Source organism: Frankia sp. ACN1ag, from assembly GCF_001414035.1.
Taxonomy (GTDB): domain Bacteria; phylum Actinomycetota; class Actinomycetes; order Frankiales; family Frankiaceae; genus Frankia; species Frankia torreyi.
This window is the reverse complement of the sequence record NZ_LJPA01000016.1, coordinates 57,672-115,342: the sequence shown is the minus strand read 5'-3', so window position 1 is coordinate 115,342 and position 57,671 is coordinate 57,672. Positions and strand designations below refer to the sequence as shown.

Genomic DNA, 57,671 nt, shown 5'->3' with positions numbered 1-57,671 from the left:
CGAAGCGCCGGTCGAGGAGGCGCTCGCCGCGATCGCGTTGTCCGGCGGAAGGGGCAAGCCGCCGGCGACGGAGGCGCGGGCGCCGGCGGGCGAGGCAGGATGAGCGGCTGGTCCGGAGACGGCTCGGCCCGCGGGCGCGGCACGTGGCGGGGTACGGGAAGCCGGGGAAGCCGGGACGCCGGCGCCCGGGTGGTCGGCGGCCGCGGCGGGCCGCGACTGGCCGGCGGACGAAGACTGGCCGGCGGGGCGGGACTGCGGCCCGTGGCCGGGCGGGCCGGGGTCGGCCGTCGGCGTGCCCGCTGGTGCCTGATCGTCCGGCCCGCTCCCCTGCTCGACCATGCAACCACTCCCTGACCATGCGCCCTTGCCCGACAGGCTGCCGCCCGATCCGATCCGGACCCGCGTCGCGGGATCCGCCGCGATCCCGGTCGGCGGGTTGGGACGCGGCCGGCATCATCATGACAGCCGCCAGGCGTCCGTCGGACGGGCACGGCGAATCGCTGCACGGCGGGGTCGTCGCCCGCAACCGAGGCGACAGGTGCCCGCGCGGGACTCCATCCCATTACGCGTGGGAGGTCCAAGGATCGCGAACGCGTCCCCGACTCCGTCGCCGTGGCGGCGGGGCGACGGGGCGGGCGCGGACGCCGGGCCCGCCATCGCATCCGAGCGAGGGAGGTGCGGTGGTCCGGGGGTCGGCGTCCGCTCGAGGTGGCGGGGCGCCCGACCGTCGGTCGGCGCGGGTGGGGCCCCGCGGCAACCGCCCGCCGGTCAGGCGTCAGGTCAGGTCAGGGAAGACACGTGAAGTCGGGTGGAGAACGACGACGCGACGACGCGACGTCGCATCGTCACGACTGCACGGTGCGGCCGTCAGACCGCCTCGCCGATGCGGTGGACCCGCATCATGTTGGTCATGCCGGCCACGCCGGGTGGGGTTCCGGCGACGACGACCACGAGCTCACCGGGCCGGCAGCGGCCGATCTGGAGCAGGGCGGAGTCGACCTGGCGGACCATCTCGTCGGTGCTCTCCGCGAACGGCACGAGGAAGGTTTCCACGCCCCAGAACAGTGCCATCTGGTTGCGCACGGCGGGGATCGGGGTGAAGGCCAGCACCGGGACCTCGCTGCGGTACCGGGCCAGGCGCCGGGCCGTGTCGCCGCTGAGGGTGTGGGCGACCAGGTAGCGGGCGCCGACGGCGTGCCCGACGGAGGCGGCCGCCTGGGCGATCGCCCCACCGAGGGTCCGTGGCTCGGTGCGCAGCGGCGGGATCCGTCCGAGGTCGGCCTCGGCGGTCTCGATGATCCGCGCCATGGTGGACACCGACTCGATCGGGTAGGCCCCGACGCTCGTCTCCGCGGAGAGCATGATCGCGTCGGCCCCGTCGAGGACCGCGTTCGCGCAGTCGCTGGCCTCGGCGCGGGTCGGCCGCGGCGCGCTGACCATGGACTCGAGTACCTGGGTGGCGACGATCACGGGCTTCGCCCGCTCCCGGGCCTGGCTGACGGCCCGCTTCTGCACCAGCGGCACGTCCTCGAGGGGCAGCTCGACGCCGAGGTCGCCACGGGCGATCATCAGACCGTCGAACGCCTCGATGATGCCGTCGAGGGCGGCGACCGCCTGCGGCTTCTCGATCTTGGCGTGGACCGGGACCCGGGTGCCGACCTCGTCCATGATCGTGTGCACGGCCTTGGCGTCGGCGGCGCTGCGCACGAAGGACAGCGCGATCATGTCGACCCCGAGTTCGAGGGCGTAGCGCAGGTCGTCGGCGTCCTTCTCGCTCAGCGCCGGCACGGTGAGCGCGGCCCCGGGGATGTTCATCCCCTTGTGGTCGCTGACCGGGCCACCGATGACGACTGTGGTGTGGACGTCGGTGTCGGTGACGCCGTCGATCTGCAGGACGAGGCGGCCGTCGTCGACCAGGATGCGGTCGCCGGCCGAGACGTCGGCGGGCAGACCGGAGTACGTGGTGCCGACCTGGTGCTGGTCTCCGGGCACGTCCCGGATGGTGACGGTGAAGCGCTGGCCCGGCAGCAGGGTGACGCCGCCGTCGGCGAAGGTGCCGAGGCGGATCTTCGGGCCCTGCAGGTCGGCGAGGATGCCGACGCTGCGCTCGGCGGCCTCGGCCGCCTCCCGCACCCGGGCGTAGGTGACGGCGTGCTGTTCGTGTGTTCCGTGGGAGAAGTTTAGGCGGGCAATGTCCATTCCGGCGTCGACGAGGGCCCGGACCTTCTCTGGCGAGCTGGTGGCCGGGCCGAGGGTACAAACAATCTTGGCTCTACGTGGCACAGACAAAGCCTAAGTACTGATCGTCGGTCATTGCACACGGGGGCCGCCGAGAGACGCGCGTCGCGCTCCCGGCAGTAGTCAGATCAGGTCGATCAGGTACATGCTGCGCGTGGTCGCCCGGCGGCGTACCGTCCGTCTCGTCCCCCGCGCCACCCCCGTCCGTCGGCGCGCGTGATACGGGAAAGACGGCAAGGGTGCCGACGTTCCTGGGAGCCGCTCCACCCGGACGCGGAAGTCGGTATGACACGGTCGAGCACCCCCGGAGTCGGACATGAATCGAAATCCCGCTATTCACCGTCAGCCGTCCGGTGACATCGACATCGCCGTGGTCGAGATCACCACCGCACCCGAACCCGGCCCCGCCGCCGCGGATCCGCGTCCCGGGCCGGCGCCCGCGCAGTCCGCCGCGCTCGCCGCAGCACCGCCACGTTCGGTGGAACCCGGTACCTGACCGAACGGGTTACCCCGGCGCCTCCCCCGAACGGCGGTGCCCGCGTCTGCGGCGCGGCCGGGTCCCGGGTCGGCTCAGGCGGGGACCGCGGCCGCGGGGTCGACGGTGGGCTCCGTGGACCCCGCGGGCTCTGTGGACTCCGTGGCGGGGCGGAACTGGGTCCGGTACAGCTCGGCGTACAGGCCGCCACGCGCCAGCAACTCGTCGTGGGTGCCGCTCTGCACGATGCGGCCGCCGTCGACGACGAGGATGCGGTCGGCCTCCCGCACGGTGGACAGCCGGTGCGCGATCACCAGCGAGGTACGGCCGGCCAGCGCCGCGCTCAGCGCCTGTTGCACCGCGGCCTCGGACTCGCTGTCGAGATGCGCGGTCGCCTCGTCCAGTACGACGATGCCCGGCGCGCGCAGCAGCAGCCGGGCGATCGCCAGCCGCTGCTTCTCCCCGCCGGACAGCCGGTGCCCGCGGTCGCCGACGACGGTGTCCAGCCCGTCCGGCAGCGTGCGCACCAGCTCCCCGATCCGGGCGGCGTCCAGCGCGGACCACATCTGCTCGTCGGTGGCGTCCGGCCGAGCGAAGGTCAGGTTGGCCCGCACCGTGTCGTGAAACAGGTGGGCGTCCTGAGTGACCACACCGACCGCGGAGCGCAGCGACTGCAGGCTCAGGTCGCGCACGTCGTGCCCACCGACCCGGACCACGCCGGACCGGGCGTCGTACATCCGTGGGATCAGTTGGCTGATCGTCGTCTTCCCGGCACCGGACGGTCCGACCAGTGCGATCATCTGACCGGGATCCGCCCGGAACGTGATGTCGTGCAGCACCGGCGCGGGGATCCTGGTGTCGAGGACCGCGACGGACTCCAGTGAGGCCAGGGAAACCTCGTCCGCGGCGGGGTATCGGAATCCGACGTGATCGAACTCGACGGCCGCCGCGCCCGCCGGCAGATCGACGGCATCAGGCCGGTCGACGATCGCCGGTTCGAGGTCGAGAACCTCGAAGACGCGCTCGAACGACACGAGTGCGGTCATGACGTCGACGTGCACGTTCGACAACTGGGTGAGCGGCCCGTAGAGCCGGCCGAGATACGCGGTGAGCGCAACCAGAGTGCCGACCTCGAGATCTCCCCGGGCCGCGAGACGGCCGCCGACGCCGTAGACGATCGCGGTCGCCAGCGATGCGACGAGGCTGAGCGAGACGAAGAATATTCGGCCGTACATGGCCTGGGTGACCCCGATGTCTCGTACCCGCCGGGCCCGGCCGCGGAAGTTGACCTCCTCACGTTCCGGGGACCCGTAGAGCTGGGCCAGCATCGCGCCCGACACGTTAAATCGCTCGGTCATGGTGTTGTTCATGTCCGCGTTCAGCCCGTACCGTTCCCGGGTCAGCCGGGCGAGCCGGGGCGCGAACGCGCGAGCGGGAAAGATGAAAACCGGAAGTAACACCAGTGACACAACAGTGATCTGCCAGGACAGTACGAGCATCGCGGCAAGCACGAACCCGGCCGAGAGCACATTCGACAGCACTGAGGACAACGTGTTGGTGAACGCCGACTGCGCGCCGAGCACGTCGTTGTTCAACCGACTGATGAGCGCCCCGGTCTGGGTGCGGGTGAAGAACGCCAGCGGTTGGCGTTGCACGTGCCGGAAGATCTGGCTGCGCATCTCGTAGATCAGGCCTTCGCCGATACGGGCTGAGAACCAGCGCTGGGCGAGGGACAGGCCGGCGTCGAGGAGGGCCAGCGCGGCGACGACCGCCGCCAGTACCTCGACGTAGCCCACCCGGTGACGCCCGATCCCGCCGTCAATGATCTCCTTGAGGATCAGCGGGACGACCGCGCCGAGCGCGGCGCTCACCACGATGAGGAGGAGAAACCAGACCAGATGGCCACGCCAGGGCCGCGCGAAGGCCGCGATGCGGCGCAGCGTCCCCGGCCGCAGCGAGGTCCTCGCCGCCGTGCGGTCGCGGGTGACGGATCGCATGAAAGCCCCACTGTCCGAACCCGGTCTCATCACGCCTCCTACTTCCACTGCTTGCACTGTAAGCAAGTAAGCACACGTGGTTCGCGGTAATTCCCGCCGACCGGTGGCGGGCTCGGACGGTGGCGGGCTCGGACGGTGGTGATCGCGTGGCGGGCCCGCGACCAGGGCGGCCTCGGTCGAATCGGTCGCGGTCAGGGCGGCCTCGGACCGCGCCAGTCGGGGCGCGGGCCGCGATCGGGCGCCGTCCCCGGGCGGATCAGCCCGCGGCGATGCCCCGCGAGGCGTCCAGCAGGTCGAAAAGCGTACGCGCCCACGCCTCACCCTCGGCGTCGGGAAGATCGCGATGGTCGGCAGCGGCCCCGGCCCGCGTCGGGACCACGGATCGGCCGACCGGTCGGGCGCCGCGCAGAAGCGCCTTGACCTCGACGGTGACGGCACGGGATGCGGCGAGCAGGCCCGCGACCACCGTGTCGACCTCGTCGTCCAGGCGCGGGCGGGGTACCAGCCGCTGGGCCAGCCCGAGACGGGCCGCCTCCGCCGCACCAAGCGGCTGCCCCCCGGCCAGGCACAGGTCGAGGGCACGAGACCAGCCGATGAGGTCGGCCAGCCGGGTCAGCGCACCCGCCGCGGGCAGCAGGCCGCCGCGCGCCCAGACGGGGCGCAGCCCCGCGTCGACGGCGAAGATCCGTAGGTCGCAGGCGACCACGAGGGCGGTGCCCACGTCCTCGGTGACCTCCGCCACCNCGGCGATGCTGATGAGGTCGGCTCGCATGGTCAGCCGGTCGAGTGCCTCCCGCCAGACCCGGTACCCCTCGATCAGAGAGGCCGGATCCACTCGCGCGGGCGACGAGGGGAATGGTGCGTTCCTGGCGCCGCCCGGCGGACACGCCGCGGTGTCCGCGGCCGGCGGAACCTGATCGCCCACGCGGAGGACGGCGACCCGGACGTCGCCGCCCATGCGCCGCTGGGCGTCATCAAGGGCGGAGCCGAGACCCTCCAGGGATCCGGGATCACCGGATCCGGACAGCCGGATGGTCGCGACAGGTCCGACGACCTCCACCCGCAGTCCGGCCGCCGCCGATTCGGCGGCGGCCGGCACCGCCATGATCAGGCGCTCTTCTTCTTGGTGCCCCGGGTCGCACCGCCACGGCCGCGCAGGGTCGTGCCGGACTCCGACAGGATCCGGTGGACGAAACCGTACGAACGGCCAGAGGACTCGGCGAGCAGACGGATGCTCTGCCCACCTTCGTACTTCTTCCGAAGTTCGGCAGCGAGCTTGTCCCGCTCGGCGCCGGTGATCCGGGTTCCTTTCCTAAGCTCGGCCAACGTGGCCCCCTCCGTGTTCGATGATCTGCGAACCGATCTTCACTCAGCTCGAGTGAACGCGCCACTCGAAGCAGATGTGATCCATCACACGCGGCGCGCCGGTGCGTGACCGTGCCCTCGCGCTTCCATCTCCACGCCGACGCCAGCGCCGACATGGCCCGGGTCGCACCCGCCCGCACGCACGCCGGGCGTCCACGGCCGACCATGCACGGTGACCAGTGTCCCCAATCCCCTACGCACGGCCTAACAACGGCAACGGCGCGTCGCCGCGAACATCGTCACCAGCATGATCGGCGATCTTCCCTCAACGCAATACCGCAGGTACAACCAACAGTCGATCACTGTACAGAGCCCGCCGACGGACCGCGAACGCCGCAGATCAAACCGACTGATTACTCACACCCGGCACCGGCCCGTGCAGGGCCGTGGCCGGCGGGAAGACCACCGCCGCACGGTGCGTGCCCGCCCCCCGTGGCGCCGGTCCGGCCTGGGCTCGCGCACCCGGAACCCGCGCGCCGATCGGCCCTGGACCTCAGCCGGCAGGAGACTCGTTACCGTGCAGGGGTGGCCCGTGAAGTGATGATCGCCGGTTCGGCGCCGGGTACGTCCCGGGACGCGACGGCCGGCGGGGCGAGGCCGTGAGCGTCACCGGCAGCGCGTCGGAGCGGGCGGGCGTCCCGACGGCCGCGCGGGGATCGGCGGATCGGCGGGCCGGCGCGCCCACGGCGGCGCTCGGGCCGGCGGTGCGCGCGGAGCTCGCCGAGGCCGGGATCTGGCTGGCCCTGGTCGCCTTTGGGCTCGCCGGCACCGCCCTGCTGGCAAGCACCGACGTCGATCTCGGCCTGACGCGCCCCCCGTGGCACGACGGCTGGGAGCCGCGGCTGGACCCGCTCGTCGTGGTCCCGCTCGCGGTCGCCGCGGTCGTGATCGCGCTCACGGCCTGGTGGGCCTCGACGATCCGGCCGCCGGCCCAGCCCGGCGACACAACCCCGACCGCCGACGTCGTTCCGGGGGCCGCCACCGCCCCGGACACAGCGCCATCGGCCGCCTCGACCGCGCCGACCGACAGCTCCACCACCACCACCACCCACACAGCGCCACCGACCACCCCGGCCGCGCGGTCGGTGGTGTTCCGGTTGCCCTGGAGCGTTCTGCTGCTGCTGGGCTATCTCGGTTCGTTGGCATGGAGCCTCGCACTCGCCCTGGTCGCCCCCGGGGATCTCACCGCCGGCCTGCGGGCACCGGCGGACCTGCTCGCGGCGGCCGGCGCGGTCGGCGACGACCCGCTCGGCCTGCTCGCCGCCTACACGACGACGACGCCACACGCGGCCGCCGGCGCAGTCGCCGTGCTGCCGGCGCACCCGCCGGGTCCGGTGCTCGCCACCTGGCTGCTCACCCGGGCGGGGCTGCACGGCGCCGTGGCGATCGGCGTCCTGTTCACCGCGCTCGGCGCGCTGACCGTTCCGGTGGTGTGCGTCGCCATGCGCTCGCTGTGCCACGAGACCGCGGCCCGCCGGCTGGTTCCCGTCCTCGTCCTGGCGCCGTGGAGCGGCTGGCTGGCAGCCTCTCCGGACGCCGTCACCGCCACGCTTGCCGCGCTGGCGGTCGCCGTCGGCGTGGTCGGCTGCGAACCAGAGCGCCGGTCGGTCTGGTGGGCGCTGGCGAGCGGGCTGCTGCTGGGCCTGGCGGCGCTGTTCGGCTATGCCCCGGTGTGGTTGGGGGTGGCGGTCGCGGCCGCCTACTTCGTGCGGCGCCGGCCGCTGCTCAACGTCATCACCGGGCTCGGCGCGCTGCTGCCGCTGTGGCTGTTCTACGCCTGGGGCTTCTCCTGGCCGGACGGGCTGGCCCTGGCCAGCGCGCCGCGACCGTCGGCGGGAGCCGCGCTGGCCTGGATCTTCCTGGACCTGACCGTCCTGGTTCTCGCCACCGGTCCCGTCGCCGTCCGGGCCGCGCGCCGGCTGCGGCTGACGCCGGGCTGGCCGTTCCTGGTCGGTGCCACCGCCACCGTGCTGTTCGCGGTGGCCCTGGGCCTCGCCGAGGGCGGGGTGGAACGGAGCTGGCTGCCGGTGTTCCCCTGGCTGCTGGTCGCGGCGGTGGCACCCCGGCCCCGACCAGCCCGGCCGGGCGACCGGTTGCAGGCCGGTAGCCTGCCCGTCATCCTCGTGTCACTGAATGCGATCGGAGCCCTCGCCCTGCGGCTCTGCCTCGGCGGCCCCCCGGCCTGACCCGCCCCGGAGAAGGCCCGGAACCGCTCCGAACGAGGCGCGTCGGCGGCCGCGCGTCAGACGGCGGGCGCGGAGGTCGCCTCGGTGCCGCCCGCGGACGGTCGGGGCAGCGAGTCGCGGGGGATGTCCGGCTCCAGGAAGATTCGCATCGGGACCGTCAGGGACGCCCGCAGCGCCTCCTCGGCGCCGTCGATGGTCGCGGCGACCTCCCGCATCGTCGCCGTCGGCGCAATCCCGATCTTGGCGGCGACGAGCAGCTCGTCCGGGCCCAGGTGCAGGGTCCGCAGGTGGATGACCTTCGTCACCCCGGGCGCGGCGGCGAGCGTGCCGCGGATCGTCGCGACGGCCTGCGGGGTCGCCGCCTCCCCGACAAGCATGCCGTACGCCTCGGTCGCGACGAGCACGGCGACGACAAGCAGCAGGATGCCGATGGCCAGAGTGCCGGCCCCGTCCCAGATCGGATCGTCGAGCAGCAGGGTCAGCCCGACGCCAAGCAGGGCGAAGATCAGCCCCAGCTCGGCGGCCAGGTCCTCGAGCAGCACGATCGGCAGCTCCGGTGCGCGCGCCTCCCGGATGAACTGCCACCAGGAGCGGTCCCCCCGGGTCTTGCTCGACTCGCGGACCGCGGTGGACAGCGAGTACGACTCCAGCCCGACGGCGATCACCAGGATGACGATCGCGATGAGGCCGCTGTCCAGCTCATGCGGGTGGCGGAGTTTCTCGACGCCCTCGTAGACGGAGAACAGCCCGCCGACACTGAACAGCACGATGGCGACGAGGAAGGCGGCGATGTACCGCGCGCGGCCGTACCCGAAGGGATGCTCCTCGTCGGGCGGGCTGGCCGACTTGCGCTGGCCGAGCAGCAGCAGACCCTGGTTGCCGGAGTCGGCGACCGAGTGAATGGATTCGGCGAGCATCGACGACGACTGCGTGAGCAGGAACGCCACGAACTTCGTCACCGCGATGCCCAGGTTGGCGGCCAGCGCCGCCAGAACCGCCTTGGTGCCGCCCTGCGTACTCACAAAGACTCTCCACTTCGGGTCAGGCCGGTGTCCCCTCCGACCTGACGCCCCAGTCTGGCAAGTCCGCCCCGCCGGTCCTGCGGCGGGTACGGGCGCGCCCGGTGGCGCGAGCGTCTCGGTGTCGCGAGCGTCCCGGGGCGCGGGCGTCCCGACGGGGCGACGGACCGCCCCCGGCGGGCGTCACGCCAGGGTGATCAGCTCCATGAGATCGGGTGACCAGTTGTCCTCGACGCCGTCGGGCAGCATCAGCACCTTCTGCGGGTCGAGCGCCTCGACCGCACCCGGGTCGTGCGTGACGAGCACCACCGACCCCTTGTAGGTGCTCAGCGCGGCGAGCACCTCGTCCCGGGAGGCGGGGTCGAGGTTGTTCGTCGGCTCGTCGAGCAGCAGCACGTTCGCCGAGCTGCACACCAGTCCGGCCAACGCCAGGCGGGTCTTCTCGCCACCGGAGAGGGTCTGCGCGCGCTGCTCCACGGTGTCACCGCTGAACAGGAACGCGCCGAGGATGCGCCGCAGCTCCACGTCGGAGGTGCCCGGCGCGGCGGCCCGCATGTTGTCGAGCACGGAGCGGTCGGTGTCCAGCGTCTCGTGTTCCTGCGCGTAGTAGCCCAGCCGCAGGCCGTGCCCCGGATGCACCTCGCCGGTGTCCGGCCGCTCCTGCCCGGCGAGAATGCGCAGCAGCGTCGTCTTGCCGGCGCCGTTGAGCCCGAGGACGACCACCCGGGACCCGCGGTCGATCGCCAGGTCGACGTCGGTGAACACCTCCAGCGAACCGTAGGACTTCGACAGGCCGGTGGCGGTCAGCGGGGTGCGCCCGCAGGGTGCCGGGTCCGGGAAGCGCAGCTTCGCCACCCGGTCGGCGACGCGGACCTCGGCGAGGCCGGCGGCCAGCCGCTCGGCACGGCGGTCCATCTGGTGGGCGGCGCGGGCCTTGGTCGCCTTCGCCCGCATCTTGTCGGCCTGCGCCTTCAGTGAGTCGATCTTCTTCTCGGCGTTGGCGCGCTCCCGCTTGCGGCGCCGCTCGTCGAGCTCCCGCTGGCTGAGGTACGTCTTCCAGTTGACGTTGTAGACGTCGAGGGCGGCGCGGTTGGCGTCGAGGTGGAAGACCTTGTTGACGCACCGGTCNAGCAGGTCGACGTCGTGGCTGACGACGACGAGGCCGCCGTTGTGCGCGCGCAGGAAGTCGCGCAGCCAGACGATGGAGTCGGCGTCGAGGTGGTTCGTCGGCTCGTCGAGCAGCAGCGTCGCATCCGAGCTGCCGGACCCGGCGAACAGGATCCGGGCCAGCTCCACCCGGCGGCGCTGTCCGCCGGACAGCGTGCCGATGGGCTGGGCGAGCACCCGGTCGGCCAGGCCCAGCGACGAGCAGATCCGGGCCGCCTCCGCCTCGGCGGCGTACCCGCCGAGCGTGCCGAAGCGCTCCTCCAGACTGCCGTAGCGGCGGATCGCCGCGTCCCGGGCCTTCGCGTCGACCAGCTCGGCCATCTCGAGCTGCAGCTTCTCCATCTCGCGCAGCAGGACGTCGAGGCCGCGGGCCGACAGCACCCGGTCGCGGGCGGTGTCGGTCGGGTCGCCGGCGCGCGGATCCTGCGGCAGGTAGCCCAGCTCGCCGCGGACATCGACGCCACCGGCGAACGGAAGGCCCTCGCGCGCCAGCACCTTCAGCAGCGTCGTCTTACCCGCGCCGTTGCGCCCGACCAGACCGATCCGGTCGCCCTGCTGCACCCGGAAGGAGACGGGCTCGATCAGGGTGCGGGCTCCGGCGCGCAGTTCGAGCTCGGACACGATGATCATTGAGGTTGGGCCTCTTTCGGGCTTCCTGGCGACGCCGTGGTGACGTCAGACGGCTACGGACGACGGTGGAAACGCCACCGGGGCGGGACATCATCCGATCACGACACGGCGATGCTCATGCCGTCCAGACTACGGTGCCGTCTTCGGGTGGCGACGCCCTCCGGTCGCGACGTCGCCGCCCGCGAGGTCAGGCCAGGCGCGTCACGGCGACGGTGACGCCGAGGGAGGTGGAGGTGCCGCCGGAGAAGACGCCGCGCACGGGCGGGACGTCGTTGTAGTCACGGCCGCGGGCGACGACCACGTGCTGCTCGCCGGCGGGGACCGCGTTGGTCGGGTCGAAGCCCCACCACTGGCCGAGCCAGCCCTCCACCCAGGCGTGCGACTGCCCCTCGACGGTCTCACCGACCTCCGCGGCGGCGGAGGGGTGCTGGTAGCCGGAGACGTAGCGCGCCGGCATGCCCGCCGCCCGCATCAGGACCAGCGCGAGGTGGGCGAAGTCCTGGCAGACGCCCTCCCGGCGCCGCCACGCCTCCACCGCGGAGGTGTGCACGCCGGTGGTGCCGCGGCGGTAGGCGAGGCGTTCGCGCACCCAGTCGCCGACGGCGGGGATGAACTCCCGCGGCCCGTGGCGGGCGGCGAGGTCGCGGGCGGCGGCGGAGAGCTCGGGGTGCTCCGGGGTGGACGCCGACGGGCGCAGGTACTCGACGAACTCGTCCGCGACCGGGTCGGCGCCCAGCCGCTCCCAGGTGGGGACGTCGGTTGGGGGCTGCGGCGCCGCGGCGGTCTGCACGATCGACCGGCCCGTGACGACGAGCTCGGTGTGCGGGGTGTGCAGGTCGAACGCGGTGACCTGGGTGCCCCAGTAGTCCCAGTAGCGGTAGGTGGTCGCCGCCGGCTCGGTGCGGACCGTGGCCTCCAGCGTGAGCTGGGACGCGGCGGTCTGCGGGATGATCCTGACCTCGTTGTAGGAGGACAGCACGGGGCTGGCGTAGCGGTAGCCCGTCGAGTGCTCGATGCGGATCTGCCAGCTCACCAGGAGTCCCCTCGGATGGGTCGGGTGGGCCGGGTCGGGCCCACCGAGCGGGTCGGGCTCGCCGGCCGCCCCCGGCGCAGCGCCGGGGCCCGCCGCGTCCACCGGACCGCGGCGTCGCCCCGAGCCGGGTGGACCACCCGGGTGGGGCTGGCCGGGCGAGTCAGCCGCGACGGCCGGCTCATGCCGGCACCTCCATCGCCCAGGACCGCGGCGCCTCCCGGGCGAAGTAGCGAGCCGTCACCTCGCCGCTGACCGACGAGCAGGTGCTCTGCAGGGAGGCGAGCAGGTCCGGCATGTTCTCGACGAGTTCGGCGACGCTGTGGAACTCCAGCTCCGTGCGGGTCCGCCCGACCGTCCGCCGGGCGGCGTCNTCGACGGTGGACCGAGGCCGGCCGCGGCCGCCGTCGAGTTCGGCGAGGATGTCCTCGGCCAGCGCCAGCGACCAGTACACCGAGCGCGGGAACAGCCGGTCGAGCAGCAGGAACTCGGCGACCCGGGCGGCGTCGACGGCGCGCCGGTAGGTCCGCAGGTACGCCTCGTGCGCGCCGCAGGAGCGCAGCAGACTGATCCAGCTCTGCGAGTGCGGGTCGTCGCTGATGCTCGACGACAGCAGCCGGGAGGTCATGTCGACGCGTTCCAGGCTGCGGCCGAGCACCAGGAAGCGCCAGCCGTCGTCACGGGCGAGGGTGGCGTCGACCAGCCCGGCGAGCATCGCGGTGCGCTCGCGGACGTAGCGGAAGAACACGTGCGGGCCGAGGCGGCGGGCCAGCTCCTCGGTGTGCGGCAGGTCGTTCCAGGTGGCGTTGAGGCATTCCCAGACGTCGCTGGAGACGACCACGCGCGCGCTGCGGGCGTTCTCCCGGGCCGCCGAGAGCGCCCCGGTGATGCTGAACGGCCGCGCCGGGTCGTAGGCGAGGGTCTCGGTCACCGTGCGGGAGTCGACCTGCTGGTCGAACGTGGCGGGCTGGCCCATGACGGCGAGCAGCTCGCGGCCGGCGGAGCTCGCGTCGAGCCACGGGTCCTCCAGCACCCGGTGGACGTGGACGTCGAGGATGCGGGCGGTGGACTCGGCCCGCTCCACGTAGCGGCCGATCCAGAACAGCGACTCGGCGATCCGGCTCAGCATCCCCGGCTCCCCGCGGCGATCCCGGCCTGGTTCTGCTGCTGTTGTTGCTGCTGGTCGGAGGAGACCGGGCCGTGGTCCGGGCCGCTGGCGGGGCGGACGGCGGCACCGGGCGGGCGGGCCATCGGCAGCGCCGGTTCGCGCGGGTTGCGCTCGGCGGCGAGCACCCAGGTGTCCTTGGAGCCGCCGCCCTGACTGGAGTTGACGACCAGGCTGCCCCGCGGCAGCGCGACCCGGGTGAGCCCCCCGGGCAGCACCCACACCTTGTTGCCGTCGTTGACGGCGAACGGGCGCAGGTCCACGTGCCGGGGGCCGAGGCGGTCATCGGTCAGCGTCGGCGACGTCGAGAGCTTCACGACCCGCTGGGCGATCCAGCCGCGGGGGTCCTCGCTGACCCGCACCCGCAGCTCGGCGAGTTCGGCGTCGCTGGCCTGGGGCCCGATGACGATGCCCTTGCCGCCGGAGCCGTCGACCGGCTTGACGACGAGGGAGTCCAGGTGGTCAAGGACGTAGGCCCGCTGGTCGGGATCCTCCAGCCGGTAGGTGTCGACGTTCGGCAGGATCGGCTCCTCGCCGAGGTAGTACCGGATGAGCTCGGGGACGTAGGTGTACATCAGCTTGTCGTCGGCGACCCCGTTGCCGACCGCGTTGGCGATCGTCACGTGCCCGCCGCGGGCGGCGTTGACCAGGCCGGCGCAGCCGACCATCGACTCCGGCCGGAAGTGCAGCGGGTCGAGCCAGTCGTCGTCCACCCGGCGGTAGACGACGTGCACCGGCTGCTCGCCCTCGGTGGTCCGCATGGTGACCTTGTTGTCGCGCACCGACAGGTCGCGGCCCTCGACCAGCTCCACGCCCATCTGCCGGGCCAGCAGCGCGTGCTCGAAGTAGGCGGAGTTGTACACGCCCGGGGTGAGCACGACCACCGTCGGGTCGGCGACCTCCGGCGGCGCGGCGGCGCGCAGCGCGTGCAGCAGGTGGGTGGCGTAGTCGGCGACCGGCCGCACCCGGTGGGTGGCGAAGAGCTCCGGGAACACCCGGGTCATCGCCCGGCGGTTCTCGATCACGTAGCTGACCCCGGACGGCACNCGGACGTTGTCCTCCAGGACGCGGAAGCCGCCCTGCTCGTCGCGGATGAGGTCGATGCCGGACACGTGCGCCCGCACCCCGTTCGGCGGGTCGATGCCGTGCGCCGCGCGGTGGAAGTGGGCACTGGTCAGCACGAGCCGGCGTGGCACGATGCCGTCGGCGAGCACCTCGGCCGGCCCGTAGACGTCCGCCAGGAACGCCTCCAGCGCCTGGACACGCTGGGTGACGCCGCGTTCGATGACGTCCCACTCGTCGCCGGCGAGCAGCCGCGGCACGAGGTCCAGGGGAAACGGCCGCTCCTCACCGAAGAGGTTGAAGGTGATGCCCGCGTCCCGAAACGCCCGGTCCAGGGCGACCTTGCGGGCCGCGAGATCTGCGCTGCTGAGGGGTTGCAACGCGTCGTAGAGGGCGGCGTACACGTCCCGGGGGGTGTTCGACGCCTCGAACACCTCGTCCCAGGCCGCCGTGGCCGCCGCCTCTGCCGGATAACCCTCGAACAGGTCCGCCACAGCCCGGAGCGTAATTTGCGCGTGTTACCTCCGCGTGACGTCGCCGACCTGGACCGGGCTGGTCACCCTCACCGGATGGTGGGGTGGGGGCCCCGGCCCTCCCTGCCAACCCGGCGCGGACCGCCGCGACGCGCACCAGGCAGACTTGAACCCGCTTGGCCCGGGCCGCGAGACCATGGCCGCCGACCGCCCATCCCACCGCGTGCGCCGAAGCATGCGGGCCGACCGAAAGGCCGAACGATGTCGACGCTGCTGGTGACCGGAGCCGCCGGGTTCATCGGATCGAACTTCGTCCGCTACTGGCGCGAGCGGCACCCCGCGGACGCCGTCGTGGCGTTCGACGCCCTGACCTACGCGGGCTGCCGGGAGAACCTGGCCGACCTCGCCGAGCGCATCACCTTCGTCCACGGCGACATCCGCAACCGCGAGCTCGTCGAGTCCACGCTGCGCGAGCACTCGGTCGACGTGATCGTGAACTTCGCCGCGGAGTCGCACAACAGCCTGGCGATCATCCGGCCGGGAGACTTCTTCTCGACGAACGTGATGGGCACCCAGGCGCTGCTGGAGGCGGCCCGCACGGTCGGGATCGCCCGCTTCCACCAGATCTCCACCTGCGAGGTCTACGGCGACATGGACCTCAACGACCCGGGCGCCTTCACCGAGGACGCCCCCTACCTGCCGCGCACCCCGTACAACGCGGCGAAGGCCGGCAGCGACCACGCCGTGCGCGCCTACGGCTACACCTACGACCTGCCGGTCACGATCACCAACTGCTCGAACAACTACGGGCCGTACCAGTTCCCGGAGAAGGTCATCCCGCTGTTCGTGACCCGGGCGCTGCAGGGCGAGCAGCTCCCGCTNTACGCGTCGACGACGAACCGGCGCGAGTGGCTGCACGTGATGGACCACTGCCGGGCGATCGACGCCGTACTCGACCGCGGCCGCGTCGGCGAGACCTACCACGTGGGCTCCGGGGTCGAGGCCGACATCTCCACGATCGCCGACACCGTCCTCGCCGAGCTCGGCCTGCCCGCGTCACTGAAGACGATCGTGCCGGACCGGCCCTCCCACGACCGCCGCTACCTGCTGGACTCCACCAAGCTGCGCACGGAGCTCGGCTGGTCGCCACTGATCGACTTCAGCGAGGGGATGCGCTCCACCATCGCCTGGTACAAGGAGAACGAGTCCTGGTGGCGCCCGCTGCTGGGCCGCTCCCCGGTCACCGAGACCGCCTGGAAGAACTGACCACCCGCCACGAGTCGGCAGCGTTACTGCCAGCACACATACTGGCAGCGCACCTTGCGGCGATGTGGTCGACAGTGACGCGACGCGCCAGATCTGTCACACCTTCCTGGCATGGTGGCGGCATGCCCACTTCCGCCCACGAGATACCGCTTGAGCTCCTCCGGCTCGACCCCGCCCTGCCCGACTGGGTCCAGACGGAGCTGCTCGGCGGTGAGGACGCGCCGGCGTTCGATCACGCCCGGTTGCATGACCCCCATGTGCGTCCGCAGACCTTTCTCGCCGACGCGATGGTGCTGTACTGCGACTCGGAGGACACCCCGGTACGGGGCACCGTCTACGAGGTTCAGCGCGGCCGTGACCCGCGCAAGCTGGGGTCGTGGAAGCTGTATGTCGGACATCTGGAGACCGAGTTCCGGGTGACGGCTTCGCTGGTGGTGTTCGTGCCGGATCCGGCGGTCGCCCGCTGGTACCGCGACCAGATCGCCGCGGACACCCACAGCGGGGCGCGGTTGTCTCCGCGGATGTTCACCGCCGACGATGTTCCGCTGCTCCCGGACGTCGAGCAGGCGACGGCGCGGCCGGCGTCCGCGCTGTTCGCGGCGACGTGCCATCTCGACGACGCCGACATCGACGTGATGTTCCCGGCACTGCTCGCGGCGCTGGACGCACTGGAACCCGAGAAGAAGATCTTTTACGATGATGTGACCGTGGGTCGGCTGCCCCAGGCGGCCCGCGACCGATGGGAGGCTTTCCTCATGACGACTGCCGTCGGACGGCGTTACCACTACGAACGCTACAACGAGATCGACGCACGCGGAGAGGCTCGCGGAGAAGCCCGTGGCGAGGCTCGCGGCGAGGCTCGCGGCGAGGCGAAGGCGGTACTGCTCGTGCTGGACAGCCGCGGGGTCCCCGTGCCCGAGGCGATTCGCCAGCGGATCCTGGAGTGCGTCGACATCGACCTGCTGGATCTGTGGCTACGGCGCGCAGCCACGGCGGACACCGTCGACGACGTCATCCGCGGCCACACCGGCCAGGCCTGAGGGATCCCGCCGGGCGGGCCGGTGCCCCGTGGCGTCGTTCGGCCAGCTAGCGGCTGGCCACGGAGTCGTACAGGGCCGCGGTGCGCTCGGCGACGGCCGCCCAGCCGAACTCGCCGACCGCCCGCTCCCGCCCAGCGCGGCCCATCGCCGCGGCCCGCGCCGGGTCGGCGAGCACGGTGTTGACGGCGTCGGCGAGCGCCTTCGGCTCGTCGGGCGGCACGAGCAGCCCGGTGACGCCGTCGTCGACGACCTCCGGGATGCCGCCGACGCGGGAGGCGACGACGGCGGTGCCGCAGGCCATCGCCTCCAGGTTGACGATGCCCAGCGGCTCGTACACCGACGGGCAGACGAACACGGTGGCGTGGCTGAGGAGCTGGATGACCTCGGGCTTGGTCAGCATCCCGTTCAGCCAGACGACGCCGCCGCGCTCGACGCGCAGCCCGTCGACCAGGGCGGTGGTCTCCGCGAGCAGCTCCGGGGTGTCCGGGGCGCCGGCACAGAGCACGAGCTGCGCCCGCGGGTCGATCGCCGACGCGGCGCGCAGCAGCACCGGCAGCCCCTTCTGCCGGGCGATCCGCCCCACGAAGATCACCGTGGGCCGCTCCGGGTCGACCCCGTGCCGTTCCAGCACGTCGGTTGCCGGGTCGGGCCGGTACTCGTCGGTGTCGATGCCGTTGCGGATCACGTGCACCCGCGCCGGGTCGACCGCCGGGTAGGCGTCGAGGATGTCGGCACGCATCCCGGCGCTCACCGCGACCACCGCCGCCGCGGACTCGATGGCGATCCGCTCGGACCACGACGACAGCCGGTAGCCGCCGCCGAGCTGCTCGGCCTTCCACGGCCGGCGCGGCTCCAGCGAGTGCGACGTCATCACGTGCGGGACGCCGCCGAGCAGGGCGGCGAGGTGGCCGCCGAGGTTGGTGTACCAGGTGTGGGAGTGGATCACGTCCGCGCCGACGGCCGCCGCGGCCATCGACAGGTCCATCGACAGGGTGCGCAGCACGTCGTCGGTGCCGGCGAGCGCCGCCCAGCTCGGGTGGGCGCGCACCGCGGCGACGCCCGGCCCGCCGGACGCCTCCACCACGGCCCGGTCGCCGCCGGCGGCCGCCTCCCGATGCCCGCCGGCCTCCCGGTGCACGGTGAGGTCGACCAGCCGGGCGAGCTCGCGGGCCAGGTACTCGACGTGCACACCCGCCCCGCCATAGACGTCCGGGGGAAACTCGCGGGTGAGCAGCGCGACGCGCATGGACTGTCTCTCCATCGACGGGTTGGTGGTGTTGCAGGGGCCGGTGGTGCTGGTGCGGTGGTGCTGGTGCGGTGGTGCGGGGGCGCGCCGGAGCGGGCGGCGGGGAGTCAGTCGGTGACGGTGACGCCCTTGCCGACCACGGTGATGCCGCGTTCGCTGACGGTGTAGCCGCGGGCGCGGTCGCGGTCCTTGTCGACGCCGACCTGAGCGCCCGGCGGGACGTGGACGTTCTTGTCGAGGATCGCGTCGCGGACGACGGCGCCGCGCCCGACGACGGCGTTGTCGAGGACGACCGCGCGGTCGACCTCGGCCCAGGAGTTGACCCGCACGCCTGGCGAGAGCACAGAGGAACGCACGGTGCCCCCGGAGACGATCACGCCGTTGCTGACGATGCTGTTGATCGCCATGCCGGTACGCCGCGGATCGTCGTGGACGAACTTGGCCGGCGGCAGCGACGGCACGCTGGTCAGGATCGGCCACTCGCGGTTGTACAGGTTGAACACCGGGTCGAGCGCGCACAGGTCCATCTGCGCGTCGAAGTAGGAGTCGAGCGTGCCGACGTCACGCCAGTAGCCGCGGTCCCGGTCGGTCGTGCCGGGCACGACGTTGTCGCTGAAGTCGTAGACGGCCGCGGCCCGCTGCGAGACGAGCATCGGGATGATGTCGCCGCCCATGTCGTGCGGGCTGTCCTCGTCGGCGGCGTCCTTCCGCAGCGCCTCGATGAGCACGTCGGTGGAGAAGACGTAGTTGCCCATGGACGCGAACGTCTCCTCGGGGCTGTCCGGCAGGCCGGGCGGGTCGGCGGGCTTCTCCAGGAACGCCTCGATGGTCCGACCGTCCCGGCCGGTCTGGATCACCCCGAACGACCGGCCGTCCGCGCGCGGCACCCGCAGCCCGGCGACGGTCACCCCGGCACCGGACTCGAGATGCTGGGCGACCATCTGCCGGGGATCCATCCGGTAGACGTGATCGGCGCCGAAGACGACGACGATGTCCGGATTGTCGTCGTGGACGAGGTTCAGCGACTGGTGGATCGCGTCGGCGCTGCCGGCGAACCACCGCGGGCCGAGGCGCTGCTGCGCCGGCACCGGGGTGACGTAGTTCCCCACCAGGTTGCTCATCCGCCACGTCGTGGTGATGTGCCGGTCGAGGCTGTGGCTCTTGTACTGAGTAAGCACGGCGATCCGCAGATAGCCGGCGTTCACGAGGTTGGACAACACGAAGTCGATCAGCCGGTACAACCCACCGAAGGGAACGGCGGGCTTGGCCCGGTCAGCCGTCAGCGGCGCCAGCCGCCGTCCGGCCCCCCCGGCCAGCACCAGGCCGAGGACCCGCGGGCTCGGCACAGACTTGCTCCCGTCTCATGGCGTGGTCTGCGGGGCGATCCGCGGGCCGATACGCCCTGTCCCCCAGCGGGTTTCCCACCAGACCCGAGGTCCCGACCGACACGCCGAGCCGCACCGAGCACGAAGGGAGATTCCGCTGAATGAGAGCCACTGCCGGGAAGGACCGATGACGCCGCCGATCGCCTGTTGCGACCCTACAAGCTGGGCCTGGAAGGCTCGGAACCGCCGCCGGACGACTGCCCCGAACGGGGTCGTCCCCGGCCTCGAACCGGCCCGGTCGGGCCACGCCGATCGACCGAGCCACGCGACCGCCCACGTCTCCTAAGCCGCGGGGCGAGGGATGACGCGGACGTCGAGGTCGGCATCGAGAGCCTCGGCGAGCCGTTCCAGCACCGGCAGTGTCGGTACGGTGCCACCGGCCTCGAACCGTGCCACCGCCGACTGCGTCATGCCCGCCGCAGCGGCCAGCTCGGCCTGGCTCCAGGCGCGCCGCTGGCGCAGCTCCCGCACCGACCGGCCCAGCTCGAACGCCAGCCTGGCCGACTGGTAAGCATCCCGCGCACCCAGCTCGCCCATCCGCCGTTCCCGCAGCTGCGCCCAGTCCGACCGTTCAGCCATCGCCGCCATCCCTCGCATCCTCGTCTGCCGTGTGCTCGGCGGCCAGGCACCGCGCCAGCGCACGCCTCGCTCGGGACACCCCGGCGGCCTCTCGCATCCGCGTCTTGGCGAACACCGTCAGCAGCACCATCCGCCTGCCCGACGCTATCCAGTAGGTCACCCGGACAGCCCGACCTTCCAGATGGAACCGCAGCTCCCGCAGCTTGNCGTCGAGCTGCCGTGTGTACGGCTCACCCAGCAACGGCCCCTGCGCAGCGAGCAGGTCCACCTAGAAGGCGGCCGTCGCAAACTGCGCGGTCGGCAACCGCTCCAGCCAGTCCCGGACCTCCGGTTCCAGCTCGACGGTACCCCAGTTCATAGCGTTGACGCTATATTCGATCGACGGCGATCCAGGCGGCAGGACCGAGGCAGGCACCACCCGGACCACGCACGCCATAGTCCGCCAGCGGGAAAGGTGGGATGCCCGCCCGGTTAAAAGCGGCCGGGGCGTCGGCCGCCCGGCCGTCAGCTCAGGACGACCCGGCGATCACCGAAGTCGGCGATGATCTCGACTTTCCCGCCGAGGGCTTCCACGTAGGCCCGGATGGTCGACAGCCCAGCACGATCGAGAGCTCCCCGCTCAAGATCGGACACAGGGGGCTGCCTGACGTGCATCCGCTCCGCGAGCTCGACCTGCGTGAGTCCCTGCTCCTCGCGGATCTCCCGCAGCCGGTAGGCACGCACCTCGGCATCGATCCGGGCCCGGTGCTCGGCAACCCTGTCCTCGCGAGGCGGTCGCCTGGACCGCGTCTCGTTCCAGGTGGACGCCACGGCCCCGCCTCCTGTCGATTCAGTCGCCATGATCATCATGTAGCCAGTCGTCGTACCGGTCGTCGGCAACTTTGATGTTGCGGAACACCTTGATCGCCACGCGGTTCCGCGGAACACCTGGCCGGGGCCAGGGGCCCCGGCCGGGGCCGAGGGGCTGGCTTGGCGAGGTGGGCCAGGTTCACGACCCTCGCCTCGCTCGGCGGCCGCGGAGACGGCATGAGTCGGCTCTTGAGATGGACCCAAGGCTGCGAAGTCGCGTGGCCACGCAGGCGGCGACCGACGTGCGTAATGAAGACGCGTGCGGGCCTACCCGCAGAAACAGCAATTTCCGTCAGGCGTTGACCGACATGTCGTCGGCGCGGCCCGCGGTGTGTACGGCACTGCTAGTGTCGGCCAGAGAGGACTCAACTTCGCTGTTGAGGCGACTTCGCTGTTGAGACGAGACGCCGTGAGCTGTTTAAACCCCGGCGACGCGGAACACCGTTTCTACGTCGTCGACGACCGAGCTGTCGACGACCATCTGGGCGAAGCGATCCGGCCGTTGTAGCGCCATATACTCATTCTCGGCCGGCATCCATTCGTTGACCCATTGATCACGCGACTCCTCCCCGTCGCGTTGTAGACCGCGAGCGAGGCGTAGTGCTGGTTCTGCCTGACAGAACACGGTGAAAGTGTAACAAGCGCGTAGCTTCCGCTCGAGACAGTAGACGCCCTCGACAATGAGGGATGCACCGGCGGGGACCTGAATCCATTCGGCAAGATCGTCCTTGATCCAGTCATAGCGCTGATAGCGCAGTGCGGCGCCGGCCGCACCTGGAATGGCGACCTGGTCGGCGAGCCGAGGCAGATCGAACAGTGGGCCAACGGCGCCCCGCCGTTCAGTCCGCCGACTGGAGGGCAGGTAGAAGTCGTCGACATGCACGACGTGCGCGGAAGGGATGGCAGCCGCCAGCTGACCGGCCAGCGTGCTCTTGCCGGCGGCGCCTGGGCCGTCGATCCCGACGAGGACCCTCGGACGAGCCGCAGCGGCACATATGATGCGCTCGGCCAGAACAGCGATATCCACGGTGTCGGCTGCGGTCATGGTGATTCCAGCCCAGGCTCACATCGAGATGGCGATATTCAGCGAAGCCGGGGGCTGAACGTCAATCCGTTCACCGGCATTTATTCGGCCGCCCAGGGCCGTGCAGGCGCTGCGGCGAAACCCGGATGATCGGGGCGGCGGCCCGGTCTGGCCGGAGGACGATCCCGGCCAGACCGGCGGCGGCTCGCTGGGCGGGTCAGACGTTGAAGCCGAGGGCGCGCAGCTGCTCGCGGCCGTCGTCGGTGATCTTGTCAGGGCCCCACGGGGGCATCCAGACCCAGTTGATCGTCACGCCGGCGACGAGGCCGTCCGGGCCGTCGACGAGCGCGGAGCGGGTCTGGTCCTCGATGACGTCGGTCAGCGGGCAGGCCGCCGAGGTCAGCGTCATGTCGAGGGTGACGGTGTTGTCGTCGGCGACGTGGATGCCGTAGACGAGCCCGAGGTCGACGACGTTGATGCCGAGCTCGGGGTCGACGACGTCGCGCATCGCCTCCTCGATGTCGGCGAACTCGGCGAGTTCCAGGCCCGCGGCCCGCTCCGCGACGGTGGCTGGCGCGGGCGTCTCGGTGCCGCCGGTCGGCTGCGCCGGGGCGTCGCTCGCCGCCGTCTCGTCACGGGTGTCGGTTACCACTTCGCTCATGGCTTCTCCTGCTCGGGTACGTCCAGGGCGGGGCCGGCGCCGGCACCGGCGGCGGGCGTCAGCGACGGGGCCGCGAGGCCGGGGGTGGGCGCGGCGGCGGCGGCCGGGTCGACGGCCTTGGCGGTCGCGTCCTTCCAGGCCATCCAGGACAGCAGGGCGCACTTGACCCGCGCCGGGTACTTGGAGACGCCGGCGAACGCGACGGCGTCCTCCAGCACGTCCTCGTTGCCCTCCGCGGTGCCCCGCGACTGCATCAGCGCGAGGAACTCGCGTTCGAGCTCCAGCGCCTCGTCGACCTTCTTGCCGATGACCAGGTCGCTCATGACGCTCGCCGAGGCCTGGCTGATCGAGCAGCCCTCGCTCTCGTAGGAGACGTCCTCGACGACCCCGTCGGAGACCTTCACCCGCAGGGTGACCTCGTCGCCGCAGGTCGGGTTGACGTGGTGCACCTCGGCGTCGAACGGGTCGCGCAGGCCGCGGTGCAGCGGATTGCGGTAGTGGTCCAGGATGATCTCCTGGTACATGGAATCGAGCTTCACCTCGAGAAGAACCTCCGAACCCCGTGCAGACCTTCCACCAGCGCGTCGACCTCGCCGGTCGTCGTGTACAGGTGGAACGACGCCCGGGTCGTGGCCGGCACGCCGAAACGCAGGCAGACCGGCCGGGCGCAGTGGTGGCCGACGCGCACGGCGATGCCGCGCTCGTCGAGGAGCTGGCCGACGTCGTGCGGGTGAATCGCCCGGCCGGCGTCGTCGTGCAGGACGAAGGAGATCGCCCCGCCGCGGTCGGTGCCGGTCGGCGGGCCGATGATCCGGGTGCCGGGCACGGTGGCGAGCGCGTCGAGGGCGTACGCGGTGACGGCGTGCTCGTGCGCGGCGATCGCCGGCATGCCCAGCGCCGTCAGATAGTCGACGGCGGCGCCGAGCCCGACGACCTGGCTGATCATCGGGGTGCCGGCCTCGAAGCGGTGCGGCGGGGCCGCGTAGGTCGACCCCTCCATCGTGACGATCTCGATCATCTCGCCGCCGCCGAGGAAGGGCGGCATGACCTCCAGGAGCTCGTAGCGCCCCCAGAGCACCCCGACGCCGGTCGGCGCGCACATCTTGTGGCCGGTGAAGGCCAGGAAGTCCACGCCGAGCTCGGCGACGTCGATCGGCATGTGCGGCACCGACTGGGAGCCGTCGAGGACGGTGAGCGCGCCGACCTCGCGGGCCCGGGCGACGATCCGCGCCACCGGGTTGACCGTGCCGAGGATGTTCGACTGGTGGACCATCGAGACGACCTTCGCCCGGTCGGTGATGACCGCGTCGAGGTTGTCGAGGTTCAGCCGGCCGTCGTCGGTCAGGCCGATCCAGCGCAGGGTGGCGCCGGTGCGCCGGGCGAGCATCTGCCAGGGCACCAGGTTGGAGTGGTGCTCCATCTCGGTCACGACGATCTCGTCGCCGGGGCCGAGCCGGAACCGCTCCGCCTCCCCGCCGGTGGTCTCCGCGTTGCTCATCGCGTAGGCGACGAGGTTGAGCGCCTCGGTGGAGTTCTTCGTGAAGACGACCTCGCGCCGGTCGGTCGCGCCGATGAAGGCGGCGACCTTGTCCCGCGTCGCCTCGTACAGGCCGGTGGCCTCCTCGGCGAGCACGTGGATGCCACGGTGCACGTTGGCGTTGTGCAGCTCGTAGTAGGCGCGCTCGGCGTCCAGGACGGCCAGCGGCTTCTGCGAGGTGGCGGCGCTGTCGAGGTAGACCAGCGGCAGGTCGTCGTGCACCGTGCGGGCCAGGATCGGGAAGTCCTTGCGGACCTGCTCGACGTCGAAGCCTGTGGCGCCCGGTGTGCCGCCGGCGATCAGCGACTCGGTGAGCGTCATGACACCGCCCCCGCTCCCGCCGGCGCCGCGGCCCCGCCGCCCTTGACGTAACGGTCGTAGCCGGAGTCCTCCAGCACGGCGGCGAGCTCCGGGCCGCCCTCGTCGACGATCCGCCCGGCCGCCATCACGTGCACGAACTCGGGCTTGATGTAGCGCAGGATGCGGGTGTAGTGGGTGATGAGCAGGATGCCCGTCTCCCCCTTGGCCCGCACGGCCTCGATGCCGCCGGAGACGATGCGCAGCGCGTCGACGTCGAGGCCGGAGTCGGTCTCGTCGAGCACGGCGATCTTCGGCTTGAGCAGCGCCATCTGGAGGATCTCGTGGCGCTTCTTCTCACCACCGGAGAAGCCCTCGTTGACGCCGCGCTCGGCGAACGACGGGTCCATCTCCAGGGCCTCCATGGAGGCCTTGACCTCCTTGACCCAGGTCCGCAGCTTCGGCGCCTCGCCGCGCACGGCCGTGGCCGAGGAGCGCAGGAAGTTCGACACCGACACCCCGGGGATCTCCACCGGGTACTGCATCGCCAGGAAGATCCCGGCGCGGGCGCGGGCGTCGACGCCCAGCGCGAGGACGTCCTCACCGTCGAGCGTGATGCTGCCGTCGGTCACGGTGTACTTGGGGTGGCCCGCGATCGAGTACGACAGCGTCGACTTGCCCGAGCCGTTCGGACCCATGATCGCGTGCGTCTCGCCCGTGCGGACGGTCAGGTCGACGCCGCGCAGGATCTCGCGCGGGCCCTCCTCCGTCTCGACCGAGACGTGCAGGTTACGAATCTCCAAGGTCGACACCGCTGCCGTCACCCTCGTTCCAGGTTCGAATGTGCGACGTCGACGAGCACGTCGTCGCCGTCGATGGTCACTGCGTAGGTGGGCACCGGGTCGATCGCCGGCAGGGTCAGCGCCTTGCCGCTGGCCAGGTCGAACTGGGACCCGTGCAGCCAGCACTCGATCTTGCCGTCCTCGACCTCGCCCTGCGAGAGCTGTACGTCGGCGTGCGAGCACTCGTCGCGCACCGCGTAGACGCGCTCCCCGGCGCGCACGACGCACACCGGCACGCCCTCGATCTCGGTGCCGAGCGCCGTGTCGTCCTTCAGGTCGGCCAGCGCGCAGACCCGGTGCCAGCGAGGCACGGCCGCGGAGTCGGCGGCGGAGTCTGCGGCGGCGCTCATGCGCCCACCGTCTCGGCCCCGGCCGGCGTCGCGGGCTCGTCCTCGGCCGGCGTCTCGCCCAGCCGGGCCGCGACCGACGCCATGATCCGGTCACGCAGGTCGGCGACCTCGATGCGGTCGATGACCTCGGCGAAGAAGCCGTGCACGACGAGCCGGCGGGCCTCGGCCGGCGGGATGCCGCGGGACTGCAGGTAGAACAGGGCCTCGTCGTCGAAGCGGCCGGTGGCGCTGGCGTGGCCGGCCCCGACGACCTCCCCGGTGAGGATCTCCAGGTTGGGCACCGAGTCGGCGCGGGCGCCGTCGGTGAGCACCAGGTTGCGGTTGAGCTCGTAGGTGTCGGTGTCGACCGCGTCGGCGTTGATGACGACGTCGCCGATCCACACCGAGTGCGCCCCGTCGCCGCGCAGAGCGCCCTTGTAGGTCACCCGGCTGCGGCACGACCGCGGGGTGTGCGTGACGAGCAACCGGTGCTCCTGGTGCTGGCCGGCGTCGGTGAAGAACACGCCGTTGAGCTCGGCGTCGCCACCCGGGCCGCGGTAGTCGACGGTCGGGCTGAGCCGGACCAGGTCGCCGCCGAGGGTGACGGTGAACGAGCGCAGCTTCGCGTCGCGGCCGATCGAGTAGGCGTGCGCACCGACGTGCACCGCGCCCGCGTCCCAGTCCTGCAGGGACACGAAGGTCAGCGAGGCGCCGTGGCCGACGTGGACCTCGACGTTGCCGGCGTAGGTGGCGCTGCCGGTGTGGTCGAGCACGACGGTGGCCGACGCGAACGGGCCGATCTCGACGAGCAGGTGACCGTAGGCGACCCCGGCGGCGGTGCCGGCCGCAGCCCGGGGGCTCTCGCCGTGCAGGTGCACGACCACGGGCTCGGCCGGGGCGGCCTCGGCCGGGATGGTGATGGCCGTGGCACCGCCCGCCCGGGCCAGCGCGAACGCGGCGACCCGGTCGGCGGGCGTGTACGACCGGCCGATCCGCGGGTCGGCGGCGTCGAGCTGCTCCACGGCGATCCCGGCCGGCGCGGAGACGGTCACGGAGACCTTCCCGTCGGCGTCCGGGCCGGTGAGCAGGCCACGCAGCCGGCGCAGCGGAGTGAACCGCCACGCCTCCTCGCGGCCGGTGGGCACGTCGTGGTCGAGCGGGTTGCGCGATCGCACCGGGCGGGGCACGGCTCCGGAGGCCATCGGGGGGCGCCCGGTGGCATCGATGACGACCATCAGCCGACCGCACCTTCCATCTGCAGCTCGATGAGCCGGTTCAGTTCGAGGGCGTACTCCATCGGCAGTTCGCGGGCGATGGGCTCGACGAAGCCGCGCACGATCATCGCCATCGCCTCCTCCTCCGACAGGCCGCGGCTCATCAGGTAGAAGAGCTGGTCCGCGCCGACCTTGGAGACGCTGGCCTCGTGGCCGATGGAGGCGTCGTCCTCGCGCACGTCGACGTAGGGGTAGGTGTCCGAGCGGCTGACGGTGTCGACGAGCAGCGCGTCGCACTTGACCGTCGACCTCGACGCCGCGGAGCCCTCGTTGATCTGCACGAGGCCGCGGTAGGAGGTGCGGCCGCCGCCGCGGGCCACCGACTTCGAGATGATCGTCGACGACGTGCGGGGCGCGGCGTGCACCATCTTGGCGCCGGCGTCCTGGTGCTGGCCGGCACCGGCGAAGGCGATCGAGAGGACCTCGCCCTTGGCGTGCTCGCCGAGCAGCCACACGGCCGGGTACTTCATCGTCACCTTGGAGCCGATGTTGCCGTCGACCCACTCCATGGTGGCGCCCTCGTGGCAGGCGGCCCGCTTGGTGACCAGGTTGTAGACGTTGTTCGACCAGTTCTGGATGGTCGTGTACCGGCAGCGCGCGTTCTTCTTCACGATGATCTCGACGACCGCCGAGTGCAGCGAGTCCGAGGAGTAGACCGGCGCGGTGCAGCCCTCGACGTAGTGCACGTAGGCACCCTCGTCGACGATGATCAAGGTCCGCTCGAACTGGCCCATGTTCTCGGTGTTGATCCGGAAGTAGGCCTGCAGCGGGATCTCCACCTGCACGCCCGGCNGCACGTAGATGAACGACCCACCCGACCACACGGACGTGTTCAGCGCGGCGAACTTGTTGTCGCCGACCGGGATCACCGAGCCGAAGTACTCCTGGAACAGCTCCGGGTGCTCACGCAGGCCGGAGTCGGTGTCCAGGAAGATGACGCCCTGCTCCTCGAGGTCCTCACGGATCTTGTGGTAGACGACCTCGGACTCGTACTGCGCGGCGACACCCGAGACGAGGCGCTGCTTCTCCGCCTCCGGGATACCGAGCTTGTCGTAGGTCGCCTTGATGTCCTCGGGCAGGTCCTCCCACTCGGCGGCCTGCTTCTCCGTCGAGCGGACAAAGTACTTGATGTTGTCGAAGTCGATGCCGGAGAGGTCTGCGCCCCAGGTCGGCATCGGCTTGCGCTCGAACAGCCGCAGCCCCTTCAGGCGTAGGTCGGTCATCCACGACGGCTCGGACTTCTTCGCCGAGATGCCGCGGACGACCGCCTCGGAAAGGCCGCGCTGGACGTCGTCGGCGTAGNCGTCGGTGTCAGCCCAGCCGAACTTGTAGGAACCAAGGCCTTCGAGGGCGGTCTCGGCAGAGGTTGTCATAGGGCGGAACCCTCCGAAGACGGGGACGGTGGACAGGTCGGGGGCGCGGGTGCGGGGTCCCGGTCGGACGCGGGCGGCTGCGACCCGCCTACGCGGAACCCGCCTTCGCGGGACCCGCCAGCACGGAACCCGCCAGCACGGGACACGTCCTGGTCGGACGGACCATGCGGATCGGGTCCCGGCGCCGCGCCCACGGGAATGTGCGTCGTGCAGACGCCGTCGCCGTGGGCGATCGTCGCCAGGCGCTGCACGTGGGTGTCGAGGACCCGGGCGAGCGCCGCGGTCTCGGCGTCGCACAGCGCGGGGAAGCGCTCCGCGACGAACTGGACCGGGCAGTGGTGCTGGCAGATCTGCAGGCCGGTCGGCAGCTCCGAGACGCTGGCCGTGTAGCCGGCGGCCGTCATCGCCTCGGCCAGCGCCGCCGGCCGATCGGCCGGCTCCGCCGCGACGACCGCGGAGCGCACCCGACGCTCCAGGTCGGAGGCCCGGCCCTCGGCGAACTGGCTCACGGCCGAGGGCCCGACGACCTCCGCGAGGAACCTCAGCGCGCCGGCCGCGAGATCGGAGTACGCCGTCGGGCCGGCGCGGTGGCCGGCCTCGGTGAGGGCGTAGCGCTTGGCCGGACGGCCGCGGCCCCGCGGCTCGCGGGACCGGCTCTCGGTCGGGGTGATGATGCCGTCCCCGACCATGGCGTCCAGGTGCCGGCGGATGCCCGCCGGGGACACGCCGAGCTGCCGGGACAGCTCGGCCGCGGTGGCCGACCCGCCCTCCAGCAGCAGACGCACGACCCGGTCGCGGGTGCGGCCGTCGGCCGTCCCGCCCGAGGCATCGTGGTCGTTTTTCACAACGCTAGTGTGCCCTATTTACGGGACGAGGTCGAACCGAGGGCCCCCGATCAGGTCCACCCCGAGGCGATCTCCGTCACAGGACCTTCCGTCGCAGGGCCTTCCGTCACGAGCTGTGCCGTCCCGAGCCGTGCCGGTGCCGGTCGCACTCCGGCTCCGCACAACATCTACCCACGGCTGATAGGCGGTCGGCCACCGCTGGCGGCGTGATGCCAGACTTGCGGCACCACCGGGCGGGTCGTCCCTGCGGACGCCCATCCCCCGGCGGACCTCGGACGGGGAGGCGGCGGACGGATGCGGGCTCGACCACGGTGCGGCGCGATCGGGCGGACCCTGCTCGGGCTCGGCCTGCTGCTCGCGCTCGGCGCGGCCGCGGCCTGCGGCGGCGGGGGCGAGAAGACCAACGGCCTGGAGAAGCTGCCGGCCGCCGAGGTCGGCTCCCGCGCGCTCACGGCGCTGCGCTCCGCCCCCGGAGTGCACGTGGTGGGCAGCGAGGAGGATCCCAGCTCCGACTCCCCCGGCCGCTACGACCTGGTGATGTCCGCCACGACGACCCGGGGCACCATCGAGGAGTACGGCCAGCGGACCCAGCTCGTCAAAATCAACAACGACACCTACGTCCGCCGCGGCCGCTCCTTCTACACGGCGACGGGCGACGGCGACGCCGCGGACCTGCTCGCCGACCGGTGGGTCCGGCTCGCGCCCGCCGACGCCGCCAAGTACAGCTACTTCACCCTCGGCAAGCTCAGCGACTCCCTGGGCAGCTACCTCGTCGGGCTCACCGGCGACGTGCGGCGGGAGAAGGTCGGCGACGCCCGGACGGTGCGGGCCGCGGCCCCCGACGGCACGGCCTTCGTCGTCGCGAACACCGGCCCCACCTACCCCCTGCGGATCACCGTCGCGGGCAGCTCCACCAACCAGATGACCTTCGACGACTTCGGGCCGACCGCCGCCGTCACCCCGCCCGGCTCCGCCGTCGACCTGTCCAGCCTCGGCTGACCGCCGCCCCGGCAGACCACCCGCCTGCACTGACCGCCGTCTGCGCTGACCACCCGCCTCGGCTGACCACCCGCCTCGGCTGACCGTCGTCCGCGCCGCCCGGCGTCCGGGCATGGCGCCATGCCCGATCCCGCGGATTGCGGCAAGATCGGCGGGACGGCGCACACAGGGCGGGAGGCGACGATGGGCACACCGGCGCGGGGCAGCGTGGTCGCCGCGGTCGACCAGGGCACCACCGGGACCACCGTCTGCCTGCTCGACCGGGACGGGACGGTCGTCGGGCGCGGCTACACCGAGATCCACCCCCGGTTCCCCCGGCCCGGCTGGGTCGAGCAGGACCCCGACGAGCTGTGGCGCAGCGTCGTCGACACCGTCGCCGCGGCGCTGGTCGACGCCGGTCGCCGCCCCGCGGACCTGGCCGCGCTGGGCATCACCAACCAGCGGGAGACCACCGTGCTGTGGGAGCGGTCCTCCTCCGCCCCGGTCGGTCCGGCGATCGTCTGGCAGGACCGGCGCACGGCCGCGCGCTGCGAGCGCCTGGCCGCCGACGGGCACGCGGGCGTGGTCGGCGCCCGCACCGGCCTGGTCCTCGACCCGTACTTCTCCGCCACGAAGATCGGCTGGATCCTGGACCGGGACCCGGTGCTGCGCCGGCGGGCCGGCCGCGGCGAGATCGCCTTCGGCACCGTCGACTCCTGGCTGGTGTGGAAGCTGACCGCCGGCGCCGTCCACGTCACCGACGTCACCAACGCGTCCCGGACGCTGCTGCTCGACCTCGCCGCCGCGGCCTGGGCTCCCGACATGCTGGACCTGTTCGGCGTGCCCGCCGAGGTGCTGCCCGAGGTGGTGCCGAGCTCCCGGGTCTACGCCGAGACCGACCCGGACGCCTTCCTCGGCGTGCGGATCCCGGTCGCCGCCGCCGTCGGCGACCAGCAGGCCGCCCTGTTCGCCCAGGGCTGCGTCGAGGCGGGGCAGGCCAAGAACACCTACGGCACCGGCTCGTTCGTCCTGGTCAACACCGGGACGGCGGTGCCGCCGCCGCAGTCGTCGCTGCTGCGGACCATCGCCTACCAGCTCGACGGCGAGCCCGTGCGCTACGCCCTGGAGGGCGCGATCCTGTCCACCGGCGCGGCCGTCGGCTGGCTGCGCGACTCCCTCGGGGTCATCCGGGACGCCGCCGAGACGGCGCACCTCGCCGCGTCGCTGTCCGGCAACGACGGCGTCTACTTCGTCCCGGCGCTGACCGGCCTCGGCGCGCCGCACTGGGATCCACGCGCCCGCGGCACCCTGCTGGGGATCACCCGCGGCACCGGCCGGGCGCACCTGGCCCGCGCGGTGCTGGAGGGGATCGCCTACCGGACCCGCGACGTCGTCGAGGCGATGGCCACCGCCGGCTTCGCCGTGCGGGAGCTGCGCGCGGACGGCGGGGCCGCGCGCAACCCGTGGCTCATGCAGTTCCAGGCCGACATGCTCGGCGTCGACGTCGACGTGCCCGACAACATCGACACCACGGCGCTCGGCTCGGCATACCTGGCGGGCCTGGCCACCGGCTTCTTCACCGACCCCGCCGCGCTGGCCACGCACCGGCGCAGCGAGCGGCGCTACCACCCGGCGATGCCGGCCGCCCGGCGCGACCGTGCCTACCGCCGGTGGCGCTCCGCCGTCGACCGCGCCCGCGGCTGGGCCGACGACCTCGACGACACCGACGACCTCGACGACCCCGACGCACCTCGCTGACCTGCTTCAGCGGTCGACAAACGGGCGCAGGGCCGGCCGCCGCGCCGCCGGTTTCACCCCGACTGCCATCACGACAAGGGGCGCAAGTCGGTCACCTAGCGCGACTTCTACGGCGGTGCGGCCCCGAGATCTGCTGCACCCCGCATTCACGGGAGCACGCCAGGGCCACATTCCCTCGCGCCTTCTTGGTCGAACCGGCTGTCAGGCGCACCGATGCCTGACAGGCTGTCACTGGGGGCGGTTGGCGTCTCCTGTCGACCTGACCCGGACGGAGACCGTGACCGAGGCGGACTACGCCCTGGAGCTCGGGCGCCGGCTTCGCGCGGCGCGCAACCGGCGTGGCATGTCGCTGCTGGATGTCCAGGAGCGCACCCACGGCCGGTGGACCGCGGGAACTCTGGGGGCCTACGAACGAGGCTCCCGCACCCTGCGGGTGCACCGGCTCGTCGAGCTCGCCGAGTTGTACGACGTTCCCGCGACCCTGCTGGTCCCGCCGGCAGCCGACCGCCGTGACGTCGACCACCTTCCCCCACTCGTCATCGATCTGCGCCGACTGCGCAAACTGCCGCCGACCCGGACCGGCCCGCTGCGACGCTGGATCGCGATCGTGCAGGTCCTGCGCTCGGACAGCTCCCGCGACATCCTGCGGCTACGCCGCTCCGACCTGCAGTCCCTGTCGCGCCTGTACAGCACGACGCCGTCGATGCTCTATGAACGGCTCGGCGCCTGGGGCGCGTTGGTGGAGCCGGGCGAGCCGGTGGCGGTCGGCGCACGGCGCCGCGTCCTGCCCATCCGGCCGCCGCAGCAGCGAAGTTGAGGGTGTCCGACCGGCGGGTCGGCTCCGAGGTGGCAGGTACCGACCCCCCTTCCCCCCGGTCGGATCCGTAGGATCGCCAGGTGGCCGAGATCCTGGCAGTCAGCGTCAATGGCCTCGTGAAGACCTACTCCGCGCGATCCATTCCCTCCCGGTCCGGGACCGCGCGCGGCGAGGGCTCCCGGGGCCCCGGTCGACGTGGCCGCCGCAGCTCCGCCGCGCCGGCTCTGCGGCCCGCGCCGTTCGCCGAGGTCTCGACGACGCCCGCCACGCTCGCGGCGTCGGCGGGGCGGGCAGCCTCCCCCGATGGCCGGATCCGCGCGGTCGACGGCTTGTCGCTGGGCGTCCCGGTCGGCTCGGTGACGGCGCTGCTGGGCCCCAACGGCGCCGGCAAGACGACGACGGTGGAGATCTGCGAGGGCTTCCGCCGGGCCGACGCGGGCGAGGTCCGCATCCTGGGCCGTGACCCGATCGTGGACGCGGTCGCCCTGCGGCCCCGGGTCGGCGTGATGCTCCAGGCCGGCGGGATGTACCCGGGCGCCCGGGCCGGGGAGATGCTGCGGCTGGTCGCCGCGCACCATCGCCACCCGCTCGATCCCGCGGCGCTGCTGGACCGGCTCGGTCTGACCGACTCCGCCGGCACCCCGTTCCGCCGGCTGTCCGGCGGCCAGCAGCAGCGGCTGTCGCTGGCGATGGCCGTGGTCGGCCGCCCCGAGCTGGTGTTCCTCGACGAGCCGACGGCCGGGCTGGACGTCGCGGGTCGGCGCACCACCTGGGAGCTCATCGAGGAGCTGCGCACGGCCGGCGTCACCGTCGTGCTCACCACCCACGCGATGGACGAGGCCGAGCGCCTCGCCGACCAGGTGATCATCATCAACCGCGGTCGGGTCGTGGCCGTCGGCTCGCCCGCGGAGCTCACCCGCGGCGGCGCCGAGGGCCAGTTGCGCTTCCGTGCCCCCACCGGCCTGGAGCTCGGCAAGCTGCTGCTCGCGCTGCCGGACGGCACCACCGCCCACGAGGGACCGACCGGGCACTACCTGGTTCAGGGCACGGTCGACCCGCAGCTGCTCGCCGCGGTGACCGCCTGGTGCGCCGGCAACGGCGTGCTCGCGGAGGATCTCCGGGTGGAGCAACGAACGCTGGAGGACGTCTTCGTGGAGCTGACCGGTTCGGAGCTGGGCTCATGACCGCCACCGACGCCGCCGGGCCCGGCACCCGGGGACCCGCTGGCCGGGGCCGCGCCGGCCTGCTCGACCTGCGCCCGGCGCCGGCGGCGGCCACCCGCGCCCGGATGTTCGCCGCGCAGACCCGACTCGAACTGATCCTCACCCTGCGCCGCGGCGAGTCCGTGCTGCTGACCATGATCATACCGGTCGGCCTGCTCGCCTTCTTCACCGCCGTGGACGTGCTCCCGAGCGACACCGAGAAGTCGGTGGACTTCCTCGTCCCCGGGGTGCTGGCGCTCGCGGTGATGTCGACCGCGTTCACCGGCCAGGCGATCGCCACCGGCTTCGAACGCTCCTACGGGGTGCTCAAGCGCCTCGGCGCGACGCCCCTGCCCCGCTCGATCCTGCTCGCCGGCAAGACCGCGGCGGTGCTCGCCGTCGAGGTCATCCAGCTCGTCCTGCTGGTCGCGGTCGGCTTCGCGCTCGGCTGGGATCCCAGCGGCGGGGCGGGCGCCGTGCCGTCCGTGCTGGCGCTGCTCGTGCTCGGCACGGCCGCCTTCTCCGGGCTCGGTCTGCTCATGGCCGGCACCCTGCGCGCCGAGGCGACGCTTGCCGCTGCCAACGGCGTCTACCTGCTGTTGCTGCTGATCGGCGGGGTGGTCTTCCCGCTGTCGAAGCTGCCCGGCTGGCTGCGGGCGATCGCCGAGGTGCTGCCCACCGCCGCACTGTCGGACGGGCTGCGCGACGTCCTCGCCGACGGTTCCGGCCCCGGGGTCCGCAACCTGGTCGTGCTCGCGGTGTGGGCCGTGGTGACCCTGGGCCTGGCCGCCCGCACCTTCCGCTGGGAATAACCGACCGCCGCGCATGACCCGGCCGCCGCGCATGACCCGGCCGCCGCGCATGACCCGGCCGCCGCGCATAACCGACTGCCGGGAATGACCCGATCCCCGCGTATGACCCGACCGGGCGGCCCGGCGTCCGACCGGCGAGTCGTGGGCGCACCGGGCGTTACTATGGCACCCGTGCCAGCTTCTACAACGCGTCGGAGATTGCCGCTCGTCAGCCGGCGCGCGTTCCAGGTCGTCACCGCGCTCAACGTCTTCGCGCTGTCCCTGATCGTGGTCAGCGGCGGAGTCGTCCGGCTCAGCGGCTCCGGCCTGGGCTGCCCGACGTGGCCGCAGTGCGGCGACGGCTCGTTCACGCCGCACTCCGAGTACGCCCTGCACGGCGCGATCGAGTTCGGCAACCGGGTCGTCGGGCTGGTCGTCGGGCTGGTGGTGCTCATCACCCCGATCATGGCGCTGCGCCTGCGCGACGGCCGCCGCCGGGACCTGACCCTGCTGTCGTTCGGCCTGTGGCTGGGCTACCTCGGCCAGGCGGTGCTGGGCGGCATCACGGTCCTGACGAAGCTGAACCCGACGACCGTCGCCGGCCACTTCCTGCTGTCCATGGTGCTGCTGTGGAACGCCGTCGTCCTCGACCGCCGCGCCCGCCAGGGCGCCGGCGCGGTGACCCCGGCGGTCGCCCCCGCGCTGCTGTGGCTGGCCCGGCTGCTCGTCGTCGTCTCGGCCGGCGTCCTCGTCCTCGGCACGGTGGTGACCGGGACCGGCCCGCACAGCGGCGACAGCGAGCACCCCGCCCGCTTCGGCTTCGACATCGTCAACGTCTCCCAGCTCCACGCCGACGGCGCGATGCTGCTGACCGGCCTGGTCGCGGCGATGGCGTTCGCGGTGCGGGTCACCGCCGCCCCCGTGGCCGCCCGACGCGACTCGCTCGTCCTGATCGCCGTGGTCGTCGCGCAGGCCGGCATCGGCTTCGCCCAGTACTTCCTCGGCGTCCCCTCCGGCCTCGTCGCCCTGCACATGACCGGCGCCACCATCATGTGGGTCGTCGCGCTGCGCCTGTGGCTCTCCATGGTCACCCGCCCGGCCCTGGCGACCGCCGGCGCGGCGACACCGACCGACATGGCGACACCGACCGACGCGGCCCCGGCATTCGTGGCGCCGGCCTCGCCGGCCCAGGTCGCCGCGCCCGTGCCCGGAGCAGGGGCCCAGCCCGCTCCGGCAGAGGCCCCAGGGACGCCGGGCCGCCAGCCCGTCGGCGCGCCCCGCCCCTGACCGAGGACCGCACCGGGTACTGACCGGCCGACCGAACGCGCCTGGTACTGACCGGCCGACGGAGCGCGCCCCGACCGTGTGGGGCCCGCGCCGTCAGGAATAGGGGGCGGACGGGCGGAGGTTGGGCACGCACATGACCATCACGCCCTTCGACCCGCGGGTGCTGCTCGCGGAGAGTCGACTCGGTGTCCTTGCCACGATCAAGGCCGACGGCCGTCCTCAGCTTTCTCCCGTCCAGCCCTACTTCGACCGTGAGGCGGAGGTCCTCTACGTCTCGATGACCGAAGGGCGAGCCAAGACGGCAAACCTGCGTCGGGATCCGCGCGCCACCCTGGAGGTCACCAGCCCGGACGGCCGCGCCTGGGCCACCGCCGAGGGCACGGCGACGCTCACCGGACCGGGGACGGACCCCCGCGGCCCCGAGGTCGAGGCGCTGGTGCACTACTACCGCAGCGCCGCCGGGGAGCACCCGGACTGGGACGAGTACCGGTCGGTGATGGTGTCCGACCGCCGGGTGCTCATGAGAATGGCGGTCGACCACGTGTACGGCGAGAAGCTGGGCTGAAACCCAGGTCCGTCGACCGAAGGCCGGACGCCTCGGGCAGGGCGGTGCGGCCGGGCCGGACCGCTGAACCGTCCAACCCACGTCACGCCGGCATGCCCCGACTCCGATCGTGGGAGAGGTCGTCGCCCTCTCTCGTGCCTCGTCGAGCCAACCCAGGTACATCCTCCTGTCGAGCACTGTAGGTGTCGGTTCCCGTACTGGAATGGTCCGGTGTGGGTGCGATGGGACACTGAACAGATGATCGGCGGGGGCGGGTCGGCTGACGGGGATGGCGGTTGGGACTTCTTCGTCTCCTACACCGCGGCGGACCGGGGCTGGGCCGAGTGGATCGCCTGGACCTTGGAAGAAGCCACCTACCGGGTCCTGGTCCAGGCGGGGGACTTCGCCCCGGGTCGAACTGGGTCGGCGGGATGCACGACGGGGCCCAGCGCGCGACGCGGACCATCGCGGTGCTCTCCGACGCCTACACCCGCTCGGTCTACGGCCAGGCCGAATGGCAGGCGGCGTGGGCCGCGGACCCGTCCGGGGCGGCCCGCAAGCTTCTCGTGACGCGGGTAGCCGACTGCGACCGGCCGGGACTACTCGCCCAGGTGGTCTCCACAGACCTGTTCGCGCTCCCGGAGGGACAGGCGCGGGCGGAACTGCTCCGCGCGGCGGCACTGGCCCGGTCCCCGGTGGCCGGGCGAAACCACGCGACGCACCACCGTTCCCGCCTGACGGGCGGGCGGTGCAGGTCCGCCCGTCGTTCCCCGGCGGCCGGCCGGACGTGTGGAACGTCCCCCCACGGCTGGCCCACTTCACCGGCCGAGCCGACCTGCTCGACCAGCAACTCACCGACGAGGGCACGGTCGCGGTCTGCGCCCTGCACGGCCTCGGTGGGATCGGGAAAACCGCCCTCGCCGTCGAATACGCCCACCGCCACTCACACAGCTACGACCTGGTCTGGTGGATACCCACCGAAGATCCACAGCTCATCCCCGGGCACGTGTCCACCCTCGGCGTGCACCTCGGCGTGCACCTCGGCCTGCCCGACGGCGCGGACTGGTCCGCCGTCCTCGACGTGCTCCGGCGCGAACGGCTGCGCTGGCTGCTCATCCTCGACAACATCGGGGACCGGGCCCTGGTCGGCCCGTTCCGCCCGACCGATCATTTCGGCCGGCTGCTCGTCACCTCGCGGCGCGCCGGCCTCGACGGCTTCGGAACCCAGATCGCCGTGCCCGAGCTCCCCCGACGCGACGCGGTCGACCTGCTCACCCGGCGGATCCCCGCGCTCGCCCCCGGGACGGCCGGGCGGATCGCGCAACTCCTCGGGGACCTGCCCTTGGCCGTGGAGCAGGCCGCCGGCTACCTGGGCGAGACCGGCATGCCGCCCGACGACTACGCCCAGCTCCTGCGCGGGCGGCTCGGGGACATGCTGCACCGCGGGTGGGTGCCCGACCGGCCCGGCATCACGATCGCCAACCTGTGGGACCTCTCCCTGGCACGGCTGCGCGCCGACCAGCCCGCCGCGGTCGGTCTGCTGGAACTGTGCGCGGCGTGCGCCGCGGAGGCCATCCCCCTCGACCTCTTCAGCGACAACATCGACGAACTACCCGCCGGCCCCCTCCACGACGCGGCGGCCGATCCCCTGGCCTGGGCGGACACGGTTGGCGCGCTCGTCGACTACGGGCTCACCCGCCGCGACGGGCCCACTCTCACCGTGCACCGGCTCACCTCCGCCGCCGTCCGCACCACGATGACCCCCGACCAGCACACCACCACCGACGCCACCCTCATCCACCTCCTGCGCGCGACCCTGCCGGCAGGCATTGCCGGGCACCCGGAGAACTGGCCCCGCTGGCGCACTGTGCTTCCCCACCTCCGCACCGCCCTCGACCGCCACTCCGACCAGGACGGATCAGACGAGAACCTCACCCGGGACCCGACCACCCTGACACCCTGACCAGCCGCCACAACCTCGCCGGCGCCTACCGGTCGGTGGGACGCCTCGATGAGGCCATCACCCTGCACGAACAGACCCTCACCGAAAGCGTGCGTGTCCTGGGTCAGGACCATCCAGTCACGGCAACGATCCGGGAGAATCTGGCGGCTGCCCGAACCGCACGCACCGGCTGACTGCTGACTGCTGACAGCTCGCAGACGGCGCCGTCCATCCGGTAAGAACGGCCGAGCCGTGGCCTCGTGCCATTGTGCTTTCTGGCGCCTCGTCCGGAGAGGTCGCAACCCGAGCGAACAGTTCGCCGCGGCCTGGTCTGCGGCGAGACGGCTGATCATTTCTGCGGGAAACGCTGCCGGTGGGACCGCGAAGTGTTCCGCGGAACCCGAGCGCCCCCGAAGGCCAGACGCGCCGGCCGCGGGTGTGCGGTCGGCGCGTCTGGGGAGTCGGATCGGTGGGATCCGAGGCGGAGCGGGGGTCAGACGACGGCGGTGACCGCGATCGCGACGAACAGCAGCGTCAGGTAGGTGATCGACATGTGGAACAGACGCATGGGGCGGGGATCGTCGCCGCGGCGGGTCCGGCGGTCGATGCGGTGCGCCTCGGCGAGGAACCAGGCGCCGACGACCACGGCGGACACCAGGTACACCGGGCCGGTGTGGGCCACCGGGACCAGCGCGAGCGAGGCGGCCACCATCGCGTACGAGTAGCCGAGGATGCGCCGGGTCACCACCTCGACGGGGGCGACGACGGGCAGCATCGGGATGCCGGCCGCGGCGTAGTCGTCGCGGAACTTCATCGCCAGCGCCCAGAAGTGCGGCGGGGTCCAGAAGAACACCACGGCGAACAGCAGCACCGCCGACCAGCCCACGGTGCCGGTGACCGCGGACCAGCCGATGAGGACCGGGAAGCAGCCGGCCGCACCGCCGATGACGATGTTCGACGGGGTACGGCGCTTGAGCCCGAGGGTGTAGACGAAGACGTAGAAGGCGATCGCGCCGTCCGCGAGCAGCGCCGACGGCCAGTTCACCAGCAGGCCGAACATCAGCGTCGAGACGATGCCGATGGCGATGCCGAAGACGAGCGCCTCGGTCGGGGTGACGGTGGCACGGACCAGGGGGCGCCGCTTGGTGCGGGCCATGACCTGGTCGATGTCCCGGTCGACGTAACAGTTGATCGTGTTGGCGCTGCCGGCCGCCAGGGTGCCGGCGACGAGGGTGACGGCGATCAACCAGAGCGAGGGCATCCCCCGGTCCGCGAGCATCATCACCGGCACGGTGGTGATGAGCAGCAACTCGACCACGCGCAGCTTCATGAGCGCGACGTAGGCGCGGATCTTCGCGTTCACCGCGGCGAACCCACTCGCGACGGGCGGCACCGCGGCGGCGGGCGCCGCGTGGGCGGCCGCCGCGTGGGCGGCCGCCGTGCCGTTCGACGCCGCCGTGGGGGAACCGGAGCGATGGGTCGCCGTGGGAGAACCGGAGCGGTGGGTCGCTGTGGGGGAAGCGGTTCCGTTCGAGCCGGACGTGCCGTTCGAGCCGGATCCGACGCGTGACGCGGCGGTCGAACCGTGGGGAATCACCGTCACGTTCGACATGACGGCGCCGACCGGGGAGGCCGCCGTGCCGTTGGACTTCGCGGTGCCGTTCGACTTCGCGGTGCCGTTCGAGACCGCGACCCCGTTCGAGACCGCCGTGCCATTCGAGACCGCGACCCCGTTCGAGCGGCCGGTTCCGGCGGGCTTCGCGACACCGTTCGAGAGTCCGACCCCACCGGAGATCGCGCTACCGGTGGGTGTCGCGTTCGCGGGGGACGGCATGGCTGCCTCGGTCGGTGCGGTCTCGGGGCGCGGAGCGTCCGCGGGGTCGGGGGCACCCTGGGCCGGGACATGGTCCAGGGCAGGCGGGAGCGTGGTTGCGGCGATCACCGACGGAGAGGTGCCCGACCGCACCGGTCCGCGTGTGGTGACGTGCCGGCGACGAAGGGCGGCCTCGGTAGACAGAGCGACCTCGCGATCGGCGGGATCGGCGGACGACCCGCACTGTACGGAGCCCCGGGGACGGAGCGGACGGTGTTCTACGACGTGTCGGAGTCTAGCCGCCGGATTGGGGCGCACGCGCGGCGGCCGCACCCGCACCGGGCAGCGGACGGTGCGGTCTGGATCACGTCGCCGGTCGCGCGTCCAGCCGGCCGGGCCACCGGACGGGGTCGTCCCGCCCGCGGCCCAGGCCCGGCGTGGTGTGTCTCACGAGTGCCGTCCTGCCAGTTCACGCCGGGTGTTCTTCCAACCGCTACCCGCGCGTCACAGAGCCGAACAGATGGGGATCAGACTGGAACCAGACTGGGATGGAGCCGGCGCGACGGGGTAGTGCCCACAGGGGTGCACCCGGCGGGCGTCAGGTCGGAGCCGGCCTGCGCCGCGCGCCGGTCGGCGGCGCACCGGAACCGATTCCCGGCGACGGGCATCACCGGCACCGAGAACGGCTTGACCTGTTGTGGACGTTCACCGCCCGCGGAGAGGAACCAAAGCCTGATGAGCAACCCCCTGTCCGAGCTCTCGGCCGCCGGAGTGGCGGTCTGGTTGGACGACATCAGCCGGGACCGGCTGCGCACCGGCAACCTCGCCGATCTGGTCGCCAACCGCAGCGTCGTCGGTGTCACCAGCAATCCGACGATCTTCCAGAAGGCGATTGCGTCCAGCGACCTGTACAACGAGCAGCTACGCGACCTGAAGGTCCGCGGTGTCGACGTCGGCGAGGCGGTGCGCGCGATCACCGCCGCGGACGTCCGTGACGCCTGCGACGTGCTGCGCGGCGTCTACGACGCCTCCGGCGGGGTCGACGGGCGGGTGTCCCTCGAGGTCGACCCCCGCCTGGCCCACGAGGCCGAGCGCACCGTCGCCGAGGCCCGCGCGCTGTGGTGGCTGGTGGACCGGCCCAACCTGTTCATCAAGATCCCGGCCACCCTGGACGGGCTGCCGGCGATCACCGAGACCCTCGCTCAGGGCATCAGCGTGAACGTCACGCTGATCTTCGGCCTGGACCGCTACGACGCCGTCATCGAGGCGTTCATCGCAGGTGTCGAGCAGGCGATCGAGGCCGGCCGGGACGTCAGCGACCTGGCCTCGGTCGCGTCGTTCTTCGTCAGCCGGGTCGACTCCGAGGTCGACGCCCGGCTGGAGAAGATCGGCACGCCGGAGGCGAAGGCGCTGCACGCGAAGACGGCGATCGCGAATGCCCGGTTGGCCTACGAACGGTACGAGAAGGCGTTCGCCACCCCTCGGTGGCAGGCGCTGGCCGCGCAGGGCGCGAAGCCACAGCGGCCGCTGTGGGCGTCCACCTCGACGAAGGACCCGTCCCTGCCGGACACGATCTACGTCTCCGAGCTGATCGCGCCCGGCACCGTCAACACCATGCCCGAGGCGACCCTGCAGGCGTTCGCCGACCACGGGACGGTCCGCGGGGAGACCATCCGCCCGTACTACGACGACGCCCGTGGCGTGTTCGCCGCGCTGGCCGCCGTCGGCGTGGACCTCGACGACGTGATCGAGACTCTGGAGACCCAGGGGGTACAGAAGTTCGAGGACTCGTGGAACCAGCTGCTCGGCACCATCGCGCAGCAGCTCGGCAGGTCCGGTTCGGACGGCTAGCCGGCACGTCCCGCGTCGTGAGCATGACCCCGATCGGCCGGGTGACCGGGCCGGTCCGCGGCCGTGGTGATCGTCTCAGCGTCCGTCGTGGACAGGCGACGGTCGCAGGTGAAACAACCTCGGGTAGACCGAAGCGAGAACGAAGGGGGAACGGGTGGCGCCCACGGTGAGATCCAACCCGCTGCGGGATCCACGTGACCGCAGACTGCCCCGGCTGCCGGACGCGAGCGCCCTCGTGGTGTTCGGTGCGACCGGTGACCTGGCCCGCAAGAAGCTGATTCCCGCCGTCTACGACCTGTTCAGCCGCGGGCTGCTGCCGCCTGGTTTCGTGCTGCTCGGTTTCGCGCGCAGGGACTGGTCGGACGGCGATTTCGTCGATTTCGCCCGCGAGTCCGCCGAGAAGGGCGCGCGCACCCCGTTCCGGGACGAGGTCTGGGACCGGCTGGCCGGCTCCGTCCGCTTCCTGCAGGGCTCCTTCGACGACGACGCGGCCTTCGACCGGCTCGCCTCGACGCTGGAGGACCTGGAGCGCTCGCACGGCATCGGGGGCAACGCCGCGTTCTACCTGTCCATCCCGCCCTCGGCGTTCCCGGTCGTGCTCAAGCAGATGCAGCGCACGGGCCTGTCCTCGGCGCAGGACTCGGGCGGCTGGCGCCGCGTCGTCATCGAGAAGCCGTTCGGGCACGATCTGGCCTCGGCTCGCGACCTCAACGCCCTGGTCGACGACGTGTTCACCCCGTCGGGGGTGTACCGGATCGACCATTACCTGGGCAAGGAGACGGTGCAGAACCTGTTCGCGCTGCGGTTCGCGAACAGCCTGTACGAGCCGATCTGGAACTCGCAGTTCGTCGACTCGGTGCAGATCACCATGGCCGAGGACGTCGGCATCGGCACCCGCGCCGGCTTCTACGACGAGACCGGCGCCGCCCGCGACGTGCTCCAGAACCACCTGCTCCAGTTGCTCGCCCTCACCGCGATGGAAGAGCCGGTCAGCTTCGGCCCGGAGACGATCCGCACCGAGAAGCTCAAGGTGCTGCGCGCCGTCTCGCTGCCCGACGACCTTGCCCGCTTTGCCGTGCGCGGCCAGTACGAGCAGGGCTGGCTCGCCGGGGAGCGGGTTCCCGGCTATCTCGACGAGAAGGACATCCCGCCGGGCTCCCGAACGGAGACGTTCGCCGCGGTACGGCTCGGCATCGAGACCCGCCGCTGGGCCGGGGTGCCGTTCTACCTGCGGACCGGCAAGCGGCTACCCCGACGGGTCACCGAGATCGCGATCGTGTTCAAGAAGGCGCCGCACCTGCCCTTCGACCACACCGACACCGCCGAGCTCGGCAACAACCAGCTCGTCATCCGGGTGCAGCCCGACGAGGGCGTCACCCTGAAGTTCGGTTCCAAGGTGCCGGGCTCGGCGATGGAGGTCCGCGACGTCGCGATGGACTTCCTGTTCGGCGAGGCGTTCACCGAGGCGCTGCCCGAGGCCTACGAGCGGCTCATCCTCGACGTGCTGCTCGGCGACGCGACGCTGTTCCCGAACAACGCCGAGGTCGAGGAGTCCTGGCGGATCGTCGACCCGCTGGAGGAGTACTGGGCGAACACGACCCCGCACCGCTACCGCGCGGGAAGCTGGGGGCCGGCGGCGGCCGACGAGATGCTCGCCGCGGACGGCCGTCGGTGGCGGCGGCCGTGAGCGCGCCCGCCCACCGGCGCCCGGCCGGCCATCACGGCGTGCACCCTCCCGTCGACCGAGGCTTCCCGTCGGCCGGCGGCCCACTCCCGCGGACGGATAGGAGCCCCTCGTGACCACGCTGTGGGACACCACCGGTTCTGAGGTGGTCAAGGCCCTCTCCGCCGAGCGGCGGGCGGCCGGGGCGCTGGCCTTCGGGCTGGCGCTCACCCTCGTCGCCGTCGTCGACGAGAGGCACGTCAGCGAGGCCGAGGGCGCGGCGACGCTCGCCGCCTCCGCCCACCCGTGCCGGCTGCTCATCGTGGTGCGCCGTCAGATCGAGTCGCCGCACCCCCGGCTGGACGCCGAGGTCTCGATCGGCGGCCGGCTCGGCCCGGGTGAGGCGGTCGTCATGCGGATGTCGGGGCGCCTGGCGCTGCACGCCGAGTCGGTCGTGCTGCCGCTGCTCGCCCCGGACGCCCCGGTGGTCACCTGGTGGCACGACGAGCCGCCGGTCCGGATCGCCTACGATCCGCTCGGCGTCTTCGCCGACCGCCGCGTCACCGACGTCACCGCCGCCCCCGACCCGCTGGCCGCGCTGTCCCAGCGGGCGACGGACTTCGCGCCCGGCGACACGGACCTGTCGTGGACCCGCCTGACGCCGTGGCGGACCCTGCTCGCCGCGGCGTTCGACACCGTCAGCGACCGGCCCGACGCGGCGGTGATCACCTCCGGGCGGGCCAACCCGAGCGCCCAGCTCTTCGCCGGCTGGTTGCAGAACAAGCTCGGCATCCCGGTGTCCGTCGAGGAGGTCGGGAGCCGGCCCGACATCACGAAGGTGACCGTGTCCTTCGGCGGGTCCGAGCTCGCGATCTCCCGGACCGACTCCCGCACGGCGAGGATCTCCCGGTCCGGCTACCCGGACCGCGTCCTGCCGCTGCCGGGCCGCGGCGTCGGCGAGCTGCTCGCCGAGGAGCTGCGCCGGCTCGACGACGACGAGGTCTTCGCTGAGGCGCTGGGTACCTGGAGCGGCCTGGCGCACCTCGCCGACCGCTCGCCGCACCGCGAGCACATCTGGCGCGACCCGATGGACAAGTCCGTGACGGTCACCAGCACGGTTCCGCCGACCGCCGGCGCCGCCCAGGCCGGGGCGACCTCCCAGGCGGGAACGACATCCCCTGCCAGGAGCGCACCCCAGACCGGGAGCGCATCCCAGACCGGGAGCGCACCCCAGGCGGGAACGGCGTCCTCCGCCGGGAGCTCCCCGCCCGCCGGCCTGTCGGGCTCCGCCGCCCAGGCGAAGCGGCCGGCGCGCGGCCCGGCCGCCGGGTCCACATCCGGGTCCACATCCGGATCTGCGACGGCGGACCAGCCGAAGGCGGGCGGCGCATGACAGCCGAGCCGCAGCTCGTCCCGCACCGCGACGCCGGCGTCCTCGCCCGCGCCGCCGCCGCCCGGCTGATCACCCGGCTGATCGACGGGCAGGCCGCCCGCGGCGAGGCGTCGGTGGTGCTCACCGGCGGTGGCATCGGCATCGCACTGCTGCGAGCGGTCCGGACGAACCCCGCGGTCGACGCGGTCGACTGGTCCAGGGTCGACGTCTGGTGGGGCGACGAGCGGTTCGTCCCCGCGGACTCCCCCGACCGCAACGACCGGCAGGCCCGCGAGGCGCTGCTCGACCACATCCCGGTCGACCCGAAGCGGGTGTTCCCGATGGGCCATCACGCGGCCCAGACGGCCGGCGGGGACGTCGAGGGCAGCACCGCGGCATCCGGCTACGCCGACCCGGAGTCGGCGGGGGCGGAGTACGCGGCCCTGCTCGCCGGCCGCGCGGCGCCGGGCGCCGCGGTCCCCGTGTTCGACGTCGTCCTGCTCGGTCTCGGCCCGGAGGGGCACGTCGCGTCCCTGTTCCCGAACTCGCCGGCGGTCGTGGCCACGGAGCCGGTGGTGGCCGTGCACGACTGCCCGAAGCCGCCGCCGGAACGCATTTCCCTGACCCTGCCGACGATCCAGTCGGCCCGCGAGGTGTGGGTGATCGTCGCGGGTGAGGAGAAGGCCGGGGCCGTGGCCGCGTCGTTCTCCGGAGCGGGGCCGATCGACGTCCCGGCAACCGGAGCCGTGGGCCGCGAACGCACCCTCTGGCTGGTCGACCGGGCGGCCGCCTCCCGCCTGACACCGACCCACTGCTGACACCGACCCCGGCTGAGGCGCCGGTGGGTTGGTGCGGTGGGTTGGTGCGGTCGGCGGGCCGGGTTTTCCGGGACCGCCGCCTGTGCTCAGGCGAGGATCCGCGTCTTGCCGCGTTCGAACTCGACGTCGCTGATGATGCCCTGATCGCGCAGGTCCGCGAGCTTGCCGAGCTCGTCGGCGCTGCTCGCCGGGGCGGCGGCCCGCTCGAGATACGCCCGCCACGCCCGCTCGTCCCGGTCCGCGGCGGCGCGGCTGCGCTCGTGCATGCTGCCGCCGCGGACGACGAGGTAGGCGAGCACACCGAGACAGGGCAGCACGACGATGGCGGCGGTCCAGGCCGCCTTCGCCCAGCCAGACAGGTCCGGGCTGCGGAAGACATCGGTGATCACCGCGAAGAGCAGGAACAGCCACAGGACGAAGGCGAAGAACCAGACCATGTAGAGGAACACGCTCAGCAACGGGAAGTCGGGATCCACCGCGGCACCTCCAGTCAGTACCGTCGCCCCGGACCCGGGGGACGGTCGCCGGTCCGCGCGGAGCCTGCGGGCCGAGACCCGGGTCATACCCGCCCGCGGCCGCCCCGCCGTCGCCCCCGGTCACCCGTCCGGGGTGGAAACCCGAGTCCCGCCACGCCTCCCCTGCCTCCCCTGGATGCTCGTGGTATTCGCCGGCGGGGTCGGCTCACCCGGGCACCCGACGCAGCACCGCATGCCCGCCCGGAACAATCAAGGACGCTGGATAGTCGTAGTCCAGGGTGCCGTCGGTGCGCAGCACGAGGACGTCGACCGCGTTCGCGACGCACGCCACGCCGCCCGCGGTGAGACGCTCGGCGAACCGGGCCTCGGCGCCGCGGACGCTCAGGAGCTCCAGGTCGGCCGCGCAGCCGTCGCGCGTGTTCCGGTTACTGCCCAGGGTCTCGCCCACCCGGCCGCCGGCCAGGATGAGCTCGGCCGGATACGAGGCCTCGTCCTGCGCGACCGTCCCCCGCCACCGCCCGATCATGCCGGCGGGCAGGTCGCCGCCGTTCCCCGGCCGCGCCGCGCCGTCCCCGTCGACCGCGGCGACGGGCCCGGCCGACCGGGACGGGCCGATCTCGCCGCCACCACCGCCACCGCCGGAGGTGAGCAGAAGGATCCCGCCAGCCACGGCCACGACCGCCACCAGCGCGGCGAGCAGCAGGCCGACCGGCCGCCAGTCCCACCGCCCCCCGCTCGGCCCCGTCGGCGGCGACCCGCCCGCCACCGGGCGCCGCCCCGGCACCGCGCCGGGCATGGCCCGCAGGGACACCGGCGTCGCGCTCCCCGGGGCCACTCCGGTCACGCCATCCGGGACCGCTCCGGACACACCACCCGGGACCACCCCGGACACGCCACCCGGAGCCGCTCCGGTCGCGCCACCCGGCACTCGACCGCGCGCTGCAGGGGCCGGGCGCAGCGGCGCGGAGCCGGATGACGCCCGGGTGAGCAGGGCCTGCGCGCCGTCGGGGCGCAGCCGGCTCGCCGGGCTCTTGGCCAGCAGGCCGGCGATCGCGGGGGCCAGCGGGCCGGCGCGGGCGAACGGGGGCGGGTCGGCGTGCAGCACCGCGCCGACCGTCAGCGGCAGGGTCTCCCGGTGAAACGGGGGGACCCCCTCGACGGCGAGGTAGAGGGTGGCGCCGAGCGCGAACAGGTCGCCGGCGAGGGTCGCCGCACCGCCGAGCAGCCGCTCGGGGGCCATGTAGGCGGGGGTCCCGCCGCTACCGAGACCCCCGGTCAGCGTCGGGTCGGAGACGTGCGTGGCGATGCCGAAGTCGGTGAGCAGCACCCGGCCGTCGTGCGCCAGCAGGATGTTGGACGGCTTGACGTCGCGGTGCAACACCCCGAGCCGCTTGCCGGCGACGAGGGCGTCAAGGACGGCGAGGCCCACCCGGGCCGCGCGTTCCACCGGCAGCGGGCCCCCGCGCTCGACGGTGGCGACCAGGGTGGCGGCGGGCACGTAGTCCATCACGATCCACGGCAGCCCGTCCTGCTCGACGGCGTCGTGGACGGTCACGACGTGCGGGTTGCCCCGTAGCCGGGCGGCGTTGCGAGCCTCCCGCATCGCCGTGTCGACCTGGCCGGCCCGCTCGGCGTCCTCGAGGTCGGCCGGGAACCGGATCTCCTTGACTGCGACGTCGACCCGCAGCACCTCGTCGTACGCCCGCCAGACGGTGCCCATCCCGCCGGCGCCCAGCCACTCGACCAGCCGGTAGCGCCCCGCGACGAGCCGACCGGCGCCGACGTCATCAACGGTCACGGCGCATCATCCTCGGCGGTGGGCCTGGCGGGGCCGGGCGGGAGCGTCCCGCGCACCCGCGCCGGGCACCAACCGACGGCCCGCCTGTCCGGCCGCGGGCGCGAGCGCGGCGCGGGCCGGATGTCAGGCCTCGAATCAGCCTAGGGGGCGCCCCGCAGCTTGGCGAGGGCTTCCGCGAGGATCGCCTCGCCGTCCTTCTCGTTACGCCGCTCCCGGACGTAGGCGAGATGGGTCTTGTACGGCTCGGTCCGCGGCGGGGCCGGGGTGTTGTCCCGGTCCCGCCCCGCCGGAAAGCCACAGCTCGGACAGTCCCACGTGTCGGGAATGGCCGCGTCCGCGGCGAACGACGGTCTCGTCTCGTGCGCGTTGGCACACCAGAAGGAGATGCGCTGGCGGGGCGCGGTCTCGCCGCGCTCCGCCTCTCCCATCGGTCCTGCCCCGACCCGGCTCCCCCGGATGGCGTTGCCACCTGCCACGGCCCGCGTGCTCCTTCGTCTCGTCCCATGGGTGGTAGCCCGGAACCCGCTGCGGCGGCCCCGCGGTGTGCACCACCGCGGGAACCGACAGCCGGTTCCGCAAGCATGACGTTCCCGGCCACTCCCCCGGGTTGTCCCTCCGGGTACGTCCTGGGGGGAGTGTAGGCCGCCAGGGCCCAACGTGGATGCACCGACCACCCCAACCCGGCCATGCACAGCCGGGACGATCAAGGACGGGTCGGGCGTCATCCGGATCCGAGCGACACGGCGGACGGATCGGCCGTGCCGATGGACGGCACGATCGCGAACGTCGTGACCCCCGCGCTGTGGAACTCCGGGGTGTGCACGACCGCCAGCGGGATCACCGCGGCGCTGCCGACGACGGTCTGCTCCAGCGCGCCCCACGAGGCGGCCGCGGTGGTCTCCGAGGTGGCCCGCAGGGCGGCGTCGAGCTGGCGGGAGGCGTTCGGATCGCGGTAGCCGCCGTCGGCGGGCCGCGGGCCGAGCCACTGCTCGTCCAGCAGCGGCTGGAAGACCGTGCGCCCGGCGTCGCCGAACCACGCCGGGGTGATCGTGGACAGCGCCAGGTCCCAGAACTGGCCGGTGGGCTGGACCGCCGCGGCGGTCCAGCGCGCACCGGTGCGGATCCGCACGTCAAGGCGGACGCCAGCGCGGGCGAACGCCGTACGCAGCGCCTCGGCGACCGCCGCGTCGGTGGCGCTGTCGGTGGTGAGCAGCGACAGCGCCGTGACGGGTCCGCCGGGGGTCTGGCTGAGCGCCTCCCGACAGCGGGCCGGGTCGCCGAGGCCGGCGGGGCTCGGGAACGGGTCGGCGTCGTTGTAGCCGGTCATCGGCTCCTGCAGCAGCCCGCCCGTGGTGGCGGCGAACTCGGGGCCGCCGAGAGCCGCGGCCAGGCTCACCCGGTCGATGCAGTAGGGCAGCGCCTGGCGGATGGCCGGTTCGCGCAGGGCTGCCGCGGACGGCCCGTCGAGGCCTACCGTGAGCGCCAGGGTGGAACCCACCGGGGCGACGACGAGGCGCGGGTCCTTGGCCTTCGCCAGTTCCGCGGCCCGGCCGGCCGGGAGTTCACCGTCGAGCGCCATGTCCGCGTCGCCGCGTTCGAGCTGCTGCTGCATCTGTTCGGGGGACAGCCCGTCGATGATCGTGATGTGGTCGGGTAGCGCCCGGCGGATGCCGTCCGAGGAGGCGCTCCACGACGGGTTTCGGGCCAGCCGGTAGCCCGGCGTGGCGTCGTCGTCCGGGGCGATGGTGAACCGGTAGGGCCCGTCGGAGACCAGGTTGTGCAGGTACTCCGGCGAGTCGGGCGGATAGGCGAGCGCCTCCAGCGGCACCGGCGACGCCGCCGGCAGGGCCAGTACGTCGACGAAGTCGTTCACCGGGGCGAGCAGGTGGAACGCGACGGTGTCATCGCCGACGATCTCCACCCCCTCGATGGTGTTGCTCTCGACGAAGGCGGCGGCGTCCCCGGCCGGGGTCGCCGCGAGCTCGGTACAGAATTCGCGGAAGCCGACGACCGTCGCGGCGAAGTAGCCGCGCAGCGGGGAGGGATCCGGCGGCACGCACAGCCGCTTGATGCCACGGGCGACGTCGTTGGCCGTGATCCGCCGCTGGTTCGGGGTGTCCCAGCGGGCCGCCGACCGCAGCCGGACGGTGTAGACCAGCCCGTCCTCGGTGACAATCGGCGCCCCGGCGGCCAGGTCGGGCCGCGGGACTGTCGACTTCGCCGCATCGGCGTCGGCGGGATAGCTGTAGAGCTGGCGGGCGACGAGGCGGACGACGGCCTGCTCGCCGGGCTGGTCGGCCCAGCCCGGGTCTCCGCTGGGCATCTGCTGGGTGACGATGCGCAGGGTGCCCCCGGGCTTGGCCGCCGGCGGGGTCGTGGCGATGGCCGTCGGGGTGGGGCTGGGGGCGGCGAGGCGGCCGGATCCGCCGGAACCGCCGCTGCAGGCCGCGACGGTGACGGCGAGCATGGCGGCGAGCGCCGCAAGTCGAGACGCCGCCGCCCTCCGGGGGCGGCGGCGCGCACGCGGGGCGTTCAATTCTTCAGCAGCAGACCGAGACCGATGATGCAGACGAACCACACGGTCCCGACCAGGATGGTCAGCCGGTCGAGGTTCTTCTCCACGACGGAGGAACCGCCGAGCGACGAGGACACGCCCCCACCGAACAGGGTGGACAGACCGCCGCCCTTGGCCCGGTGCAACAAGACGAGCAGGATCATCAGAATACTCGCGATGATCAAGGCGATCGACAGACCGACCGTCATTCAGACCAGCTCCTGCTCCTCGGGGAGGTGGCAGGAGACCCGCGCCCGGCTCGCCTCCGCGACAGTGGAGGCTCCACGGCCCTGCACACCTCCTGCGCCTTCCAGCAACCTGCGCCTACCAAGCGACCCACGCCTGCCAAGCACCCTGCACCTGCCAAGCAACCCACGCCTGGCAGCAACCTCGGTGGATCCGGCAACCGTCAGGGGGCAAGCGGTATCGGCACACGTCGCCAGGCAACAGTATCCGCTTGCACCGGCGAGCCCCCGCCGGAACCGGCACCGCGAGGGCCGGGTGCGTGACCGGGTACACGGCGGGCAGCCGCATACAGACCGGCCCGGCCGGCCGTTTCTCTACGGTTCCGCCAAGGTACCGCACCCTGTCGCCCGGACCGCGGTGACGCACCCCGCTCCGGGCGCGCGATGCGCAGCCGGGTCCGGCCGGCGGGCGAGCGTTGCGTGCGTCGAGATCTGGCACCGCACCCACAACGGCACTGCGCCCACAACGGCGAGAGCCCGGCGGGGTTCACCCCCACCGGGCTCTCGGTTCGGCCGCCTCAGGCGGGCGGGCCGCTGCGCACGATGCCGACGAACTCCTCGGCGACGAGGCTGGCCCCGCCGACGAGCCCGCCGTCGACGTCGGGCATGGTGAACAGCTCGCCGGCGTTCGCCGCCTTCACCGAGCCGCCGTACAGCACGCGGATGCCCGCGGCCACCGCGTCGCCGTAGAGCCGGGCGAGCTGCCCGCGCACGGCGGCGCACATGTCCTGGGCGTCCTGGGCGGACGCCGTGCGGCCGGTGCCGATCGCCCACACCGGCTCGTAGGCGATGACGATCGTCGCGGCCTGCTCGGCGGTGATCCCGGCAAGCGACCCGGTGAGCTGGCCCAGCACGTGCTCGACGTGGGTGCCGGCCGCGCGGATCTCCTCCACTTCGCCGACGCACAGGATCGGCGTGATCCCGGCGGCGTAGGCCGCCTTCGCCTTCGCGGCGACCAGGGCGTCGTCCTCGTGGTGGTCGGCGCGGCGCTCGGAATGGCCGACGACGACGTAGGAGCAGCCGAGCTTGGCCAGCATCGACCCGCTGATGTCGCCGGTGTGCGCGCCCGAGCCGTGCGGAGAGAGGTCCTGCCCGCCGTAGCCCAGGGCGAGCTTGTCGCCGTCGATCAGCGTCTGGACGCTGCGCAGGTCGGTGAACGGCGGGATGACGACGACCTCGACGGTCTCGAGCTCCGCGGGCTTGAGATCGAAGGCGATCTTCTGCACCAGCGCGATGGCCTCGAGGTGGTTGAGGTTCATCTTCCAGTTGCCGGCCACCAGTGTCCGCCGCCCGGTGCCCTTGTCCTTGCTCACGCGGTTCTTACCTTTCTCGGTACCCCGTTCGGATCGTCCCCGGCCCAGCGGTGCCATCACCGGCTCCCGGTCTCAGACATCGAGCGCCGCGAGGCCGGGCAGCGTCTTGCCCTCGAGGTACTCCAGGCTCGCCCCGCCGCCGGTGGAGATGTGGCTGAAGGCGTCGTCGGGGATGCCGAGCGTGCGCACGGCGGCGGCGGAGTCCCCGCCACCCACCACGGAGAAGCCGTCCCCGGCGGCGATCGCCTCGGCGACCCCGCGGGTGCCGGCGGCGAACGGCGCGAGCTCGAACACGCCCATCGGGCCGTTCCAGAACACGGTCGCGGCGCCGGCGAGCCGCTCGGCGAACTGCGCCGTGGACTCCGGGCCGATGTCCAGGCCGAGCCAGCCCGCCTCGATCCCGTCGGCGGCGACGACCGCCGTCTGGGCGTCGGCGGCGAAGCGGTCGGCGACGACGACGTCGGTCGGCAGCACGATCCGGTCGCCGCCCTCGGCGAGCAGGGCCTTGCAGGTGTCGATCATCTCGGACTCGAGCAGCGAGCCCCCGACGCCGTGGCCGAGGGCCGCCAGGAAGGTGAAGCACATGCCACCGCCGACGAGCAGCGCGTCGACCTTGGGCAGCAGGGCGCGGATGACCCCGAGCTTGTCCGACACCTTCGAGCCACCGAGGACCACCGCGTAGGGGCGGGCCGGGTCGGCGCTGAGCCGGCGCAGCACGTCGAGCTCGGTGAGCACCAGCCGGCCGGCCGCGTGCGGCAGGCGCTTGGGCACGTCGACGACGCTGGCGTGGGCCCGGTGGACCGCGCCGAAGGCGTCGCCGACGTAGAACTCGGCCAGGGCCGCCAGGGCGTCCGCGAACGACGCCCGGGTCACGGCGTCCTTGCTGGTCTCGCCGGGCGAGAAGCGCAGGTTCTCCAGCAGCGCCACCTCGCCGTCGCCGAGACCGGCGACGACCTCACGCGCGCGGGCGCCGGAGATGTCGCCGGTGCCGTCGCCGGCGAAGGCCACCGGCCGGCCGAGCAGCTCGCCGAGGCGGACCGCGACCGGCTCCAGCGAGTACTTGGGGTCGGGCTCGCCCTTGGGACGGCCGAGATGGGAGGTCACGATCACCCGCGCGCCACGGTCCAGCAGCGCGGCGATCGTCGGGACACTGGCGCGGACCCGGCCGTCGTCGGTGATGCGCGGGGTGTCGCCCGAACGGTCCAGCGGCACGTTCAGGTCGCTGCGGACCAGGACGCGGTGCCCGGCGACCTGTAGGTCGTCGATCGTCCTCACTCTTGGTTACTCCATTGGGTTCGAGACCGGGGAAGGGAGACGGGCGATGCTGCGAACCGCCTCCGGCGATCCCCACCGGGAACCTGGCCGGACACGCTCCGCGGCGTTGCGGTTGCGATGCGAGAGGAAGAGTGCGGGACGCAACCACGACGGCCGGGACCGCGGACGGCGGCCCCGGCCGGAACGGCGCCTTGCACCACAGCGAAACCAGTACTACAGCGAGACCAGTACTACGGCGAACCTAGAGGCGGGCGCCGACCAGGGCGGTCAGGTCGACCAGCCGGTTGGAGTAGCCCCACTCGTTGTCGTACCAGCCGACGATCTTGACCTGGTTGCCGGCGGACATCGTCAGCAGCGAGTCGAAGGTGCAGGATGCCGGGGTGTTCACGATGTCGGAGGAGACGATCGGGTCCTCGGTGTAGACCAGGTAGCCCTTGAGCGGGCCGTCGGCCGCCGCCCTGAACGCCGCGTTGACCTCGTCCTTGGTCGCCGGCGTGTTCAGCGTGGCGACCAGGTCGGTGACCGAGCCGTCGAGCACCGGCACCCGCATGGCGATGCCGTCGAGCTTGCCCTTGAGGTGCGGCAGGACCAGCGCGGTGGCCTTGGCGGCACCGGTGGTGGTCGGGATGATGTTCTGCGCCGCCGCCCGGGCCCGGCGCAGGTCCTCGTGCGGGAAGTCCAGGATGACCTGGTCGTTGGTGTAGGCGTGGATGGTGGTCATGAGGCCCTGGCTGATGCCGAACGCCTCGTCGAGGACCTTGGCCATCGGCGCCACACAGTTCGTGGTGCAGGAGGCGTTGGACAGGATGTGGTGCTTCGCCGGGTCGTAGGCGTCGTCGTTCACGCCCACGACGACGGTGATGTCCTCGTCCTTGGCCGGGGCCGAGATGATGACCTTCTTGGCACCCGCCGTGAGGTGCTTGCCCGCGTCGGCGGCCTTGGTGAACCGGCCGGTGGACTCGATGACGATGTCCACGCCCAGCTCGCCCCAGGGCAGCGCGGCCGGGTCGCGCTCGGCGAGCACCTTGATCAGGGTGTCGCCGACCCGGATGCCCTCGTCGACGACGCTGACCGGCGCGGCCAGCGTGCCCAGGGTGGTGTCGTACTTGAGAAGGTGCGCGAGGGTCTTGTTGTTGGTCAGGTCGTTGACGGCGACGATCTCAAGGTCGTCCCGCTTGCTCGCCGCGAGCGCCCGCCAGAAGTTACGGCCGATCCGCCCGAAGCCGTTGACACCCACCCGCGTAGCCACGTTCAGGACTCCCTACCGTCTTGTCTCGTCGTTTCGACGGCCACGACGCCGCTTGCGTCATGACCGGAGTTCGGTATCTCGTTGTCGAGGCAGGAGCCTAACGAGTTCGCACATCATCGGCGGTAATCCGAACCGTGCGGTGTTGGTCTCCTCACACGGGACCGCGCGTCCGTCGGGCTACCTGCTCCCACCCGGTCACGACGATGCTCCGCCTCCGGAGGTTCCCGCCGCTCCCCCACCCGGACCCCCGGGCCAGGCACGTCCCGCGCTTGCCTGTCACACCGTCCGAGCCGCTCCACCGTTCGGGCACCCCCGCGGCGCGAGGCCTGCACCGTCCCCTGCGTGCGATCCCGATGGTGCTACTCCGCGATTATTCCACGGACGTTCGGGCATCGTTGGTCCGACCTCGGCACGTTCCGCCACCAACGGGCCCTTATCAGGAATAGCGCTGATCCAGCTAGCGAAATGCCCGGAATCAACCAGATGACGCATTGTCAACACTCAGGCGTTCTCCAGCAGGTCCGGCGAGACGCTTGCCTCGGTGTTGGGGATGCCGAGTGCGTTCGCCCGCTTGTCCGCGAGCGCCAGCAGCCGCCGGATCCGCCCGGCGACGGCGTCCTTGGTCAGCGGCGGGTCGGCGAGCGCGCCGAGTTCCTCCAGGGACGCCTGGGCGTGTTCCAGGCGCAGCCGGCCCGCGGCGAGCAGGTGCTCGGGCGCGTCGTCACCGAGGATGCGCATCGCCGCCTGCACCCGCGCCCCGGCCGCGACCGCGGCGCGGGCCGAGCGGCGCAGGTTGGCGTCGTCGAAGTTCGCCAGCCGGTTCGCCGTCGCCCGGACCTCGCGGCGCATCCGCCGCTCCTCCCAGGCCATCAGGCTGTCATGGGCACCGATCTTGGTCAGCAACGCGCTGATGGCGTCCCCGTCCCGGATGACCACCCGGTCGACCCCACGCACGTCGCGGCTCTTGGCCTGCACACCGAGCCGCCGCGCCGCCCCGACCAGCGCGAGCGCCGCCTCCGGACCGGGCGAGGTCACCTCGAGCGAGCAGGACCGGCCAGGTTCCGTCAGCGACCCATGGGCGAGGAACGCACCCCGCCATGCCGCCGCCGCGTCGCAGGCCGAGCCGGTGACGACCTGCGGCGGCAGCCCGCGGACGGGCCGGCCACGCTGGTCGAGCAGCCCCGTCGAGCGGGCGAGTTGTTCACCGTCGCGTTCGACCCGCACGATGTAGCGCACCGAGCGGCGCAGCCCCCCGGCGGCGAGCACCGCCACCGTGGACGGGAAGCCGAAGACCTCGGCGACCTCCCGACGCAGCCGACGCGCGGTCGCACCCGTATCCAGCTCCGCCTCCACCACGATGCGGCCCCCGACGATGTGCAGCCCCCCACCGAAACGCAGCAGGGCTGCCATCTCGGCCCGCCGGCAACAGGGCTTCGCGACCCGTAGCCGGCTCAGTTCGTCCTTGACGGTGGCCGTCATCGCCGCCACACCGATCACTCCTTGGCTTCACCGAATGGGGTCCGGCGAACGGCGCCGCCGGACGATGGGTACTTCGTGACCGGCCGCCGGCTGACCCCCGCGGACGGCGCCCGCGGCACCGACGGGGCCGGCGGCCCGGACGGCCCGGTGCGGACGGCCGGCGACGCCGCCGCGGACTGTGCGCCCGCTTCGGACCGTGCGCCCGCTCCGGACCGTGCGCCCGCTCCGGACCGTGCGAACACTGCACGGAAGGCCTCGGCAAGGCGGGCCGGGTCGTGCACGGGTGCGCCGGGCACCCGCACCGGCGCGAGATGCAGCCGGGCGCCGAGATCCGCCGCGGCCCGCGCCAGCGGGTCGGGCTCGGGCACGGCACTCGGATCGGCGATCACGACGTCCAGGCGCAGCCCGGGCACGTGCCGGCGCAGGGCGTCGAGGTGGGCCTGCGGGGTGTACCCGGCGGTCTCCCCCGGCTGGGCGGCCAGGTTGAGGACCATCAGCGTGCGCGCCCGCGAGGTGGTGATCGCCTGCCGCATCCCAGGCACCAGCAGGTGCGGCAGCATGCTCGTGTAAAGCGAGCCCGGGCCGAGCACGAGCCAGTCGGCCGCGTGGGCCGCCGCCACCGCCTCCGCGCAGGCCGCCGGTTCCGCCGGTGCGAGCCGGACACCGGCCACCCGTCCCGCCGTGGTGGCAACTGCGGCCTGCCCGCGTACCTCGGTCACCGCCCCCGGTACGGCCGGGTCCAACCCGAGGACGTCGGCGACGATGTCGATGCCCGCGGTGGACAGCGGCAGTACCCGACCCCGCGCCCCGAGCAGGCCGGCGGCGAGATCGAGGGCGGCAACCGGGGAGCCGGTGTGCTCGGCCAGCCCGGTCAGCACCAGGTTCCCCACGGCGTGCCCGGCCAGCGAGCCGGAGCCGGCGAACCGGTGTTGGAAGAGCTCCGCCCAGGTCGCCGGCGGGCCGTCCGGGCCGGCGAGCGCGGCCAGCGCCATCCGCAGGTCCCCCATGGGCAGCGCGCCGAGCTCCGCTCGCAACCGCCCCGATGATCCGCCGTCGTCGCCGACGGTAACCACCGCCGTCAGCGCCGAGGTG

Annotated in this window: 48 protein-coding genes and 10 pseudogenes (1 of these 58 only partly in view); 19 read left to right on the top strand and 39 right to left on the bottom strand. The window is 72.7% G+C overall.

Features of this window, described 5'->3' with window-relative positions; translation table 11 throughout:
- Positions 1-867: 867 nt before the first annotated feature.
- Entirely contained in the window at positions 868-2,283 is a 1,416-nt protein-coding gene (gene pyk, locus UK82_RS16390) for a pyruvate kinase (protein WP_044884703.1), read from the bottom strand.
- A 271-nt stretch (positions 2,284-2,554) separates the two neighbouring features.
- Between pyk and UK82_RS16385 the strand changes: the two genes are divergently transcribed.
- On the top strand, positions 2,555-2,734 hold the full coding sequence (locus UK82_RS16385; RefSeq protein ID WP_044884704.1) for a hypothetical protein: 180 nt from the start codon (positions 2,555-2,557) through the stop codon (positions 2,732-2,734).
- Between the two features lie 74 nt (positions 2,735-2,808).
- Here UK82_RS16385 and UK82_RS16380 read toward each other — a convergent pair whose 3' ends face one another.
- From UK82_RS16380 to UK82_RS16370, 3 genes and pseudogenes are all read right to left on the bottom strand, one after another.
- The gene (locus tag UK82_RS16380; protein ID WP_370657128.1) at positions 2,809-4,710 is read right to left on the bottom strand and encodes an ABC transporter ATP-binding protein; all 1,902 of its coding nucleotides are present in this window, start codon (positions 4,708-4,710) and stop codon (positions 2,809-2,811) included.
- Between the two features lie 256 nt (positions 4,711-4,966).
- A pseudogene (locus UK82_RS38255) lies at positions 4,967-5,453 on the bottom strand (enoyl-CoA hydratase/isomerase family protein); the annotation flags it as partial.
- Positions 5,454-5,817: 364 nt separating this feature from the next.
- Positions 5,818-6,036, bottom strand: a complete 219-nt coding sequence (locus UK82_RS16370; protein ID WP_009399485.1) for a helix-turn-helix domain-containing protein — start codon at positions 6,034-6,036, stop codon at positions 5,818-5,820.
- Between the two features lie 638 nt (positions 6,037-6,674).
- Here UK82_RS16370 and UK82_RS16365 point away from each other — a divergent pair.
- Positions 6,675-8,261, top strand: a complete 1,587-nt coding sequence (locus UK82_RS16365) for a hypothetical protein (protein WP_055407998.1) — start codon at positions 6,675-6,677, stop codon at positions 8,259-8,261.
- Positions 8,262-8,317: 56 nt separating this feature from the next.
- On the opposite strand, the gene UK82_RS16360 is transcribed toward UK82_RS16365, so the two are convergent.
- The 8 genes and pseudogenes from UK82_RS16360 to UK82_RS42785 form a co-directional block, all read right to left on the bottom strand.
- Entirely contained in the window at positions 8,318-9,283 is a 966-nt protein-coding gene (locus UK82_RS16360; protein WP_044884708.1) for a cation diffusion facilitator family transporter, read from the bottom strand.
- A 180-nt stretch (positions 9,284-9,463) separates the two neighbouring features.
- Positions 9,464-10,408 (bottom strand): annotated as a pseudogene (locus UK82_RS38250) (ABC-F family ATP-binding cassette domain-containing protein); the annotation flags it as partial.
- Position 10,409: 1 nt separating this feature from the next.
- Positions 10,410-11,077: ATP-binding cassette domain-containing protein (locus UK82_RS38245; protein WP_236706008.1), on the bottom strand; the 668-nt coding region annotated here is incomplete at its 3' end.
- A 187-nt stretch (positions 11,078-11,264) separates the two neighbouring features.
- Complete coding sequence (locus UK82_RS16350; protein WP_044884772.1) at positions 11,265-12,110, bottom strand: transglutaminase family protein; 846 nt, start codon at positions 12,108-12,110, stop codon at positions 11,265-11,267.
- A 178-nt stretch (positions 12,111-12,288) separates the two neighbouring features.
- Positions 12,289-12,480: pseudogene (locus UK82_RS38240) on the bottom strand (alpha-E domain-containing protein); the annotation flags it as partial.
- A 1-nt stretch (position 12,481) separates the two neighbouring features.
- The coding region (locus tag UK82_RS16345; RefSeq protein ID WP_236706007.1) for an alpha-E domain-containing protein at positions 12,482-13,236 on the bottom strand (755 nt) is incomplete at its 3' end.
- Positions 13,230-14,318 (bottom strand): annotated as a pseudogene (locus tag UK82_RS16340) (circularly permuted type 2 ATP-grasp protein); the annotation flags it as partial. The gene UK82_RS16345 and the pseudogene UK82_RS16340, both read right to left, overlap by 7 nt.
- A 1-nt stretch (position 14,319) precedes the next feature.
- The coding region (locus UK82_RS42785) for a circularly permuted type 2 ATP-grasp protein (RefSeq protein ID WP_396230572.1) at positions 14,320-14,828 on the bottom strand (509 nt) is incomplete at its 3' end.
- A gap of 240 nt (positions 14,829-15,068) precedes the next feature.
- Here UK82_RS42785 and UK82_RS38230 point away from each other — a divergent pair.
- From UK82_RS38230 to UK82_RS16330, 3 genes and pseudogenes are all read left to right on the top strand, one after another.
- Positions 15,069-15,688, top strand: a pseudogene (locus UK82_RS38230) (dTDP-glucose 4,6-dehydratase); the annotation flags it as partial.
- Position 15,689: 1 nt separating this feature from the next.
- Positions 15,690-16,073: GDP-mannose 4,6-dehydratase (locus UK82_RS38225; RefSeq protein WP_236706005.1), on the top strand; the 384-nt coding region annotated here is incomplete at its 5' end.
- Between the two features lie 122 nt (positions 16,074-16,195).
- Positions 16,196-17,113: a hypothetical protein gene (locus tag UK82_RS16330; RefSeq protein WP_044884713.1), complete on the top strand. Its 918-nt coding sequence runs from the start codon at positions 16,196-16,198 to the stop codon at positions 17,111-17,113.
- A 46-nt stretch (positions 17,114-17,159) separates the two neighbouring features.
- On the opposite strand, the gene glgA is transcribed toward UK82_RS16330, so the two are convergent.
- From glgA to UK82_RS16260, 16 genes and pseudogenes are all read right to left on the bottom strand, one after another.
- On the bottom strand, positions 17,160-18,359 hold the full coding sequence (gene glgA / locus UK82_RS16325; protein WP_044884714.1) for a glycogen synthase: 1,200 nt from the start codon (positions 18,357-18,359) through the stop codon (positions 17,160-17,162).
- 107 nt (positions 18,360-18,466) lie between these two features.
- Positions 18,467-19,705, bottom strand: a complete 1,239-nt coding sequence (gene glgC / locus UK82_RS16320) for a glucose-1-phosphate adenylyltransferase (protein ID WP_044884715.1) — start codon at positions 19,703-19,705, stop codon at positions 18,467-18,469.
- A gap of 321 nt (positions 19,706-20,026) precedes the next feature.
- Positions 20,027-20,323 (bottom strand): helix-turn-helix transcriptional regulator, encoded by a 297-nt coding sequence (locus tag UK82_RS16315; RefSeq protein ID WP_044884773.1) that lies wholly within the window; start codon positions 20,321-20,323, stop codon positions 20,027-20,029.
- A pseudogene (locus UK82_RS38220) lies at positions 20,316-20,529 on the bottom strand (type II toxin-antitoxin system RelE/ParE family toxin); the annotation flags it as partial. The gene UK82_RS16315 and the pseudogene UK82_RS38220, both read right to left, overlap by 8 nt.
- A 1-nt stretch (position 20,530) precedes the next feature.
- Positions 20,531-20,681, bottom strand: a pseudogene (locus UK82_RS42780) (type II toxin-antitoxin system RelE/ParE family toxin); the annotation flags it as partial.
- Between the two features lie 146 nt (positions 20,682-20,827).
- Positions 20,828-21,133, bottom strand: coding sequence for an XRE family transcriptional regulator (locus UK82_RS16305; RefSeq protein WP_052681034.1), 306 nt, complete (start codon positions 21,131-21,133; stop codon positions 20,828-20,830).
- A 457-nt stretch (positions 21,134-21,590) separates the two neighbouring features.
- Positions 21,591-22,217 (bottom strand): uridine kinase, encoded by a 627-nt coding sequence (locus tag UK82_RS16300; RefSeq protein WP_055407993.1) that lies wholly within the window; start codon positions 22,215-22,217, stop codon positions 21,591-21,593.
- A gap of 196 nt (positions 22,218-22,413) precedes the next feature.
- The gene (locus UK82_RS16295; RefSeq protein WP_044884717.1) at positions 22,414-22,857 is read right to left on the bottom strand and encodes a metal-sulfur cluster assembly factor; all 444 of its coding nucleotides are present in this window, start codon (positions 22,855-22,857) and stop codon (positions 22,414-22,416) included.
- A complete protein-coding gene (gene sufU, locus UK82_RS16290) occupies positions 22,854-23,396 on the bottom strand; it encodes a Fe-S cluster assembly sulfur transfer protein SufU (RefSeq protein WP_044884718.1) in 543 nt (180 codons plus the stop codon). The genes UK82_RS16295 and sufU overlap by 4 nt, the downstream gene beginning before the upstream one ends.
- The gene (locus UK82_RS16285) at positions 23,393-24,715 is read right to left on the bottom strand and encodes a cysteine desulfurase (protein WP_044884719.1); all 1,323 of its coding nucleotides are present in this window, start codon (positions 24,713-24,715) and stop codon (positions 23,393-23,395) included. Before UK82_RS16285 ends, sufU begins: the two co-directional genes overlap by 4 nt.
- Complete coding sequence (gene sufC, locus UK82_RS16280) at positions 24,712-25,503, bottom strand: Fe-S cluster assembly ATPase SufC (RefSeq protein ID WP_173667301.1); 792 nt, start codon at positions 25,501-25,503, stop codon at positions 24,712-24,714. Before sufC ends, UK82_RS16285 begins: the two co-directional genes overlap by 4 nt.
- 8 nt (positions 25,504-25,511) lie before the next feature.
- Positions 25,512-25,883: a non-heme iron oxygenase ferredoxin subunit gene (locus tag UK82_RS16275; RefSeq protein ID WP_044884721.1), complete on the bottom strand. Its 372-nt coding sequence runs from the start codon at positions 25,881-25,883 to the stop codon at positions 25,512-25,514.
- A complete protein-coding gene (gene sufD, locus UK82_RS16270; protein WP_055407991.1) occupies positions 25,880-27,097 on the bottom strand; it encodes a Fe-S cluster assembly protein SufD in 1,218 nt (405 codons plus the stop codon). Before sufD ends, UK82_RS16275 begins: the two co-directional genes overlap by 4 nt.
- Positions 27,097-27,928: pseudogene (gene sufB, locus UK82_RS38215) on the bottom strand (Fe-S cluster assembly protein SufB); the annotation flags it as partial. The pseudogene sufB and the gene sufD, both read right to left, overlap by 1 nt.
- A 1-nt stretch (position 27,929) precedes the next feature.
- Positions 27,930-28,438 (bottom strand): annotated as a pseudogene (locus tag UK82_RS38210) (Fe-S cluster assembly protein SufB); the annotation flags it as partial.
- A gap of 67 nt (positions 28,439-28,505) precedes the next feature.
- Positions 28,506-29,354: a metalloregulator ArsR/SmtB family transcription factor gene (locus UK82_RS16260; protein ID WP_055407987.1), complete on the bottom strand. Its 849-nt coding sequence runs from the start codon at positions 29,352-29,354 to the stop codon at positions 28,506-28,508.
- 294 nt (positions 29,355-29,648) lie between these two features.
- On the opposite strand from UK82_RS16260, the gene UK82_RS16255 reads away from it, so the two are divergent.
- From UK82_RS16255 to UK82_RS42770, 10 genes and pseudogenes are all read left to right on the top strand, one after another.
- Positions 29,649-30,353, top strand: a complete 705-nt coding sequence (locus tag UK82_RS16255; protein ID WP_044884725.1) for a hypothetical protein — start codon at positions 29,649-29,651, stop codon at positions 30,351-30,353.
- 183 nt (positions 30,354-30,536) lie between these two features.
- Positions 30,537-32,090: a glycerol kinase GlpK gene (gene glpK, locus UK82_RS16250; RefSeq protein ID WP_055407985.1), complete on the top strand. Its 1,554-nt coding sequence runs from the start codon at positions 30,537-30,539 to the stop codon at positions 32,088-32,090.
- Between the two features lie 277 nt (positions 32,091-32,367).
- Positions 32,368-32,907, top strand: a complete 540-nt coding sequence (locus UK82_RS16245; RefSeq protein ID WP_044884777.1) for a transcriptional regulator — start codon at positions 32,368-32,370, stop codon at positions 32,905-32,907.
- 80 nt (positions 32,908-32,987) lie between these two features.
- Positions 32,988-34,091 carry an ABC transporter ATP-binding protein gene (locus UK82_RS16240; RefSeq protein WP_044884726.1) on the top strand — a complete coding sequence of 368 codons (1,104 nt, stop codon included), beginning with the start codon at positions 32,988-32,990 and terminating at the stop codon, positions 34,089-34,091.
- On the top strand, positions 34,088-34,921 hold the full coding sequence (locus UK82_RS16235) for an ABC transporter permease (RefSeq protein WP_044884727.1): 834 nt from the start codon (positions 34,088-34,090) through the stop codon (positions 34,919-34,921). The genes UK82_RS16240 and UK82_RS16235 overlap by 4 nt, the downstream gene beginning before the upstream one ends.
- A 162-nt stretch (positions 34,922-35,083) precedes the next feature.
- Positions 35,084-36,187 carry a heme A synthase gene (locus tag UK82_RS16230; RefSeq protein WP_044884728.1) on the top strand — a complete coding sequence of 368 codons (1,104 nt, stop codon included), beginning with the start codon at positions 35,084-35,086 and terminating at the stop codon, positions 36,185-36,187.
- A gap of 133 nt (positions 36,188-36,320) precedes the next feature.
- Positions 36,321-36,752: a PPOX class F420-dependent oxidoreductase gene (locus UK82_RS16225; protein WP_044884729.1), complete on the top strand. Its 432-nt coding sequence runs from the start codon at positions 36,321-36,323 to the stop codon at positions 36,750-36,752.
- Positions 36,753-36,989: 237 nt separating this feature from the next.
- Positions 36,990-37,336 (top strand): annotated as a pseudogene (locus UK82_RS42775) (toll/interleukin-1 receptor domain-containing protein); the annotation flags it as partial.
- Positions 37,337-37,479: 143 nt separating this feature from the next.
- Positions 37,480-38,694 (top strand): FxSxx-COOH system tetratricopeptide repeat protein, encoded by a 1,215-nt coding sequence (fxsT, locus tag UK82_RS38200; protein WP_052681031.1) that lies wholly within the window; start codon positions 37,480-37,482, stop codon positions 38,692-38,694.
- Positions 38,580-38,867 carry a tetratricopeptide repeat protein gene (locus tag UK82_RS42770; protein ID WP_083507219.1) on the top strand — a complete coding sequence of 96 codons (288 nt, stop codon included), beginning with the start codon at positions 38,580-38,582 and terminating at the stop codon, positions 38,865-38,867. Before fxsT ends, UK82_RS42770 begins: the two co-directional genes overlap by 115 nt.
- 299 nt (positions 38,868-39,166) lie before the next feature.
- On the opposite strand, the gene UK82_RS16215 is transcribed toward UK82_RS42770, so the two are convergent.
- A complete protein-coding gene (locus tag UK82_RS16215) occupies positions 39,167-40,036 on the bottom strand; it encodes a heme o synthase (RefSeq protein WP_055408036.1) in 870 nt (289 codons plus the stop codon).
- Positions 40,037-41,221: 1,185 nt separating this feature from the next.
- Between UK82_RS16215 and tal the strand changes: the two genes are divergently transcribed.
- The 4 genes from tal (at position 41,222) to pgl (ending at position 46,190) form a co-directional block, all read left to right on the top strand.
- Positions 41,222-42,337 carry a transaldolase gene (gene tal, locus UK82_RS16210; protein ID WP_055407983.1) on the top strand — a complete coding sequence of 372 codons (1,116 nt, stop codon included), beginning with the start codon at positions 41,222-41,224 and terminating at the stop codon, positions 42,335-42,337.
- A 154-nt stretch (positions 42,338-42,491) separates the two neighbouring features.
- A complete protein-coding gene (zwf, locus tag UK82_RS16205; protein ID WP_044884731.1) occupies positions 42,492-44,024 on the top strand; it encodes a glucose-6-phosphate dehydrogenase in 1,533 nt (510 codons plus the stop codon).
- Between the two features lie 109 nt (positions 44,025-44,133).
- Positions 44,134-45,393, top strand: a complete 1,260-nt coding sequence (locus tag UK82_RS16200; protein WP_044884732.1) for a glucose-6-phosphate dehydrogenase assembly protein OpcA — start codon at positions 44,134-44,136, stop codon at positions 45,391-45,393.
- Positions 45,390-46,190 carry a 6-phosphogluconolactonase gene (pgl, locus tag UK82_RS16195; RefSeq protein ID WP_055407981.1) on the top strand — a complete coding sequence of 267 codons (801 nt, stop codon included), beginning with the start codon at positions 45,390-45,392 and terminating at the stop codon, positions 46,188-46,190. Before UK82_RS16200 ends, pgl begins: the two co-directional genes overlap by 4 nt.
- 86 nt (positions 46,191-46,276) lie before the next feature.
- Here the strand turns inward: pgl and UK82_RS16190 are convergent, their stop codons facing one another.
- The 10 genes from UK82_RS16190 to yvcK all read right to left on the bottom strand — a co-directional run.
- Complete coding sequence (locus UK82_RS16190) at positions 46,277-46,666, bottom strand: SHOCT domain-containing protein (protein WP_044884734.1); 390 nt, start codon at positions 46,664-46,666, stop codon at positions 46,277-46,279.
- A 205-nt stretch (positions 46,667-46,871) separates the two neighbouring features.
- Positions 46,872-48,464 (bottom strand): serine/threonine-protein kinase, encoded by a 1,593-nt coding sequence (locus UK82_RS16185; RefSeq protein WP_044884735.1) that lies wholly within the window; start codon positions 48,462-48,464, stop codon positions 46,872-46,874.
- A gap of 140 nt (positions 48,465-48,604) precedes the next feature.
- On the bottom strand, positions 48,605-48,940 hold the full coding sequence (locus UK82_RS16180; protein ID WP_009399449.1) for an RNA polymerase-binding protein RbpA: 336 nt from the start codon (positions 48,938-48,940) through the stop codon (positions 48,605-48,607).
- A gap of 245 nt (positions 48,941-49,185) precedes the next feature.
- Positions 49,186-50,931 carry an ABC transporter substrate-binding protein gene (locus tag UK82_RS16175; protein WP_055407979.1) on the bottom strand — a complete coding sequence of 582 codons (1,746 nt, stop codon included), beginning with the start codon at positions 50,929-50,931 and terminating at the stop codon, positions 49,186-49,188.
- A gap of 65 nt (positions 50,932-50,996) precedes the next feature.
- Positions 50,997-51,227 (bottom strand): preprotein translocase subunit SecG, encoded by a 231-nt coding sequence (secG, locus tag UK82_RS16170; RefSeq protein WP_044884737.1) that lies wholly within the window; start codon positions 51,225-51,227, stop codon positions 50,997-50,999.
- A 554-nt stretch (positions 51,228-51,781) separates the two neighbouring features.
- On the bottom strand, positions 51,782-52,633 hold the full coding sequence (gene tpiA / locus UK82_RS16165; RefSeq protein ID WP_255354306.1) for a triose-phosphate isomerase: 852 nt from the start codon (positions 52,631-52,633) through the stop codon (positions 51,782-51,784).
- Positions 52,634-52,648: 15 nt separating this feature from the next.
- Positions 52,649-53,851: a phosphoglycerate kinase gene (locus UK82_RS16160; protein WP_044884739.1), complete on the bottom strand. Its 1,203-nt coding sequence runs from the start codon at positions 53,849-53,851 to the stop codon at positions 52,649-52,651.
- Positions 53,852-54,092: 241 nt separating this feature from the next.
- A complete protein-coding gene (gene gap / locus UK82_RS16155) occupies positions 54,093-55,100 on the bottom strand; it encodes a type I glyceraldehyde-3-phosphate dehydrogenase (protein ID WP_044884740.1) in 1,008 nt (335 codons plus the stop codon).
- A gap of 501 nt (positions 55,101-55,601) precedes the next feature.
- Complete coding sequence (gene whiA, locus UK82_RS16150; protein ID WP_173667303.1) at positions 55,602-56,579, bottom strand: DNA-binding protein WhiA; 978 nt, start codon at positions 56,577-56,579, stop codon at positions 55,602-55,604.
- A gap of 14 nt (positions 56,580-56,593) precedes the next feature.
- Positions 56,594-57,671: the 3' portion of a uridine diphosphate-N-acetylglucosamine-binding protein YvcK gene (gene yvcK / locus UK82_RS16145; protein ID WP_152989915.1), read on the bottom strand. 116 nt of this gene lie beyond the right edge of the window; only the last 1,078 of its 1,194 coding nucleotides appear in the window; its start codon lies off the right edge, out of view — the gene reads right to left on this strand; the stop codon is at positions 56,594-56,596.

What these genes read in the sequence shown, in the direction of transcription:
- UK82_RS16385 (WP_044884704.1), top strand. Translation starts at nt 2,555, where the DNA reads ATGAATCGAAATCCCGCTATTCACCGTCAGCCGTCCGGTGACATCGAC.
- UK82_RS16380 (WP_370657128.1), bottom strand. Translation starts at nt 4,710, where the DNA reads ATGCGATCCGTCACCCGCGACCGCACGGCGGCGAGGACCTCGCTGCGG.
- UK82_RS16330 (WP_044884713.1), top strand. Translation starts at nt 16,196, where the DNA reads ATGCCCACTTCCGCCCACGAGATACCGCTTGAGCTCCTCCGGCTCGAC.
- glgA (WP_044884714.1), bottom strand. Translation starts at nt 18,359, where the DNA reads ATGCGCGTCGCGCTGCTCACCCGCGAGTTTCCCCCGGACGTCTATGGC.
- UK82_RS16315 (WP_044884773.1), bottom strand. Translation starts at nt 20,323, where the DNA reads ATGGCTGAACGGTCGGACTGGGCGCAGCTGCGGGAACGGCGGATGGGC.
- UK82_RS16300 (WP_055407993.1), bottom strand. Translation starts at nt 22,217, where the DNA reads ATGACCGCAGCCGACACCGTGGATATCGCTGTTCTGGCCGAGCGCATC.
- UK82_RS16295 (WP_044884717.1), bottom strand. Translation starts at nt 22,857, where the DNA reads ATGAGCGAAGTGGTAACCGACACCCGTGACGAGACGGCGGCGAGCGAC.
- UK82_RS16285 (WP_044884719.1), bottom strand. Translation starts at nt 24,715, where the DNA reads ATGACGCTCACCGAGTCGCTGATCGCCGGCGGCACACCGGGCGCCACA.
- UK82_RS16275 (WP_044884721.1), bottom strand. Translation starts at nt 25,883, where the DNA reads ATGAGCGCCGCCGCAGACTCCGCCGCCGACTCCGCGGCCGTGCCTCGC.
- sufD (WP_055407991.1), bottom strand. Translation starts at nt 27,097, where the DNA reads ATGGTCGTCATCGATGCCACCGGGCGCCCCCCGATGGCCTCCGGAGCC.
- UK82_RS16255 (WP_044884725.1), top strand. Translation starts at nt 29,649, where the DNA reads ATGCGGGCTCGACCACGGTGCGGCGCGATCGGGCGGACCCTGCTCGGG.
- glpK (WP_055407985.1), top strand. Translation starts at nt 30,537, where the DNA reads ATGGGCACACCGGCGCGGGGCAGCGTGGTCGCCGCGGTCGACCAGGGC.
- UK82_RS16235 (WP_044884727.1), top strand. Translation starts at nt 34,088, where the DNA reads ATGACCGCCACCGACGCCGCCGGGCCCGGCACCCGGGGACCCGCTGGC.
- UK82_RS16230 (WP_044884728.1), top strand. Translation starts at nt 35,084, where the DNA reads ATGGCACCCGTGCCAGCTTCTACAACGCGTCGGAGATTGCCGCTCGTC.
- UK82_RS16225 (WP_044884729.1), top strand. Translation starts at nt 36,321, where the DNA reads ATGACCATCACGCCCTTCGACCCGCGGGTGCTGCTCGCGGAGAGTCGA.
- tal (WP_055407983.1), top strand. Translation starts at nt 41,222, where the DNA reads ATGAGCAACCCCCTGTCCGAGCTCTCGGCCGCCGGAGTGGCGGTCTGG.
- pgl (WP_055407981.1), top strand. Translation starts at nt 45,390, where the DNA reads ATGACAGCCGAGCCGCAGCTCGTCCCGCACCGCGACGCCGGCGTCCTC.
- UK82_RS16175 (WP_055407979.1), bottom strand. Translation starts at nt 50,931, where the DNA reads ATGCTCGCCGTCACCGTCGCGGCCTGCAGCGGCGGTTCCGGCGGATCC.
- secG (WP_044884737.1), bottom strand. Translation starts at nt 51,227, where the DNA reads ATGACGGTCGGTCTGTCGATCGCCTTGATCATCGCGAGTATTCTGATG.
- tpiA (WP_255354306.1), bottom strand. Translation starts at nt 52,633, where the DNA reads ATGGCACCGCTGGGCCGGGGACGATCCGAACGGGGTACCGAGAAAGGT.
- whiA (WP_173667303.1), bottom strand. Translation starts at nt 56,579, where the DNA reads ATGACGGCCACCGTCAAGGACGAACTGAGCCGGCTACGGGTCGCGAAG.